Source organism: Streptomyces tremellae, from assembly GCF_039540215.1.
In the GTDB taxonomy this organism is placed as follows: Bacteria; Actinomycetota; Actinomycetes; order Streptomycetales; family Streptomycetaceae; genus Streptomyces; species Streptomyces tremellae.
Genome location: NZ_BAABEP010000031.1, coordinates 41,070 through 84,444, shown reverse-complemented (window position 1 = coordinate 84,444; position 43,375 = coordinate 41,070). Strand labels below are relative to the sequence as shown.

Annotated in this window: 38 protein-coding genes and 1 pseudogene; 15 read left to right on the top strand and 24 right to left on the bottom strand. The window is 74.5% G+C overall.

Annotation, left to right across the window (positions count from 1 at the left end; genetic code table 11):
* Positions 1-554: 554 nt before the first annotated feature.
* Positions 555-1,596 (top strand): annotated as a pseudogene (gene trpS / locus ABEA77_RS20960) (tryptophan--tRNA ligase).
* Positions 1,597-1,672: 76 nt separating this feature from the next.
* On the opposite strand, the gene proC reads toward trpS, so the two are convergent.
* Both proC and sigJ read right to left on the bottom strand, forming a co-directional pair.
* Positions 1,673-2,506 (bottom strand): pyrroline-5-carboxylate reductase, encoded by an 834-nt coding sequence (proC, locus tag ABEA77_RS20955; RefSeq protein WP_345649754.1) that lies wholly within the window; start codon positions 2,504-2,506, stop codon positions 1,673-1,675.
* 676 nt (positions 2,507-3,182) lie between these two features.
* On the bottom strand, positions 3,183-4,097 hold the full coding sequence (sigJ, locus tag ABEA77_RS20950; RefSeq protein WP_345649751.1) for an RNA polymerase sigma factor SigJ: 915 nt from the start codon (positions 4,095-4,097) through the stop codon (positions 3,183-3,185).
* A gap of 248 nt (positions 4,098-4,345) precedes the next feature.
* Between sigJ and ABEA77_RS20945 the strand changes: the two genes are divergently transcribed.
* Entirely contained in the window at positions 4,346-4,870 is a 525-nt protein-coding gene (locus ABEA77_RS20945; RefSeq protein WP_345649748.1) for a MarR family winged helix-turn-helix transcriptional regulator, read from the top strand.
* 25 nt (positions 4,871-4,895) lie between these two features.
* On the opposite strand, the gene ABEA77_RS20940 is transcribed toward ABEA77_RS20945, so the two are convergent.
* The 6 genes from ABEA77_RS20940 to ABEA77_RS20915 all read right to left on the bottom strand — a co-directional run bounded on the left by ABEA77_RS20940 (position 4,896) and on the right by ABEA77_RS20915 (position 11,313).
* Positions 4,896-5,657 (bottom strand): class I SAM-dependent methyltransferase, encoded by a 762-nt coding sequence (locus ABEA77_RS20940; RefSeq protein WP_345649745.1) that lies wholly within the window; start codon positions 5,655-5,657, stop codon positions 4,896-4,898.
* A gap of 91 nt (positions 5,658-5,748) precedes the next feature.
* Positions 5,749-6,216, bottom strand: coding sequence for a hypothetical protein (locus ABEA77_RS20935; protein WP_345649768.1), 468 nt, complete (start codon positions 6,214-6,216; stop codon positions 5,749-5,751).
* Positions 6,217-6,545: 329 nt separating this feature from the next.
* On the bottom strand, positions 6,546-8,396 hold the full coding sequence (gene ilvD / locus ABEA77_RS20930; RefSeq protein WP_345649742.1) for a dihydroxy-acid dehydratase: 1,851 nt from the start codon (positions 8,394-8,396) through the stop codon (positions 6,546-6,548).
* 216 nt (positions 8,397-8,612) lie between these two features.
* Entirely contained in the window at positions 8,613-9,236 is a 624-nt protein-coding gene (locus tag ABEA77_RS20925; protein WP_345649766.1) for a TetR/AcrR family transcriptional regulator, read from the bottom strand.
* Positions 9,237-9,301: 65 nt separating this feature from the next.
* Positions 9,302-10,228, bottom strand: a complete 927-nt coding sequence (locus ABEA77_RS20920) for a sugar phosphate isomerase/epimerase family protein (RefSeq protein ID WP_345649739.1) — start codon at positions 10,226-10,228, stop codon at positions 9,302-9,304.
* Between the two features lie 152 nt (positions 10,229-10,380).
* Positions 10,381-11,313 carry a Ppx/GppA family phosphatase gene (locus ABEA77_RS20915; protein ID WP_345649737.1) on the bottom strand — a complete coding sequence of 311 codons (933 nt, stop codon included), beginning with the start codon at positions 11,311-11,313 and terminating at the stop codon, positions 10,381-10,383.
* A 153-nt stretch (positions 11,314-11,466) separates the two neighbouring features.
* Between ABEA77_RS20915 and ABEA77_RS20910 the strand changes: the two genes are divergently transcribed.
* Positions 11,467-12,363, top strand: coding sequence for a DUF3109 family protein (locus tag ABEA77_RS20910; RefSeq protein WP_345649765.1), 897 nt, complete (start codon positions 11,467-11,469; stop codon positions 12,361-12,363).
* A gap of 49 nt (positions 12,364-12,412) precedes the next feature.
* Here the strand turns inward: ABEA77_RS20910 and ABEA77_RS20905 are convergent, their stop codons facing one another.
* Positions 12,413-14,305, bottom strand: a complete 1,893-nt coding sequence (locus ABEA77_RS20905; RefSeq protein ID WP_345649735.1) for a BACON domain-containing protein — start codon at positions 14,303-14,305, stop codon at positions 12,413-12,415.
* A 320-nt stretch (positions 14,306-14,625) separates the two neighbouring features.
* On the opposite strand from ABEA77_RS20905, the gene radA reads away from it, so the two are divergent.
* Positions 14,626-16,035, top strand: a complete 1,410-nt coding sequence (gene radA / locus ABEA77_RS20900; RefSeq protein WP_345649732.1) for a DNA repair protein RadA — start codon at positions 14,626-14,628, stop codon at positions 16,033-16,035.
* A gap of 44 nt (positions 16,036-16,079) precedes the next feature.
* Complete coding sequence (gene disA, locus ABEA77_RS20895; protein WP_345649729.1) at positions 16,080-17,213, top strand: DNA integrity scanning diadenylate cyclase DisA; 1,134 nt, start codon at positions 16,080-16,082, stop codon at positions 17,211-17,213.
* Between the two features lie 114 nt (positions 17,214-17,327).
* On the opposite strand, the gene ABEA77_RS20890 is transcribed toward disA, so the two are convergent.
* Entirely contained in the window at positions 17,328-18,152 is an 825-nt protein-coding gene (locus tag ABEA77_RS20890; RefSeq protein ID WP_425588338.1) for a hypothetical protein, read from the bottom strand.
* 216 nt (positions 18,153-18,368) lie between these two features.
* On the opposite strand from ABEA77_RS20890, the gene ABEA77_RS20885 reads away from it, so the two are divergent.
* The 7 genes from ABEA77_RS20885 to ABEA77_RS20855 all read left to right on the top strand — a co-directional run bounded on the left by ABEA77_RS20885 (position 18,369) and on the right by ABEA77_RS20855 (position 24,703).
* Complete coding sequence (locus ABEA77_RS20885; RefSeq protein WP_345649723.1) at positions 18,369-19,262, top strand: HhH-GPD family protein; 894 nt, start codon at positions 18,369-18,371, stop codon at positions 19,260-19,262.
* A gap of 201 nt (positions 19,263-19,463) precedes the next feature.
* Complete coding sequence (locus tag ABEA77_RS20880; RefSeq protein ID WP_345649720.1) at positions 19,464-20,051, top strand: SigE family RNA polymerase sigma factor; 588 nt, start codon at positions 19,464-19,466, stop codon at positions 20,049-20,051.
* Complete coding sequence (locus ABEA77_RS20875; RefSeq protein ID WP_345649717.1) at positions 20,039-20,926, top strand: hypothetical protein; 888 nt, start codon at positions 20,039-20,041, stop codon at positions 20,924-20,926. Before ABEA77_RS20880 ends, ABEA77_RS20875 begins: the two co-directional genes overlap by 13 nt.
* A 78-nt stretch (positions 20,927-21,004) precedes the next feature.
* Positions 21,005-21,721: a two-component system response regulator CseB gene (gene cseB, locus ABEA77_RS20870; RefSeq protein WP_345649714.1), complete on the top strand. Its 717-nt coding sequence runs from the start codon at positions 21,005-21,007 to the stop codon at positions 21,719-21,721.
* A 90-nt stretch (positions 21,722-21,811) separates the two neighbouring features.
* Positions 21,812-23,107: a two-component system sensor histidine kinase CseC gene (cseC, locus tag ABEA77_RS20865; protein ID WP_345649711.1), complete on the top strand. Its 1,296-nt coding sequence runs from the start codon at positions 21,812-21,814 to the stop codon at positions 23,105-23,107.
* Positions 23,108-23,202: 95 nt separating this feature from the next.
* The gene (locus ABEA77_RS20860; RefSeq protein ID WP_345649708.1) at positions 23,203-24,003 is read left to right on the top strand and encodes an SAM-dependent methyltransferase; all 801 of its coding nucleotides are present in this window, start codon (positions 23,203-23,205) and stop codon (positions 24,001-24,003) included.
* Positions 24,004-24,112: 109 nt separating this feature from the next.
* Positions 24,113-24,703, top strand: coding sequence for a TetR/AcrR family transcriptional regulator (locus tag ABEA77_RS20855; RefSeq protein WP_345649706.1), 591 nt, complete (start codon positions 24,113-24,115; stop codon positions 24,701-24,703).
* 101 nt (positions 24,704-24,804) lie between these two features.
* Here ABEA77_RS20855 and ABEA77_RS20850 read toward each other — a convergent pair whose 3' ends face one another.
* Entirely contained in the window at positions 24,805-25,509 is a 705-nt protein-coding gene (locus ABEA77_RS20850) for a M23 family metallopeptidase (RefSeq protein ID WP_345649703.1), read from the bottom strand.
* Between the two features lie 596 nt (positions 25,510-26,105).
* Positions 26,106-28,628, bottom strand: a complete 2,523-nt coding sequence (locus ABEA77_RS20845) for an ATP-dependent Clp protease ATP-binding subunit (RefSeq protein ID WP_345649700.1) — start codon at positions 28,626-28,628, stop codon at positions 26,106-26,108.
* A 418-nt stretch (positions 28,629-29,046) separates the two neighbouring features.
* Here ABEA77_RS20845 and ABEA77_RS20840 point away from each other — a divergent pair, with 418 nt between their 5' ends.
* Positions 29,047-29,778: an SCO3374 family protein gene (locus ABEA77_RS20840; protein WP_345649697.1), complete on the top strand. Its 732-nt coding sequence runs from the start codon at positions 29,047-29,049 to the stop codon at positions 29,776-29,778.
* On the opposite strand, the gene ABEA77_RS20835 is transcribed toward ABEA77_RS20840, so the two are convergent.
* The 10 genes from ABEA77_RS20835 to ABEA77_RS20790 form a co-directional block, all read right to left on the bottom strand.
* On the bottom strand, positions 29,757-30,092 hold the full coding sequence (locus ABEA77_RS20835; protein ID WP_345649694.1) for a histone-like nucleoid-structuring protein Lsr2: 336 nt from the start codon (positions 30,090-30,092) through the stop codon (positions 29,757-29,759). The genes ABEA77_RS20840 and ABEA77_RS20835 overlap by 22 nt on opposite strands.
* Before the next feature lie 165 nt (positions 30,093-30,257).
* The gene (locus ABEA77_RS20830) at positions 30,258-30,818 is read right to left on the bottom strand and encodes an amino-acid N-acetyltransferase (protein ID WP_345649692.1); all 561 of its coding nucleotides are present in this window, start codon (positions 30,816-30,818) and stop codon (positions 30,258-30,260) included.
* Between the two features lie 46 nt (positions 30,819-30,864).
* Positions 30,865-31,368 (bottom strand): BlaI/MecI/CopY family transcriptional regulator, encoded by a 504-nt coding sequence (locus ABEA77_RS20825; protein ID WP_345649689.1) that lies wholly within the window; start codon positions 31,366-31,368, stop codon positions 30,865-30,867.
* Between the two features lie 131 nt (positions 31,369-31,499).
* Positions 31,500-31,688, bottom strand: a complete 189-nt coding sequence (locus tag ABEA77_RS20820) for a hypothetical protein (RefSeq protein ID WP_345649686.1) — start codon at positions 31,686-31,688, stop codon at positions 31,500-31,502.
* Positions 31,689-31,702: 14 nt separating this feature from the next.
* A complete protein-coding gene (locus ABEA77_RS20815; RefSeq protein ID WP_345649763.1) occupies positions 31,703-32,296 on the bottom strand; it encodes a hypothetical protein in 594 nt (197 codons plus the stop codon).
* 430 nt (positions 32,297-32,726) lie between these two features.
* Positions 32,727-33,524 carry a type III pantothenate kinase gene (locus tag ABEA77_RS20810; protein ID WP_345649683.1) on the bottom strand — a complete coding sequence of 266 codons (798 nt, stop codon included), beginning with the start codon at positions 33,522-33,524 and terminating at the stop codon, positions 32,727-32,729.
* On the bottom strand, positions 33,524-34,690 hold the full coding sequence (nadC, locus tag ABEA77_RS20805) for a carboxylating nicotinate-nucleotide diphosphorylase (protein ID WP_345649680.1): 1,167 nt from the start codon (positions 34,688-34,690) through the stop codon (positions 33,524-33,526). Before nadC ends, ABEA77_RS20810 begins: the two co-directional genes overlap by 1 nt.
* Positions 34,687-36,486 carry an L-aspartate oxidase gene (locus tag ABEA77_RS20800; protein ID WP_345649677.1) on the bottom strand — a complete coding sequence of 600 codons (1,800 nt, stop codon included), beginning with the start codon at positions 36,484-36,486 and terminating at the stop codon, positions 34,687-34,689. Before ABEA77_RS20800 ends, nadC begins: the two co-directional genes overlap by 4 nt.
* On the bottom strand, positions 36,483-37,424 hold the full coding sequence (panC, locus tag ABEA77_RS20795; protein ID WP_425588341.1) for a pantoate--beta-alanine ligase: 942 nt from the start codon (positions 37,422-37,424) through the stop codon (positions 36,483-36,485). The genes ABEA77_RS20800 and panC overlap by 4 nt, the downstream gene beginning before the upstream one ends.
* 137 nt (positions 37,425-37,561) lie before the next feature.
* Positions 37,562-38,590 carry a Rossmann-like and DUF2520 domain-containing protein gene (locus ABEA77_RS20790; protein WP_345649671.1) on the bottom strand — a complete coding sequence of 343 codons (1,029 nt, stop codon included), beginning with the start codon at positions 38,588-38,590 and terminating at the stop codon, positions 37,562-37,564.
* Positions 38,591-38,723: 133 nt separating this feature from the next.
* Here ABEA77_RS20790 and ABEA77_RS20785 point away from each other — a divergent pair, with 133 nt between their 5' ends.
* The gene (locus tag ABEA77_RS20785; protein WP_345649669.1) at positions 38,724-39,914 is read left to right on the top strand and encodes a threonine aldolase family protein; all 1,191 of its coding nucleotides are present in this window, start codon (positions 38,724-38,726) and stop codon (positions 39,912-39,914) included.
* Between the two features lie 29 nt (positions 39,915-39,943).
* Here ABEA77_RS20785 and ABEA77_RS20780 read toward each other — a convergent pair whose 3' ends face one another.
* Together ABEA77_RS20780 and ABEA77_RS20775 are read right to left on the bottom strand one after the other, a co-directional pair.
* Positions 39,944-40,630 (bottom strand): response regulator, encoded by a 687-nt coding sequence (locus ABEA77_RS20780; protein WP_345649760.1) that lies wholly within the window; start codon positions 40,628-40,630, stop codon positions 39,944-39,946.
* Between the two features lie 105 nt (positions 40,631-40,735).
* A complete protein-coding gene (locus ABEA77_RS20775) occupies positions 40,736-41,935 on the bottom strand; it encodes a sensor histidine kinase (protein WP_345649667.1) in 1,200 nt (399 codons plus the stop codon).
* Positions 41,936-42,030: 95 nt separating this feature from the next.
* Here ABEA77_RS20775 and ABEA77_RS20770 point away from each other — a divergent pair, with 95 nt between their 5' ends.
* Positions 42,031-43,086: an SAM-dependent methyltransferase gene (locus ABEA77_RS20770; protein WP_345649664.1), complete on the top strand. Its 1,056-nt coding sequence runs from the start codon at positions 42,031-42,033 to the stop codon at positions 43,084-43,086.
* Positions 43,087-43,375 lie beyond the last annotated feature (289 nt).

Genomic DNA, 43,375 nt, shown 5'->3' with positions numbered 1-43,375 from the left:
GACTCTGTTTCCCGTGTTTCCCGTCCGATTCCCCGCCGGAAGGTGGGGTCCTGCCGCGTCTTCCCGGCCCTTTCGCTCGGCCGTTCCGACGAGTGAGACTTTAGCGGATTCAGGGGCTCCGACGCTAATCGGGGCTTCCCGTTCTTTCGAACGGGATTCCTGCTTTCCCGCTCCACGGCAACACACATGTCGAACAGGACGGCAGCGTGCCGTCTTGCTCTGAGAGGTTCCTGCGGAGTGGCTGCCCGGGTCCGACCTGGGTCGGCGCTCACGTCGAACAGCCCGAAGTACGTTACGGATCGGGGTTTGTGCTGTCAACTCCGGGGTAGCGCGCGTAGTCCGGGGTCATGACCTCGTGTGTTCGTACCCCTCGCACCTGCCAGTGGTGGGGCGCCTGACGGCCGCCGGTACACGCACATCCCCACGGCCGCCGCCTCCTGCGGCCGTTTCTGTCTCTCCTCCCCCGAGACCCCCCGATACCCCGGGACGCCGGGGCTGGGACCGGCCGGTCGGGCAGGCGGCGGGCCCTCGTACGGAGGAACAGGAGACGGCGCATGACCACGATCTTCAGCGGGATCAAGCCCACAGGGGACCTGACGCTCGGCAACTACCTGGGGGGCGGTCTCGCGGTGGGTCCGCGTCGACCAGCACCGGGCGGACGCCTTCTTCTCCGTCGTGGACCTGCACGCCCTCACCGTCGAGCACGAGCCGGCCAGGGTCCGGGCAGTCAGTCGCAGGACCGCGACGCTGCTGCTGGCCGCGGGGCTCGACCCCCAGGTCTGCACGCTGTTCGTGCAGAGCCATGGGGACGAGCACACCCGGCTCTCGTACCTGCTGGAGTACGTGGCCACGGAGGGGGAGCTGCGGCGCATGATCCAGTACCGGGAGAAAAGCGCGCGGGCCAGGGAGTCCGGTGAGGGCGTGCGGTTCTCGCTGCTGTCGTATCCGGCGCTGATGGCGGCGGACATCCTGGCGTACCGGACCGACGAGGTGCCGGTCGGTGAGGACCAGCGGCAGCACGTGGAGCCGGCCCGCGGCCTGGCGGTGCGGTTCAACCAGCGGTACGGGCCGGTGTTCACGGTGCCGCGGGCCATCGCGCCCCGGGTGGCCGCGCGGGTCACGGACCTCCAGGACCCCACGGGCAAGATGGGCAAGTCGCACGCGGAGGCGGCGGGGACCATCCATCTGCTCGACGACCTCGACACCGTGCGGCGGAAGGTCATGCGGGCGGTGACCGGCAGCGGGCGCGACGTCGTGTACGACAGGGCCGCGCGTCCGGGGCCGGCGAACCTGCTGGACGTCCTGGCCGCGTGCCGCGCCGACCTGGCGGCGGGCGCGGGGTCCCGTGGCGGGGGCGACGGGAGCGATCCGGCCGCACTGGCCGCGTCGTACGACTCGTACGGGGCGCTCAAGCGGGACGTGGCGGATGCGGTGGTCGAGGTGGTGCGTCCGTTTCAGGAGCGGTACGCGCGGCTCGCGGCCGACCCGGGCGCGGTGGACGCGGTGTTGCGGGCGGGCGCCGGGCGGCCGCGCGCGGTGGCACGGCCGGTGGTGGACGCGGCGTACGCGGCGGTGGGGCTGCTGCCCGCGGCGTGAGGCCGTCGGGCCGGGGGCTCGCGGGGTGCGGCCCCCGGGCCGGGGGTACGGCTCCCGTGCCCCCGGCCCGCGCGGGTCAGCCGTTGCCCGTGGCGAGTGCGCGGCTGCGGTCCCTGGCCGCTTCGAGGGCGGCGATCAGGGCGGACCGCACGCCGTGGTCCTCCAGTTCGCGGATGGCGTTGATCGTGGTGCCCGCGGGCGAGGTGACGGCCTCGCGGAGCTTCACAGGGTGCTCGCCGCTGTCGCGGAGCATCACGGCGGCGCCGATCGCGGACTGCACGATCAGGTCGTGCGCCTGGGCGCGGGGGACGCCGAGGAGGATGCCGGCGTCCGTCATGGCCTCGACGAGGAAGTAGAAGTAGGCCGGTCCCGAGCCCGAAAGGGCGGTGGCGGCGTCCTGTTGGGACTCGGGGACGCGCAGGGTCTTGCCGACGCCGCCGAAGATCTCCTCGGCGTGGGCGAGGTGTTCGGCGACCGCGTGGCTGCCCGCGGAGATGACGGACATGCCCTCGTCCACCACGACGGGGGTGTTGGGCATGACGCGCACGACGGCGACGCCCGCCGCGAGGCGCTCCTCGATGAAGGCGGTGGTGATGCCGGCCGCGGCGCTGATCACCAGGCGGTCCGCGTCGGTGTGCGGGGCGAGTTCGTCGAGGAGCGTGCCCATGTCCTGCGGCTTGACGGCGAGGATGAGGGTGTCGGCGCGCTTGGCGGCCTCGGCGTTGGTGACGTGTTCGACGCCGTAGCGGTCGCGGAGTTCGGCTGCGCGTTCGGGGCGGCGGGTGGTGACGAGGAGGTGCTCGGGGCGCCAGCCCGCGCGCAGCATGCCGCTGAGCAGCGCTTCGCCGATCTTGCCCGTGCCGAGGACCGCGACGGTCCTGCTGGGGCGGGTCTGGTTCGTACCGGTCACTTCGGTCACCTCGCCGTGCGGTGGTGCGGGGGTCTCGTACGGGGTTTCGTACGGAATCGTGCTGGGCCATCCTGGCATCCGCGGCCACAGGGCCCGCGGCGGCGGACGCCGCCACCGAGCAGCTGCTCGCCCGGTCCTCCGCCGCCCCTCCCGCCGGCTGTGTCGTCCCCGTGGGCGCACGGCTCCCTCGCCCCGGGCGACTACCAGGAGGGGCCGCAGCGGTCTGGACCCGATGGCCGCGCTGTCGCCCGGGGTGCCTCTGGGGGAGCGGCTGCGGGCACGACTCATGGCCCGGTACGAGGAGTTGGCCGGCGGGACAGCGCTCCCGGCGGGGCTGCACTGCTCGTACCTGGTGCGTGACGCCCGGCTCGGCGAGGCTGGTGCCGACCACCTCACCCGGGCCCGCGGTGGGTCCCTTGTGCGGTCGGTCACCCCGGTGGCACGGCGGGCGGGCGCGACGGTGACGCCGCGCGAGCACCGCCTCGTCACCCAGCGGGAGGCGCTGGACGAACTGGGCCGCATGGGTGCGCCGTCCGCCGTCGCCGGAGATGTGCGGGCGCTGCGGTACGCCCCCGGCCCGGCGCCCGCCACGGAACCCTGGCGCGCGGAGCGCGGCGAGTCGGCGCGCCGCTTCGGGCGCGGCTGGATCGGGCGGGTGGTACGGGCCGAGGGGCCCTCAGGGGCGGGGCCGGGGGGCGGTGAGGGCGTAGGCGGGTTCCGGGGTGCGGGGGGTGGGGACGTGGCGGAGCTTGTCGGGGTTGAGGACGCCGTGGACGGTCCTGATGCGGCCCTCGCCCACGGTGAAGGAGTAGACGGCGAGGGGGCCCGTGGTGATGTCGTAGAGGAGGGCTCCTGGGGCGCCGTTGACGTCGCGGGGGACGAGGCGCATGCGGTCGGGCTCGTAGCCGCGCAGGACGCGGGTCATGAACGTGGCGACCTTCTCGCCGCCGATCACCGGGAGCCGCGCGGCGACGACCTTGCCGCCGCCGTCGGAGCGGAGGACCGCGTCGGGGTCGAGGACTTCGAGGAGGGCGTCGAAGTCGCCCGCCATGGCCGCGGTGAGGAAGGCGTCGACGGCCCTGCGGCTCTCGTCGCGGTCCACGGTGGTGCGGGGCGCCTCGTCGCGGACGCGGCGGCGGCCGCGGGAGGCGAGCTGCCGTACGGCGTCGGCGCTGCGGCCCACGGCCTCGGCGATCTCCGCGAAGGGCACGGAGAACACGTCGTGCAGGATGAACGCGGTGCGCTCGGCGGGGGTGAGGCGTTCGAGCACGAACAGCATGGCCGTGCCGACGGACTCGTCGAGGGCGGCGCGCTCCTCCGGGCCCGGCTCGGTGACGAGGGGCTCGGGGAGCCAGGTGCCGACGTACGCCTCGCGGCGGGCGCGGGCCGAGGTGAGCTGGTCGTAGCAGATCCGGCTGACGACGGTGGTGAGGTACGCGCGGGGCGTGTGCGCCTCGCCGTCCGGCAGGCGCTGCCAGCGCAGCCAGGCGTCCTGTACGGCGTCGTCGGCGTCGGCGACGGATCCGGTGATGCGGTAGGCGATGCTCCACAGGCGCTCGCGCTCCCGCTCGAATACCGCTGGCTCGGCCACTGCTCGGCTCCCGGGTCTTCCGTCGTCGGCACGCTGGTGTGTCCGACGCCACCAGCTTTTCGTTCTTCCGGCCGCGCGTCCAAGACCTCGGACGACTCGTGACCAGTGGTGGCCCTTATCACCCCAGGTCGGAACGGTCGCGACCGATTTTACTTGCATGCGCCGAATATTTCGCTCGTGGACTACCCTGGGGGAGGGAAGAGACAGACGAGGACGCGCGGCCACGCGCGCAGGACACGGAGGTCCCCATGACCGCGACCGACCCGGCGCTCACCGCTCTCGCCCAGGGCTGGTCCGCGCTGTCGCTGCTCCACGGCCAGATCGAGTCGCACATCGAGCGGCTTCTGCAGGCGGGGCACGGGCTGAGCGTGCGCGAGTACTCCCTGCTCAACACCCTCAGCAGGCAGCACGACGGCGACGGCGGCCATCTCCAGATGAAGCAGGTCGCGGATGCGGTGGTGCTGAGCCAGAGCGCCACGACGCGGCTGGTCAGCAGGTTGGAGGACCGGGGGCTGCTGTCGCGGTACCTGTGCCCCACGGACCGCAGGGGCATCTACACGGACGTCACGCCCGAGGGCCTCGCCCTGCTGGAGCGGGCCCGCCCGACCAATGACGCCGCACTGCGGGACGCGCTGGCGGAGGCCGCGCGCAATCCGGCGCTTGCGCCGCTGGTGCGGGCGATCGAGGAGGCGGGCGTCCCGCTGGCGTCCGCGCCGCCGTCCGCGGTGGCGCGGGGCGCCGCCTGCGCGCCGGCCGCCGAGGCCGTCTCCTGACGCTGCCCGCGGCGGTGGGCCGGGCTCACGCGGGGGGCCTGGTGACCACGACCAGGTCGACGACGTACTCCTCGCGGACGGCCCCTTCGGGGAAGATCCGCAGCAGTTCCGCGCGCTCGGCGGTGAGGAACGCGGCCGTCGCGCTCTCGCCGAGGACGCGGAAGATCGAGTGGGTGGAGACGTTGTCGAGGTGCGCGTCGAGCGTGACGGTCCTGCTCCAGGGGACCTGCCGGTGCTCGTAGGGCGTGCCCGCCGGGAGCAGCCGGCCGGCCGCGAGCGCGCCCCGGATGCCGTGCTCGCCGTGGCCGCCGTCGCCCGCGTGGGCGCGCAGCCGCTCGTCCTGCGCGGCGATCCACGGCACGGCCTGGTCGGCGGCGTTCCAGAACATCGCGAGCGCCCCGCCGGGCCGCAGCACCCGCATCGCCTCGGCGTAGGCGCGCGCCCGGTCCGTCCAGTGCCAGGACTGGGCGTACGTGATGACGTCGGCGGACGTGTCCGCGAGCGGCAGGGCGTCGCCGACGCCCCGGACGAGCGGCACGCCGGGCAGGCCGCGGTGCAGCTGTCCGGCCATGCCGGGGCCCGGCTCGACCGCGGTGACGCGGGCGCCGCGCGCGAGGAGCGCGCGGGTCGCGAGGCCCGTGCCCGCGCCGACGTCCACCACGTCGGCGCCCGCGAGGCCGCGGCCCGCCGCCTGCTCGACGGCGTCGAGGAGCGCGGGCGGGTAGCCGGGCCGCGAGGAGTCGTACAGCTCGGCGACGGCGTCGAAGGAGAGAGCGCGTACGGTCACGGCGTTCCTTTCGTACGGGGCGGGGCGCCCACCCCCGGGGCCGGCGGATGTGGGGCGGGGTTCGCCCGGGGGGCCCGCAGGTGCGGGCCGCTCAGCGTCGCCCGGGCTTGCGCTGCTTCGCGCGGCGGGCCGCCGTGCCGGGCTTGCCGCTGCGGGCGGCGCGGCGCTTCTCGTACGCGGCGACGGCGGCCTCGTACTCGCGGCGGCGCAGCCCCTCGCCCGGGGCCTCGGTGAGCGAGCGCACGAAGTAGGCGAGGAGCGAGCCGATGAAGCCGATCGCCTTGAGGCTGCGCAGGGACTCCTCACGGCCGGGGTCGGCGGGGCGGGCGGAGAAGCCGTCCCAGGTCCTGCGGAACGCGACGAAGCTGCACACCGCGAACATCACCACGACGAGCACGCCCACGAAGGGGCCGACGTCGGCGAGCGCGAGGCCGTCGTAGGCGAACCGCAGGACGGCGCAGGACGCCGCGGCCGCCAGCAGCGAGCCGGCGGCGACCGCGGCGCGGCGCAGGGCGTAGCCGCCGTCGTGGGCGAGCCAGCTGGTGCCGAAGAACCGCAGGGCCTCCGGCTCCGGGCCGCCGGGGACGCCCTGCGCGGGGCGGCCCGCGCCACCGGGCGCGCCCGTCCCGGGCCGCTGCCCTTCGGCCTGCCGCTCCCGGGTGTCCTGCCCCCGGGTTTCCTGCCCCTCGGGGCTCCGCTGTTCGCTCACGGGTCGATTATCCCCGGCCGGTCCCGGTGGCCGGGAGCGGCGGGGCCCCGTACTCCTTCCGCCCCTGGTGTGCGGGGCGGCGCGGGCGCCTGGCGCGCCCCGGTGCGCGCGCCGCCCCCGGACCGGCGGTGGTCCGGGGGCGGCGCGGGAGGACTTCAGGGGCGGGCCGGGCGGGCCGGTCAGCCCAGGCGGGACACGTCGCGGACGGCGCCGCGGTCCGCGCTCGTCGCCATCGCCGCGTAGGCGCGCAGCGCGGCCGACACCTTGCGGTCGCGGTCGCGCGGCGCGTACACACCGCCGAGCGCCTCCCGGCGTGCGGCCAACTCCTCGTCGCCGACAAGGAGTTCGATGGAGCGTGCCGGGATGTCGATGCGGATGCGGTCGCCGTCGCGCACCAGCGCGATCGCGCCGCCCGCGGCCGCCTCTGGCGAGACGTGCCCGATGGAAAGGCCCGACGTGCCGCCGGAGAAGCGGCCGTCGGTGATCAGCGCGCAGCTCTTGCCCAGGCCTCGGCCCTTCAGGTACGAGGTCGGGTAGAGCATCTCCTGCATGCCGGGGCCGCCCTTGGGGCCCTCGTAGCGGATGACGACGACGTCGCCCTCGGTGATCTCCTTGCGGAGGATCTTCTCGACGGCCTCCTCCTGCGACTCACAGACCACGGCGGGGCCCTCGAACGTCCAGATCGACTCGTCCACGCCCGCGGTCTTCACCACGCAGCCGTCGACGGCGATGTTGCCGCGCAGCACGCCGAGGCCGCCGTCCTTGCTGTACGCGTGCGCCACGTCGCGGATGCAGCCGCCTGCCGCGTCCACGTCGAGCGACTCCCACCGCTCGGACTGCGAGAAGGCGCTCGCCGAGCGGGCGCAGCCGGGCGCCGCGTGCCACAGCTCGACGGCCTCCTCTGAGGGCGAGCCGCCGCGCACGTCCCAGGTCTCCAGCCACTCCTTGACGCCGGGCGAGTGGACCGTGTGCACGTCCTCGTTGAGCAGGCCGCCGCGGTACAGCTCGCCGAGGATGGCGGGGATGCCGCCTGCCCGGTGCACGTCCTCCATGTAGTACGTGCCGCCGGGGGCGACGTTCGGCGCGACCTTCGCAAGGCAGGGCACGCGGCGCGAGACGGCGTCGATGTCGCCGAGGTCGTACTCGACGCCCGCCTCCTGCGCGGCGGCGAGCAGGTGCAGGATCGTGTTGGTGGAGCCGCCCATGGCGATGTCGAGCGCCATCGCGTTCTCGAACGCGGCGTGCGTGGCGACGCTGCGCGGCAGCACCGACGCGTCGTCCTGCTCGTAGTAGCGCTTGGCCAGCTCGACGACGGTGGCCCCGGCGCGCTCGTACAGGGCGCGGCGCGCGGTGTGGGTGGCGAGGACGGAGCCGTTGCCCGGCAGGGCGAGGCCGATCGCCTCGGTCAGGCAGTTCATCGAGTTGGCGGTGAACATGCCGGAACAGGAGCCGCACGTCGGGCAGGCGTTCTCCTCGATGCGGAGCATGTCGGCGTCGGACACCGACTCGTTCACCGCGTCCGACATGGCGTTGATCAGGTCGAGCTTGCGGACCGTGCCGTCGACCAGCGTCGCGCGGCCCGCCTCCATGGGGCCGCCGGAGACGAAGATCGTGGGGATGTTCAGCCGCATCGCGGCCATCAGCATGCCCGGCGTGATCTTGTCGCAGTTGGAGATGCACACGAGGGCGTCCGCACAGTGCGCCTCGACCATGTATTCGACGGAGTCCGCGATCAGGTCGCGCGAGGGCAGCGAGTAGAGCATGCCGCCGTGGCCCATCGCGATGCCGTCGTCGACCGCGATGGTGTTGAACTCGCGGGGCACGGCGCCCGCGGCCTTCACGGCGTCGGAGACGATCCGGCCCACCGGCGCCAGGTGTGTGTGCCCCGGCACGAACTCGGTGAACGAGTTGGCGATGGCCACGATCGGCTTGCCGATGTCCTCGCTCGCTACGCCCGACGCCCGCATAAGGGCGCGCGCGCCCGCCATGTTGCGGCCGTGGGTGACTGTGCGGGACCTCAGCTCGGGCATCGTCGCTCGCTCCTTCAGCAGATGCGTACAGCACGAATGGCTGTGTCGAGCCTACGCTCCGCCTCCAAGATCCGGACACGTTGTCCGGAATGCGGGACGCACGTTCGAGGACCGGACGCGAGCGGCCCGCCGGGGCCGTTCGGGACCGTGGCCCACCGGGTCCCTACGGGGCCGCGCCGGTCGACAGCCCGGCAGGTCCGTACGGGCTCCGCTCGCTCAGCGGCCGGTCAGGTGGTGCTGGAGGGCCGGCGCCACCCGGCGTACCAGCTCCTCCGTGTCCGCTCCGGCCAGCGGTTCCAGCCGCAGTACGTACCGCAGCAGCGCGATGCCGACCATCTGCGACGCCGCGAGTTCGGCGGCGAGGCGCGGGTCGGGTACGTCGAGGGCGTGCGCGATCGGTTCGAGCAGCCGGCCGAGCACGAAGGTGCGCAGCACGCCCGCGGCGGTCTCGTGCGTGAGCGCGGAGCGGACCACGGCGAGCAGCGGGGCCCGGCTGTCCTCGTCCTCCCACACGCCGATGAAGTAGCGGGCGAGGCGCTCCCCGATGGCGTCGCGGTCGCCGCCGAGGATGTCGCGCACGCCGGTCGCGGGCTCGAAGGAGACCTCGATGGCCGCGCCGAAGACCTGTTCCTTCGTGCCGAAGTAGTGGTGCACGAGGGCCGGGTCGACGCCCGCGGCCCTGGCGATGCCGCGTACGGACGTCCCGTCGTAGCCGTGGGCCGCGAACTCGGCGCGCGCCGCGTCGAGGATGCGCTCCCGCGCGCCGGGCCCCGCGTCGGCCGCGGCCCGCGCGGGGCGGCCCCGGCCGCGCCTGACGGAGGCCCCGGAGCCCGCGGGGATGCTCGGGGCCGCCGGGGCGCCCGGGTCCGAAGCGGTGCCGGGGTCCGAAGCGGTGCCGGGGTCCGTCACGCGGCGCCCCCGGCGCGACCGCCGCGACCTCGCCCCGGCCGGCGGACGCGGGCGACGCGGCCCGCGCGCGCGGGCGCCTCCGCCGGGTCACCCTCACGGGCGCCGGGCGCCGCCGCGGGGGCGGGCACGGTGCCGGGCTGCGCGAGGTGGTGCCTTGCGAAGGCCAGCGCCTCCGCGAGATCGGCCTCGCGCTCGGCCGCCGACATCGCACGGCGCGTGTTGACCTCGACCACCACATGGCCGTCGAAGCCGCTGCCGCGCAGGCCCCGCAGCAGCTCGGCGCAGGGCTGGTCGCCGCGGCCCGGCACCAGGTGCTCGTCCTTGGCGGAGCCCCTGCCGTCGGCGAGGTGGACGTGCCCGAGCCGCTCGCCCATGCGGCCGACCATCGCGAGGGTGTCCGTGCGGGCGGTGGCGGTGTGCGAGAGGTCGACGGTGAAGTGCCGGTAGTCGTCCTTGGTGACGTCCCAGTCGGGGGCGTACGCGAGCATCTCGCGGTCGCGGTAGCGCCACGGGTACATGTTCTCGACCGCGAACCTGACGTCCGTCTCCTCGGCCATCCGCCAGATTCCGGAGACGAAGTCGCGCGCGTACTGGCGCTGCCAGCGGAACGGCGGGTGCACGACGACGGTGGACGCGCCGAGCTTCTCGGCCGCGGCCCGCGCCCGCTGGAGCTTGGTCCACGGGTCGGAGGACCAGACCCGCTGGGTGATCAGGAGACACGGCGCGTGGACCGCGAGGATCGGCACCTCGTGGAAGTCCGAGAGCCCGCGCAGCGCGTCGATGTCCTGGCTCACGGGGTCCGTCCAGACCATGACCTCGACGCCGTCGTAGCCGAGGCGTCCCGCGATCTCGAAGGCGGTCGCGGTGGTCTCCGGGTAGACCGAGGCCGTGGACAGGGCGACCTTCGCGGTCGGAACGCGCATCGCTTGATCTGCCGCTGGATTAGCCACCCGGACAGGGTACGGGGCCGCCCGCGCTCCCCCGCCCGCCGTGCGGGGACGCGGCGGCGGGCCCCGGGGCGGGTCCCGGCGGCGGGTCCCGGCGGCGGGCGGCCGGGGGCGTGCGGGCCAGCCCGTCAGGTCGCGGGCATCCGGTCGAGGCGGCGCAGGATGACGCCCTCGCGCAGCGCCCACGGGCAGATCTCCAGCACGTCCACGTCGAACAGGTCCATCGCGGCCTCCGCGACCAGCGCGCCCGCGAGCAGCTGCGGGGCCCGGCCGAGGGAGACGCCCGGCAGTCCCGCGCGCTGCTCCGCGGTCATCGCGGCGAGCTTCGGCACCCACTCCTCCAGGGCGGCGCGGCTCAGCTGGCGCTGCACGTACACGCCCTCCGCCGAGCGCGCGGCCCCGCCGATGCGGGCGAGCTGGCGGAAGGTCTTGGACGTGGCGACCGTGTGGTCGGGCCTGCCGAGACGGCTGAACTCGCCGACCGTACGGGCGATCTCGGCGCGCACGTCGCGGCGCAGCACCCGCACGTCCAGGGCGTCGGGCGGGTCGCCCGGCAGCCGGCCCGCGGTGAGGCGGCCCGCGCCGAGCGGCAGCGAGACGGCCGCGTCGGGGGCCTCGTCCACGCCGTACGCGATCTCCAGGGAGCCGCCGCCGATGTCGAGGACGAGGAGGCGGCCCGCGGACCAGCCGAACCAGCGGCGGGCCGCGAGGAAGGTCAGCCGCGCCTCCTCGGCGCCCGTGAGGACCTGGAGGTCGGTGCCGGTCTCCGCGCGGACCCGGGCGAGCACGTGGTCGGCGTTGGTGGCCTCCCGCACGGCGGAGGTGGCGAAGGCGAGGACGTCCTCGCAGCCCTTCTCCTCGGCCGCCCGCACCGCGTCGGCGACGGTGGCGACGAGCCGGTCCACCCCCTCGGGGCCTATCGCCCCGTCGTCCTGGAGGAGTTCGGCGAGGCGCAGCTCCGCCTTGTGGGAGTAGGCGGGCAGCGGCCTGGCGCCCCGGTGGGCGTCGACCGCGAGCAGATGCACGGTGTTCGAACCGACATCGAGGACTCCGAGTCTCATGGGCGGAACCGTACCCGCGGCCGCGGACTTACCCTTGGGCCCGTGCCTAAGACGAACAAGACGAAGCCGGGCAAAGCCGAGCAGGCGAAGGACCGGAAGAAGCCGAAGAAGCAGCGGGCCGACGCGGCCCGCGGCGGGGTCGCACTCGCGGTCCTGCCCGAGGAGGACGAGCACGGCCTCGACTTCGCGCGCGCCTGGGTGGAGTTCCCCGACCCTGCCGACGCCGAGCAGGTCTTCCGCTGCGACCTGACCTGGCTGACGTCGCGGTGGACGTGCATCTTCGGCAGCGGCTGCCAGGGCATCCAGGCGGGCCGCGCCGCCGACGGCTGCTGCACGCTGGGCGCGCACTTCTCCGACGCGGACGACGAGCGTCGGGTCGCCGGGCACGTGGCCCGGCTGACGCCGGAGATCTGGCAGTTCCACGACGAGGGCACGAGGAACGGCTGGACGCAGGCGACGGACGACGCCGACGCCGAGGATCACGGCGAGGATTACGGCGACGACGAGGACGACGAGTTCGAGTTCGCGGACGAGGCCGGGGCCGCCGGGGCCGAAGAGGACGCCGACGGCGACGACGAGGAGGACGTCGAGGACGACGACCCGCACCGCCAGACCCGCGTCTTCCAGGGCTCCTGCATCTTCCAGAACCGGCCGGGCTTCGCGGGCGGCGCGGGCTGCGCCCTGCACATCCTCGCCCTGAAGGAGGGCAGGGAGCCGCTGGAGACCAAGCCGGACGTGTGCTGGCAGCTGCCGGTGCGCAGGACGTACGACTGGATCGACCGCCCCGACGACACCCGCGTCCTGCGGATCTCCATCGGCGAGTACGACCGGCGCGGCTGGGGCCCCGGCGGGCACGACCTGCACTGGTGGTGCACGTCCGCGACGTCGGCGCACGGCGCGGGCGACCCGGTCTACGTGTCGTACGGCCCCGAGCTGACGGAGCTGATGGGCAAGGAGGCGTACGACGTCCTGACGGAGCTGTGCGAGCGCCGCCTGGCGAGCGAGCTGCCCCTGATGGCACCGCACCCGGCGGACCCCGGGCCGCGCTGAGCCGCGGGCGGCCCGGCTCAGCGCCGACCGGGTCCGCCGGGCCGCGGGGTCAGCTCGCGGACGGCGCGGCGCCGCTCGGGTCCTCGCCGGTCGCGGGGGGCGAGGACGGCGGATCGGGGCTCGATCCGTCGGACGCGGGGGCGGTGGGGTCCCCGGTGCCCGGACTGCCCGAGCCGCCGGAGCCGCCCGAGCCGTCGCCGCTGCCGTCGGAGCCGGAGGGCGAGCCGGGGTCGGTGGGGCTGCCGCCTGGGCTGCTCGGGCCTGTCGGATCGCCGGAGCCGCCAGGGTCGCTCGGCCCCGTGGTCGTGCCGGGGCTGCCGGAGCCGCCCGGCTTGCCCGAGCCGCCGCCGTGGTGGCCGCCCTGCCCGTGGCCGCCGTGGCGGCCCGAGGTGCCGGGCCGCGGCGAGCCGCCGCCCGGCGGGGTGCGCCCGTAGCCGTAGCCGTCCACGAGCACCACGGCACCGGTCGGGTGGAGCGCGATCCTGGCGCGCCAGGGGCCCGCGGGCTCCCGCGCGTGGTCGACCGTGACGTACAGCGTCACCGACTGGCCCGCCGCGAGCGTGCCCGAGTTCCGGCTGAGGCTCAGCCAGCTCGCGCCGACGCTCGCCGACCAGCTGACCGTCGCACCCTCCGCGGTGAGGGTGATCGTGGAGCGTCCCGCCGACGTACGGGCTGTGACGTCGAGCGTCCCCGCGCCCGCGGCGCCGTCGCCCGGCGTCGCCGCGCCGTGGCCGAGGACCTTGACGGACACGTCCGAGCCCCCGGCGCCGCGCCCGCCGTCCGCGCCGGGTCCGTCGCTGGCGTTGCCCGCGTTCTCGTACCGGTCGTAGCCGCTGCCGTCGCGCGAGGAGGGCCCGCCGGGCCCGCCCGCGCTGACGGAGGGGCCGCCGTGGCCCTCGCCGGTCTCCGGGGCGTTGCGGTACGCGGCCCACAGCGCGAACACCGGTGCCGCGATCACCGTGGCGACGACGGTCGTCGTCACCGCGCGGGCCCGCAGCCGGTCGCGGCGTGCCGCGCGGTCCTTGGCGTCGAGGGGGAAGCCGTCGCGGCCGAAGCGCGGCGCCGCGCCCCTGGCGCGCGGCGCGTGCAGCATCGCCGCGTAGGCCGCAGCCCTGTCGGCCTCGACGAGCGGCAGGACGGCGGGCGACCTGCGGGCGGGGCGCGGGCTCGCGCCCGGCCAGGGGCCCCGCGCCTCCACGCGCTCCGCCGCGCGGCGGCAGCGCGGGCAGTCGTCGACGTGCCGTACGAGCTCCTGGCGCAGCGCGGCCGAGAGCAGGACCTGGCTGTCGGCGGCGAGCCGGGCCACGGAGGGGCAGGCGCCCGTCTCGACCACGGCGAGCGCGGTGCGGGTCCGCTCGACCTCGACCGCTGCCCGTGACAGCAGGCTCCGCGCCGCTGCGGGCTCCATCGAGAGGACCGAGGCGACGCCGCGCGGGCCGAGCTGGTGGCGCACCGCGAGTTCGAGCACCTCGCGCTGCTCCGGGGTGGTGCCCGCCGCCTCGGGCCAGGCGAGCAGGGCCAGTTCGCGGCGCCTGCGCTCGTCGGCAGCGGGGTCGGCGGGGGCACCGCCCGGCCCCTCGGCCGCCGCGGCCTGGGCGTGCGCCCCGGCGCGGCCGCGGCGCCGGTCGTCGCGCCGGTGCGCGCGCTGCTCGGTGAGGGCGCGCAGGCACGCCCAGCGGGCGAGCGCGTAGAGCCACGCCTTGCGCTCGGGCTCACTGGTCGGCGAACGCCCGTACTGCCGCTCGGAGATGGCCAGCACCTCACCGAGCACCGCCATCGCCGCGTCGTGGTCGCAGAGCACGGAGAGGCAGTAGGTGAACAGGCCGTCCAGATAGGGCTCGTAGCGCGCGGGCGGCCTCGGCGCCGCCACCCGGGGCGCACGGTGGGGCGCACGACGCGCGCCGTCGGTGTGAAGGGAGGTCTCGGGGCTGCTGCTCGTCACCTGGCGACGGTAGACAGAGGAAAGGACGCCCTCCCGGCCTCTTCAGCGCATTTAATCCGTACGGGTGAAGGAACCCACCGAAAGGGGACAAGAATCGTCACTTCACTTACGCCGATCCGTCTCCGCACCACGTGTTCCACCCCTGGAAGCGCCCCGCGCGCGTCCCTCACCCACCCACGCGCCTCCCGTGCGCCAGGAGCGCGGTGTGGACATCGGACTCCGTGTTGGGCGACGGGAGATGAGCGGTCCGCTCGGCGCCGGCCGCCCGGGGTGCGGTGCTGCGGGCGGTGCTGTCGGTGGGGCGCTATACGGTGAGCGGCATGGCCACCCGCACGAAGACCGCCAAGGACAGGCCGACCTTTCGCTGCACGGAGTGCGGCTGGACGACGGCGAAGTGGCTCGGGCGGTGCCCCGAGTGCCAGGCCTGGGGCACGGTCGAGGAGTACGGCGCGCCCGCCGTGCGGACGACGGCCGCAGGGCGGGTGACCGCGGCGGCCGTGCCGATCGGCGAGGTCGACGGCCGGCAGGCGACGGCGCGGCCCACGGGCGTGGCCGAGCTGGACCGGGTGCTCGGCGGCGGGCTCGTGCCGGGCGCGGTGGTGCTGCTCGCGGGCGAGCCGGGCGTCGGCAAGTCGACGCTCCTGCTGGACGTGGCGGCGAAGGCGGCGAGCCCCGCGCACCGCACCCTCTATGTGACGGGCGAGGAGTCGGCGAGCCAGGTGCGGCTGCGGGCCGACCGGATCGGCGCACTCCACGACGACCTGTACCTCGCGGCGGAGACCGACCTGTCGGCGGTGCTCGGCCATCTCGACGCGGTGAAGCCGTCCCTGCTGGTCCTCGACTCGGTGCAGACGGTGGCGTCCCCGGAGATCGACGGCGCGCCCGGCGGCATGGCGCAGGTGCGGGAGGTCGCGGGCGCGCTGATCCGCGCGTCCAAGGAGCGCGGCATGGCGACGCTGCTCGTCGGCCATGTCACGAAGGACGGCGCGATCGCGGGGCCGCGCCTGCTTGAGCACCTGGTGGACGTGGTGCTCCAGTTCGAGGGCGACCGGCACGCCAGGCTGCGGCTGGTGCGCGGCGTGAAGAACAGGTACGGGACGACGGACGAGGTCGGCTGCTTCGAGCTGCACGACGAGGGCATCACGGGCCTCGCCGACCCGTCGGGGCTGTTCCTGACGCGGCGCGACGAGCCCGTGCCCGGCACGTGCCTGACGGTGACGCTTGAGGGCCGCCGCCCGCTGGTGGTGGAGGTCCAGGCACTGACGGTGGACTCGCAGATCCCCTCGCCGCGCCGTACGACCTCGGGTCTTGAGACGTCCCGGGTGTCGATGATGCTGGCGGTGCTCGAACAGCGCGGCCGCATCTCCGCGCTCGGCAAGCGGGACATCTACAGCGCGACGGTGGGCGGGGTCCGGCTCACCGAGCCCGCGGCGGACCTCGCGGTGGCGCTCGCGCTGGCGTCGGCGGCGAGCGACACCCCGCTGCCGAAGAACCTGGTGGCGATCGGCGAGGTCGGGCTCGCCGGCGAGGTCAGGCGGGTGACGGGCGTGCAGCGCAGGCTCGCGGAGGCCCACCGGCTGGGCTTCACGCACGCCCTCGTGCCGGGCGACCCCGGCAAGGTCCCGGCCGGTATGAAGGTCACGGAAGTCGCCGACATGGGCGACGCGCTGCGTGTCCTGCCGCGCCGGGCGCGCGCACAGGCACCCCGGGACGAAGATGTGCGCCGGTAGACTTTGCCCTGGTCTCGCCCATCCGTACGAGCCGGAGGATCGCAATGGCAGCAGGCGACCGGGGGTCGGCACCCGGAAAGTCCGGCGCGGGCTCCGGCGTTCCCGGCGCTGAATCGCTCATGCGCTCGTCCCTGAGCGCGGTCGCGCCGGGCACGGCGCTGCGGGACGGCCTTGAGCGCATCCTGCGCGGCAACACCGGCGGCCTGATCGTGCTCGGCATGGACAGGACGGTCGAGGCGATGTGCACGGGCGGTTTCGTGCTCGACGTGGAGTTCACCTCCACGCGCCTGCGCGAGCTGTGCAAGCTCGACGGCGCGCTCATTCTCGACAAGGACATCACCAAGATCCTGCGGGCGGGCGTGCAGCTGGTGCCCGACGCGTCCATTCCGACGGAGGAGACCGGCACCCGCCACCGCACGGCGGACCGGGTCTCGAAGCAGTGCGGCTTCCCCGTGGTCTCCGTCTCGCAGTCGATGCGGCTGATCGCCCTGTACGTGAACGGCGAGCGGCGCGTACTGGAGGAGTCCGCGGCGATCCTCTCGCGCGCCAACCAGGCCCTCGCCACCCTGGAGCGCTACAAGCTCAGGCTGGACGAGGTCGCGGGCACCCTGTCGGCGCTGGAGATCGAGGACCTGGTGACGGTCAGGGACGTCACGGCGGTCGCGCAGCGCCTTGAGATGGTGCGCAGGATCGCCACCGAGATCGCCGAGTACGTGGTGGAGCTCGGCACGGACGGCCGGCTGCTCGCGCTCCAGCTGGACGAGCTGATCGCCGGCGTCGAGCCCGAGCGCGAGCTCGTCGTACGGGACTACGTGCCGGAGCCCACGGCGAAACGCTCCCGCACGGTGCGCGAGGCGCTGGACGAGCTGAACACACTCACCCACACCGAGCTGCTCGAACTGCCGGTGGTGGCGCGGGCCCTCGGCTACAGCGGCTCCCCCGAGACCCTCGACTCGGCAGTCTCGCCGCGCGGCTACCGCCTGCTGGCGAAGGTGCCGCGGCTGCCGGGCGCCATCATCGAGCGTCTTGTGGAGCACTTCGGCGGCCTGCAGAAGCTGCTGGCCGCGAGCGTGGACGACCTCCAGACCGTCGACGGGGTCGGCGAGGCGCGCGCCCGCAGCGTCCGCGAGGGCCTGTCGCGCCTCGCGGAGTCGTCCATCCTTGAGCGGTACGTCTGACGCACCGGGCGTGCGCTTCCCGAGCACAACCCGGGCCTGACGGTGCGTCAGGCCCGTCAGGCCCGTCAGGCCGGGGGCCTACCGGGCCGGCGGCCCGCCAGACCCGGAGCCCCGTCAGTCCTGTTCCAGCCGTACGGACTTCTGGGACTGGGCCTGCGGGACCGTGGCGACGCCCGAGGTGATCTGCGCCAGGTAGGTGCCCGCACCGGCCGCGGGCGGTGCGGCGGCCGAGCACTTGGCGGTGGAGTGCCTGCGGTCCCAGGTCAGGGTGCGGGTGACGGTGGCGTGCGGCGGGATCTCGAAGTACGCGTGCGCCGTCTTCGGGCAGTCCTTGGACGTCCAGATCTGGTCGTCGTCGGTGTCGGTGATCGTCAGGACCACGGCCTTCGGCCCCAGGTCGGCCTTGCAGTCGGTGCCGGAGCCGTTTGTCACCACCAGCTTGAACTGCGGCTTCTCGTCCGGCTCGTACGCCGCGCTGGTGCTGTCGAGCGCGACCTTCAGCGCACCGCGCGAGCAGGTCGGCAGCGCGGATCCCCCGGGGACCTGGCGGGCCGTCGCGCCGCCCGCCGCCGCCCCGCCGGGGCCCGTGCCCCCCGCGGAACCGCCGGTCCGGCCGGAGCCCGCCGCGCCGCCGCCGTCCCCGTTCTTCCCGCCGTCGCCGCCCGAATCCGCAGATCCCGAAGTGCCCGAAGTGCCGGACGACGACGAGGAGCCGGAACCCGAGCCGCCCGACGCACCGTCAGAACCACCGCCGCCCGAGCCGTCACGGCCGCCGGGCTCCTGGCTGATCGCGGGGCCCGAGCCGCTCGGGCCCGGTGTGATCGACGTCGCGGGCGCGGGTCCCCCGCCGCGGTCGTCGTGCTTCTTGGCGCCCCCGCCGCCCGACGTGACGATCCAGGCGATCAGCGCGGCGACCAGCACGATCAGGGCGGCTGCCACGGACCTCCGTCGCCAGTAGATCGAGGAGGGAAGCGGCCCGACAGGATTGCGCAGAGAACCCACGCACCGAACTCTACGAGAGATCAGGGCCAACTCAGGCCCCACATGCCGCTCCTCCCGCAAGTTTTACGGATGATCATCACGGTGGCATCGCCGCACGTCCGCACGTCCGCACGTCCGCACGGTGCCGCGCGGCGTGCGACCATCGGTGCTGCCATGACTGCCACAGAACAGAACCCCGCTGCGCTGCACGCCCCGGTCATCTCCTGGTTCGACGCCCACGCCCGCGACCTGCCCTGGCGCCGCCCCGAGGCCGGTGCCTGGGGGGTCATGGTCAGCGAGTTCATGCTCCAGCAGACCCCCGTGAGCCGTGTCCTGCCCGTCTACGAGCAGTGGCTCGCGCGGTGGCCGCGCCCCGCCGACCTGGCCGCAGAGGCGCCGGGCGAGGCGGTGCGCGCCTGGGGCAGGCTCGGCTACCCGCGCCGCGCGCTGCGCCTGCACGCCGCGGCCCGCGCCATGGCCGAGCGCCACGACGGCGAGGTGCCGCGCGACCACGCGCAGCTGCTCGCGCTTCCGGGCGTCGGGGAGTACACAGCCGCGGCCGTCGCGTCGTTCGCGTACGGGCAGCGGCACGCGGTCCTCGACACCAACGTGCGCCGGGTGCTCGCCCGCGCCGTGACGGGAGTGCAGTACCCGCCCAACGCGACCACCGCGGCCGAGCGCAGGCTCGCCCGCGCGCTGCTCCCCGACGACGAGGCCACGGCCGCCCGCTGGGCCGCCGCCTCCATGGAGCTCGGCGCGCTGGTGTGCACCGCCAAGAACGAGACCTGTGTCGCCTGCCCGCTCGCCGCCTCCTGCGCCTGGCGCCTCGCGGGCAAGCCGGCGCACGACGGGCCGGCACGCCGCGGCCAGACCTACGCGGGCACCGACCGCCAGGTGCGCGGCAGGCTCCTCGCGCTGCTGCGCGAGGCCACGGACCCGGTCCCCCAGCACCACCTCGACACCGCGTGGCACGAGCCCGTGCAGCGCGCCCGCGCCCTGGACGGGCTGGTCGCCGACGGCCTGGTCGAACCCCTCGAAGGGGGCCGCTACCGCCTCCCCCTCGGCTGACGCCGGCACGCCCGGCAGGTGGCAGGTCCTACAGGTCCGGCCGCCCGTCGACTCGCCCGATTTGTCGTCCCGTTACACAACCGATGGACAGCCGTGCGTCCGTCTACGGGCGACGCGGACAGCCCCGTGACACGGGCTTCATAGGTTCTGTGGCGGACGCGCACAGAGCGCGGGGCAACACGGGGTCGGAGGCGGTCAGGCATGGCATACGTCGGTGAGGTGCTGGAGTTCGAGGAGTACGTGCGGACCCGGCAGGACGCCCTGCTGCGCAGCGCCCGGCGGCTTGTGCCCGACCCCGTCGACGCGCAGGACCTGCTCCAGACCGCGCTGGCCCGCACGTACCGCCGCTGGGACGGCATCGCCGACAAGTCGCTCGCCGACGCCTACCTGCGCCGCGTCATGATCAACACACGGACCGAGTGGTGGCGGGCGCGCAAGCTCGAAGAGGTGCCCACCGAGGAGCTGCCGGAGGCGAGCGTCGAGGACGGCGCCGAGCAGCGCGCCGACCGGGCGCTGCTGATGGATGTGCTGTCGGTGCTCGCGCCGAAGCAGCGCAGTGTGGTCGTGCTGCGGCACTGGGAGCAGATGAGCACCGAGGAGACCGCTGCCGCGCTCGGCATGTCCCCGGGTACCGTGAAAAGCACACTGCACCGCGCCCTGGCCCGGCTCCGCGAGGAACTGGAGAGCCGGGAGGCCGACGCCAGGTCCGGGGAGCGTGCGGAGAGCCGGCGCACGGGCCGGCGTGAGGATCCTGACGAGGAGCGGGGGCGGCAGAGGTGCGTGGCCTGAGGTCCCACAGGCCGTCCCTGGACGGGGACGGCGAGGGCAGGGGCAGATCCGCTGCGGGCGGGGCCGCGGGGTCCGAGCCGGGCCGTGCGCACGGCCGGGCCGGCCGGGTCCTCGCCGCGGGCGGCTCCACGGCGGCCGGGCTCGCGGGGCTCGCCACCATCGGGCTGCTCGCCGGCGGCTGCTCCTCGGGCGGCACCGGCATGCGCGACGAGGGCCCCGCGGTGCCCGCGCCGGTCGAGCGGACCATGCCCACCCCGACCGAGACGCCGAAGCCGCAGCGCGCCGACGTCGACCCGGTGGCGCTGCTGCGGGCCGATCCGCGGGTCAGCGAGCGGGTCAAGCAGACACTCAAGCCGTGCGGCTCGGCTTCGTACCCGGTGAACACGTCGTACGGGAACCTCACGGGCGGCTCCCGGCCCGACATCGTGATCAACGTGACGACCTGCGCGGACTCCATCGGCATCGGCACGTACGTCTACCGCGCGACGGACGGCGCCTCGGCGTCCCCCGGCCGGGCCCCCGCGGCGACCAGCGGCGCGGCGCCCTCGGCCACCCCCTCGGCGGCGGACGGCGGCTTCCCCGTGGACACCCCGACCCGGCAGGCCAAGCCGCTCCCCGGGCGGTACGAGAACGTCTTCACCGCCGAGGAACCCTCGGTCTACGCGACCATAGACAGGGGCGAGCTGGTCGTGACGCAGCAGGTCTACGCGAAGGGCGACTCGGTCTCCAGTCCTTCGGGCGAGGACGTCGTGACGTACGACTGGTCGAAGTCGAAGTTCGCCGTGCGCTACCGGGTACGCAACACGTACAGCAAGTCCGCGGACGGTGACGACGACCTGAGCGCGCCCGTGCCGGACGCCACCGCGTCCGAGTAGCCGCACCGCCCGCACGACGGGCGCCACCCGCCCGGGAAGTACCGCCCGCACCACCGCAGAGAGGCTGAGAGCAAGGGGATGGCCGACACCCATGTGCTGTTCGTCGAGGACGACGACGTCATCCGCGAGGCCACCCAGCTGGCGCTTGAGCGCGACGGCTTCGCGGTGACCGCGGTGCCCGACGGGCTCTCGGGCCTGGACGCGTTCCGCGCCGACCGGCCCGACATCGCGCTGCTCGACGTGATGGTGCCGGGGCTCGACGGGGTCAGCCTGTGCCGCCGCATCCGCGACGAGTCCACCGTCCCGGTGATCATGCTCTCGGCGCGCGCCGACTCCATCGACGTGGTGCTCGGCCTCGAAGCGGGTGCCGACGACTACGTCACCAAGCCGTTCGACGGCGCGGTGCTGGTCGCCCGGATCCGGGCGGTGCTGCGCCGCTTCGGCCACGCGGCGGGCGCGGGGCACGGAACGGCGGGCGGGCCCGCGGGCGAGCGCGGCGGCAGCCGCCCCGGGGTGCTGGCCTTCGGGGAGCTTGAGGTCGACACGGAGGGCATGGAGGTGCGCAGGGCGGGCGCTCCGGTCGCGCTGACGCCGACCGAGATGCGGCTGCTGCTTGAGTTCTCCGGTTCGCCCGGCACGGTGCTCTCCCGCGACAGGCTGCTCGAACGCGTCTGGGACTACGACTGGGGCGGCGACACCCGGGTGGTGGACGTGCACGTCCAGCGGCTGCGCGCCAAGATCGGCCAGGACCGCATCGAGACGGTCCGCGGCTTCGGCTACAAGCTGAGGGCATGAGGGTACGAGGACGGTCATGCCCGTGACGAAGGGCCGCACACGCGCCCCCCGCCCCGCCCGCCGCGCACGCGCCGGGTGCAGGCTGGCCCCATGAGGCGGCTCGCTCTGCGCACCGGCATCCGGTGGAAGATCAGCATCGCGATCGCCGCGGTCGGCGCCCTGATCGCGGTGGCGCTGAGCCTTGTCGTGCACAACGCCGCCCGGGTCTCGATGCTCGACAACGCCCGCGAGGTGCAGCTCTCGCAGACACTGTTCGCCGAGCGGATGTACGACACCACCAAGGAGGCCAAGTTCGGCACGAAGATCAACGACCCGGGGCTGCCCGCGCAGCTGCGCGAGAAGACCAAGCAGGGCCGCAGGGCCACCCTGGTCGAGGGCGGCGGCGTGCCGGACATCTGGGCCGCGGTACCGCTCGGCAACGGCACGGTCCTCTCCAGCCACAGCCGCCTCGCCGAGCGCTCCACCACCATCATCAAGGACCTGGACCGCGCCCTGCTGGTGGGCTCGGCCGCGGTGGTCGTCGGCGGCTCGGCGCTCGGGGTGCTGATCGGCGGGCAGATATCCCGCAGGCTGCGCAAGGCGGCAGCGGCCGCGGGCCGGGTCGCGCAGGGCAACACGGACGTGCGGGTGCGCACCGCCATAGGCGGGGTCGTACGGGACGAGACCGATGAGCTCGCGCGGGCCGTCGACGCGCTCACCGACGCGCTCGGGGAGCGCATCGAGGCGGAGCGCCGGGTCACCGCGGACATCGCGCACGAGCTGCGCACCCCCGTCACGGGCCTGGTCACGGCCGCGGAGCTGCTGCCGCCCGGCCGCCCGAGCGAACTGGTGCGCGACCGGGCGCAGGCCATGCGCACGCTGGTGGAGGACGTGCTGGAGGTGGCGCGTCTGGACAGCGCGTCCGAGCGCGCGGAACTCCAGGAGATCGCGCTCGGCGAGTTCGTGGAGCGGCGGGTGCGGGCGGTCGAGCCCGACGCCGAGGTGACCGTCCTGCGCGAGTCCTGGGTGAGCACGGACCCGCGCAGGCTTGAGCGCATCCTCGGCAACCTGCTGGCGAACGCGAGGAAGCACGGCGGCTCGCCGGTGGAGGTGAGCGTGGAGGAGCGGGTGGTACGGGTGCGGGACCACGGCCCCGGCTTCCCGGAGGCGCTGCTGCGGGAGGGGCCGAGCCGCTTCCGTACGGGCGCGTCCGACCGCGCGGGCCAGGGCCACGGCCTGGGCCTGACGATCGCGGCGGGCCAGGCCCGTGTCCTGGGCGCCCGCCTCACCTTCAGGAACGCGGGGGCGGACGGGACCGGCGGCGCGGTGGCCGTGCTGTGGCTGCCGGAACACGCCCCGACGACCACCGGCAGCTTCCCCGTGGTGGCCCTCCCGGGGCGGCCCTGAGCGCGGGCGCCCGCAGCGGGCGCCGCACGCGCCTGACTGAACGTCAACTCACTATGCCTGTAGGTGACTTGGCCCCTCTGTGCCAGACTGGGCCAATGGCATATTCCAAGCCTCCGGTCGATGTCAGCAGACCCCATCCGGCGCGTGTCCACGACTTCCTGCTGGGCGGCCGCGACAACTACCTGGCCGACCGCAGAGCCGCGGGAGAACTCCCGGCGCGGGCCGCGAGGGCGGCCAGACAGGACCGGGCCTTCATGCACCGCGCGGTGGGATGGCTGGCGAGCATCGGCGTCGACCAGTACCTCGACGTCGGCAGCGGCATACCGACCGAGCCGAACCTCCACCAGATCGTCCAGCGCGTCAATCCGGCCTGCCGCGTCGTCTACACCGACAACGACCCGCTCGTCCTGTGGCACGCGGCCGCCCACCTCATCAGCGCCCCGCAGGGCGCCACGGACTACCTCAGGGCCGATCTGCGCGACCCGGCTGCGCTGCTGGCGCGCGCCCGCGAGCTGCTGGACTTCGAGCGGCCCCTCGCGCTCTCGCTCATCGCCCTGCTGCACTTCCTGCCGGACGGGGACGACCCCCACGGCCTCGTACGCGCCCTGGTGGGCGCCCTGCCCTCGGGCAGCTATGTCGCCCTCTCCCACGGCACACCGCCCGCAGCGCCCGAGGCCGCTTACGGCACCGGGACGGCGCGCGCCACCCCGGCGCCGCCCGCGGCCCCGCGCCAGGTCATCCCGTACGGCCGCAGCCGCGCGGAGACGGGCCGCTTCTTCGCCGGACTCGAACTGGTGGCGCCCGGACTCGTCGCCGCGCCGCTCTGGTACAAGAACACCCCGCCGCCCGAGGACGAGACGGCCGACAGCCTCGCCGGCGTGGCCCGCGTGCCTTAGGTCGTGCCCGCCCGCCTTACTTGCCGCCCGGCTAGTACGTACAATGGGGGGCGGACCACAGCGGGCCGGCCGGGGCGCCGCCCGCACGACCGAGAGACGAGAGCGCGCCATGGCCAGCACGGGCACCCAGCGCCGGGGAGACACCCGGCAGCGGATCCAGGACGTCGCCCTCGACCTGTTCGTCGAGCACGGCTACGAGAAGACGTCCCTGCGCGAGATCGCCGAGCGGCTCGACGTCACCAAGGCCGCCCTCTACTACCACTTCAAGACCAAGGAAGACATCCTGGTCAGCCTGTTCGCGGACCGCGCCGAGCCGCTCGACGCGCTGATCGCGTGGGGCGAGTCCCAGCCGAACACGCTGGAGACGAAGAAGGAGTTCCTGCGGCGCTACGTGGAGCAGCTCAAGGACTCGTCGCGGCTGTTCCGCTTCGTGCAGGAGAACCAGGCGGAGATGCGGGACCTGCGCGTGGGCGAGACGTTCCGTTCCCGGGTCGAGGCGACCGTGGGTCTGCTGCTGACCCCGGCCCCCTCGCTCGCGGACCGGGTGCGCGTCACGACGGCGCTGCTGTCCCTGCACGCGGGGATGTTCGCCCTGAGAGACGTCGAAGGAGACGACGAGGAGAAGTACGACGCTCTCCTCGAAGTCTCCTTCGACCTGCTGACCGCGGCCCACGAAGGGGACCGGGGCCAGGGCGCCTGACCGCCGCCCGGCGGGGGCCGCCGGGGCGGCGCGGCGGCTTCCCGGCCCGCACGGCCCGGGGGGGCCGGTGGGGTCGGACCGGGTGGCTCGCGCCTGCCGGGTCAGACGGTGACGCCGAGCCCGCGCAGGAACGTGACGGGGTTGACGGCGGAGCCGTAGTTCGGCGTGTCGCGGATCTCGAAGTGCAGGTGCGGACCCGTCGTGTTGCCGGTGTTACCGGACTTCGCGATCTCCTCGCCGGTCTTCACGTTCTCGCCGACGTGCACCTCGACCCTGGAGAGGTGCGCGTACTGCGAGTACTTGCCGTCGGAGTGCCGGATCACGATGGCGTTGCCGTACGCGTCGCCGTCGCCGGCGCCGTGCGGCCCGGCCTTGACGACCGTGCCGGTGTGCACGGCGTGGACCGCGGTGCCGATCGGTACGGCGAAGTCCTGACCTGAGTGCTTGTGGACCCAGTGGCTGCCGGAGTCGTCGAAACCGGCGGTCAGCTTGTACTGCGTGACGGGGTCGATCCAGGACGCGGCCTTCTTGGCGGCGGCGGCCTTCACGGCCTTCGCCTTCGCGGCCTTGGCCTGCTCGGCGTGCGCGGCCTTCGCCTGGGCGTCGGCCTGGTGGTGGACGGCGGCAGCCGCCACCGCGGCGGTCTGGTGGGTGCCTGCGGGCGTCTGGGCGCCGGCGTCGCCGGTCGCGGCGAACGCGGCCCCGGCCCCTGCCACCATCGACACCCCGAGTCCTGCGGCCACGACGGCGGCGCGACCACGACGGACGGCGGAGAGCGGGGTGCGGGACTTCGAGCGCTGCGACATACGGGAAACCTCCGGGCATGAACGGACCCGGCGCTCCTGCACCGGGCTGGCCACACCTTGGTAACCCGGCCGGTCATCTCGCCCCAAATGCCTCATCTACGACATCTGCTCGTAGGTGGGCCGGGGTCAAAAGTCCCTTGACGACAGCAGACAAGCCGCCTTCCTCGGCACTTATCGGCGCAAAACGGTCAATTGAACCGTCACCTACCCGGTATTCCGACGAAGCGGCCTAGTAGGCCCGAAACGGCCTGTGCGGCTTGTCACGCCCGGTGGGCCCGATGGCCGTCCGTTTCAGGACCAACGCCCTCCCCCCACAAGCTCCTTGAAGCTCCGCCCCGCGAGGCAGCCCCCCGTCGCCGCCACGCCCGGCCCGCGCCCGCCGTGGCGTGAGGAGCCCGGCGGGGAGCCCGTACGGCTTCCTGCGGACGGGTGGGTGCCCTGGGGTGGCCGTCGCGCGGCCCCCCGGGGGCCTGCGGGGCGCTCGCGGGCGGCGCGGGGCCCCCGTGGGGCGGGCTGCGCACGGAAAGGGCCGGGCCCCGGACCGTGACGGTCCGGGGCCCGGCCCCAGTGGCGCGTGCGCGGCTACGCGCGGACGCTCACGCTTCCTTCGTCAGGTTCGGGCCGCCGCCCGCCGCCTGCTCGATGGGGGGAGCGTCCGGCAGCGCCGACTTCTCCTCACCGCGGAAGGTGAACTTCCGGTCGTCGCCCTCGCCCTCGGTGTCCACGACCACGATGTGGCCGGGGCGCAGCTCGCCGAAGAGGATCTTCTCCGACAGGGCGTCCTCGACCTCGCGCTGGATGGTGCGGCGCAGCGGCCTGGCACCCATCACGGGGTCGTAGCCCTTGTCGGCGAGCAGCTGCTTGGCGGCCTGGCTGAGCTCGATGCCCATGTCCCGGTCCTTGAGCCGCTCGTCCATCTCGCGGACCCTGAGGTCCACGATCTCCAGGATGTCCTCCTGGGTGAGCTGCGGGAAGACGATGACCTCGTCGACACGGTTGAGGAACTCGGGGCGGAAGTGCTGCTTCAGCTCCTCGCTGACCTTCGCCTTCATCCGCTCGTAGTTCGTCTTCGTGTCGCCCTGCGCCGCGAAGCCCAGGTTGAAGCCCTTCGAGATGTCCCGCGTCCCGAGGTTGGTCGTCATGATGATGACCGTGTTCTTGAAGTCCACGACCCGGCCCTGGGAGTCGGTCAGGCGACCGTCCTCCAGGATCTGCAGCAGGGAGTTGAAGATGTCCGGGTGGGCCTTCTCGACCTCGTCGAAGAGGACCACGGAGAACGGCTTCCTGCGCACCTTCTCGGTGAGCTGGCCGCCCTCCTCGTAGCCGACGTATCCGGGGGGCGAGCCGAAGAGGCGGGAGACCGTGTGCTTCTCGCTGAACTCCGACATGTCGAGCGAGATGAGCGCGTCCTCGTCGCCGAAGAGGAACTCGGCGAGTGCCTTGGACAGCTCGGTCTTACCGACACCGGACGGGCCGGCGAAGATGAACGAGCCGCCGGGACGCTTCGGGTCCTTGAGGCCGGCCCGCGTGCGCCGGATCGCCCGGGAGAGCGCCTTGACGGCGTCCACCTGGCCGATGACGCGCTTGTGCAGCTCGTCCTCCATGCGCAGCAGCCGAGAGGACTCCTCCTCGGTCAGCTTGAAGACCGGGATGCCCGTGGCGGTGGCAAGGACCTCGGCGATCAGGTCCTCGTCGACCTCGGCGACGACGTCCATGTCGCCGGCCTTCCACTCCTTCTCCCGCTTGGTCTTCGCGGCCAGCAGCTGCTTCTCCTTGTCACGGAGAGAGGCCGCCTTCTCGAAGTCCTGGGAGTCGATCGCGGACTCCTTCTCCCTGCGGACACCGGCGATCTTCTCGTCGAACTCGCGCAGGTCCGGCGGCGCGGTCATCCGGCGGATGCGCATCCGGGAGCCGGCCTCGTCGATCAGGTCGATCGCCTTGTCCGGCAGGAAGCGGTCCGAGATGTAGCGGTCGGCCAGGGTGGCCGCCGCGACCAGCGCCGAGTCGGTGATGGAGACACGGTGGTGCGCCTCGTACCGGTCGCGCAGACCCTTGAGGATCTCGATGGTGTGCGGCAGCGAGGGCTCGGCGACCTGGATGGGCTGGAAGCGGCGCTCAAGGGCCGCGTCCTTCTCCAGGTACTTCCGGTACTCCTCCAGCGTCGTCGCACCGATCGTCTGGAGCTCACCACGGGCCAGCATCGGCTTGAGGATGCTGGCGGCGTCGATCGCGCCCTCGGCGGCGCCCGCACCCACCAGGGTGTGGAGCTCGTCGATGAACAGGATGATGTCGCCGCGGGTGCGGATCTCCTTGAGGACCTTCTTCAGGCGCTCCTCGAAGTCACCGCGGTAGCGGGAGCCGGCGACCAGCGCGCCGAGGTCCAGGGTGTAGAGGTGCTTGTCCTTGAGGGTCTCGGGCACCTCGCCCTTGACGATGGCCTGCGCCAGGCCCTCGACGACGGCGGTCTTGCCGACGCCGGGCTCGCCGATGAGCACCGGGTTGTTCTTGGTGCGGCGGGACAGCACCTGCATGACCCGCTCGATCTCCTTCTCGCGCCCGATGACCGGGTCGAGCTTGGACTCGCGGGCCGCCTGGGTGAGGTTGCGGCCGAACTGGTCGAGGACCAGCGACGTGGAGGGCGTGCCCTCCTGCGGGCCGCCCGCGGTGGCGGACTCCTTCGTCTGGTAGCCGGAGAGCAGCTGGATGACCTGCTGGCGCACCCGGTTGAGGTCGGCGCCCAGCTTCACGAGGACCTGGGCGGCGACGCCCTCGCCCTCGCGGATCAGGCCGAGCAGGATGTGCTCGGTGCCGATGTAGTTGTGGCCCAGCTGAAGGGCCTCGCGGAGCGAGAGCTCCAGGACCTTCTTCGCACGGGGGGTGAAGGGGATGTGGCCGGACGGGGCCTGCTGGCCCTGGCCGATGATCTCCTCGACCTGCTGGCGGACCGCCTCGAGCGAAATCCCGAGGCTCTCCAGGGCCTTAGCGGCGACACCCTCACCCTCGTGGATCAGGCCCAGGAGGATGTGCTCGGTGCCGATGTAGTTGTGGTTGAGCATCCGGGCTTCTTCCTGTGCCAGGACGACAACCCGCCGCGCGCGGTCGGTGAACCTCTCGAACATCGTTATCGCTCCTCAGAGCGGTCAGGCAGTAAAAGGGGTCGGTCCCCTCTCTGTCCTTCCGCAGCTTAGTCCCGCAAGCGGGGACCGCTCGGGTCCATCCCCGCATCCGCGGGGACCAGCGTTCCTCATGAACGACTGACGAACGCTCCAACCCGATGGTGCGAGACGATGTTCCCCCAGGCCAAGCAGATACCGCCGCCATCAGTACGCCCATGGCGAACGGGAGATGCCGGGCCCGCGTGGCGCCCCTCCCCACAAGGGAAGTCTTACCCGCCCGCACCGACAGTCCATGCCGGAGAGCCCCCTCCCCTCAGCTACGGGCGAACACCGGCGCGGCCGGCGCTCGAACGCCCGCCACACAGGGTGAGTGGTGCGGCACCCGCCGTAACCGGCGTGGCCGCCCGGCCGTTGGCCGTTCATGGCGACCATCCTGCCCGGACCCCGCGGCCCCCTCCCGTACGCCCCCGCACAGGGGCCCACGGCTGAGGGCAGCGCAGCCTCCCCCGAGCGGATCGCCGCGTACTACGCGGAGGTGCTCGGCTGGCCCGTGGTGCGCGGCGGGCACCGCGGCCGGGTCGCGCTGGCGACGGGCGTCGCGTTCGACGCGCTGGAACTGCCGGCGCAGGCGGGGCGCACGGTGGTCGACCGGCTCGACCGGCTGCGCGGCCAGGGGCCCGACGCCCCCGCGCGTCCCGTGTCGGGGCCGGTGGCGATCAGCGCGGACCGGGCCAGGATGTGGCTGCTGCTCGCGCCGGGCAGCGCGGACGAGGTGCCGGGGCTGCTCGACTGGCTGGAGTGGGGCGGTATCGACCTGGATCTCGACGCCCTGGGTACGGGGCGGAGCTTTCCCGCGCCCCTGCCGCCGCGGTGGCCCGTCCTCGCCGCGCAGGGGGCCGCCGTGTGGCTGCGGCCCCCCGGACCGGCACGGGCCACGCCGTCCGGACTGCCGACGCTGCGGTTGTGCGGTGGCACCGGCGGGGCCGGCGCCGCGGAGACCGGCACCGGGGGCAGCGGTGGGGATGCCCCCGATCTCGTACGGCTCCTGGACGCGGCGGCAGCGGAGTGCCACCGGGTCCGCCTCGCTCGCGGACTCGCTCGCGGAATTGCCGCGGGCGCGGGCGTGAATCGTCAGCCGTTGGCCTTCTCGTAGGCTTCGCGGATCTCCGCGGGAACACGGCCCCTGTCGTTCACGCTGTAGCCGTTGTCCTTGGCCCACTTGCGGATTTCCGCGGTGTCCTTGTTGCCGCCGGTGACGGCGCGCCCCTTGCCGCGGCCTGCCGCACCACGGCCGCCGGTGCGGCGCCCGCTCTTGGTGTACGGGTCGAGGAGGCCGCGCAGCTTCTCGGCATTGGCGGTCGTGAGGTCGATCTCGTACGTCTTGCCGTCGAGCGCGAACGTGACGGTCTCGTCCGCCTCGCCCCCGTCGAGGTCGTCGACAAGAAGGACCTGAACCTTCTGTGCCACCGGTTTTCCTTTCCTCGAAAATGCGGTACGCGGAAAGGAAACCCCTTTTCCCTGGAAAACACAAACCCCCGGGAGAGGTTCAGCGGCCCGGCAAACGGGAAACGCACGCGATTCGGACATCTTCCCGCGCCGCGCCGGACATCTTCGCGGGCGTCTTCCGCTGCGTCACAGGTGCAGAAGCATGCGGCTGTTGCCCAGGGTGTTCGGCTTCACCCGTTCGAGACCGAGGAACTCGGCCACGCCCTCGTCATAGGAACGCAGCAGCTCTCTGTACACATCTCCGTCGACAGGTGTCCCATCGATCTCCACGAACCCGTGCTTGGCGAAGAAGTCGACTTCGAAGGTCAGGCAGAAAACCCGGCTGACACCGAGCTCGCGCGCCGCTTCCAGCAGCTTCGACAGCAACATGTGCCCCACTCCGGCCCCCTTCGCCGAAGGGTCCACGGCGAGAGTGCGCACTTCCGCGAGGTCTTCCCACAGCGGGTGGAGGGCGCCGCAGCCGATGACCTCGCCATCGGCCGCGCGTTGTGCCACCCAGAACTCCTGGATGTCCTCGTAAAGCGTCACCGGTGCTTTGTCGAGGAGGATGCCTGCGCCCGCGTAACGGCCCACGAGGCGGCGCAGCGCCGCGACGTCGCGCGTCCTGGCGCGCCGCACGGTGACGCCATTCCGGCTCTCGGGATCGGGGTCGGGATCGCCCTGGAGGAGGTGCCGCGGGGAAGACATGAACGGGACGCTATCGCCCCGGCGCCTAAGAGGTGTCGGCGCCCCGTCAGTCGCCGGAGTGCGGGGGCGCGGAAGGCGGCGGTTCTCCGGGAGCGTCCGCGGGGGCTTCGCCTTCGCCGCGTTCTCCGGCGTCCCCGGTGCCGTGTCGGGTGCCTTGGGTGCCTTCGGCGTTGTGCGCCGACTCGCCCCCGGCGCCCTGAACGATACGGACGGCGTCTTCGAGCGACTGCCGTTCCTCGGGCGACATCATGCCGAAGAAGGCGACGAGCGCGGCCGCCCGGTTGTCGCTCTTGGACCACGCTTCGTTCATGAGGGCCGCGGCGTAGGCGGCGCGCGTCGACACCGCCCTATATCGATAGGCGCGGCCCTCGACTTCCCTGCGCACCCAGCCCTTCTGATGGAGATTGTCCATTACCGTCATGACGGTCGTGTACGCGATGGAGCGTTCCCGCTGGAGGTCTTCGAGTACTTCCCTGACGGTGACCGGGCGGTTCCATTGCCAGACGCGCGTCATCACGGCGTCTTCGAGGTCTCCCAATTGACGGGGCACGCGCCCAAGACTAGTCCGCGATGCCCGAAAGGTCGCATATTTGGGCAGCGAAAAGGGCGCACGGCCACCGGGGGGCCGTGCGCCCTTCGGCGCATGGTGCGGCGGTCGGGGCCGCCGGGCGGCGGTCGCGGTCAGGCGCCGCGCGCCTCCGGATCGGCGGCGCGGGCGGCGGCGGCCTCGGCGCGCGCGATGGCGGCGTCGACGGCGGCGTCCTCCTTGCCCTTGTTCGGCCCGCCCTGCGTCTTGATGATCAGCCGTACGAGGAAGACGAAGAAGGCCGCCATCACCACGGGGGGCACGAGCGCGGATACGTAGTCCATGCCGTCCAGACTAGCTACCCGGCGGCGCGCTCCCTCGGCGGGGGCGGCGGGCTGGAAGGCGCCGGCTTCCTGCGGGGCGGGAAGACCTCGGAGGGCTTCGGGACGGGCCGCTCGCCCGGCGACTTGGCGGGCGGGGGCTTGCGCGGGCCCGGCTTGTCCTTGCCGTCGCCCGACGCCGCGCCGACCAGCGTCAGCAGGCGGGTGCGCTGTGCGGGGGGCGCGGCTGCGGCGGCCGGGCGGCCCGCGAGCCGCTCCCGTACGGAGCGCTCGGCGACCCGCCCGCAGCGTTCGAGCAGCGCGGCGGCGACGGCGTTGCCGCGCAGTGCGCGCAGGGCGGCGAGGTCGTCGGGGACGGGCACGTACCCGGCCGCGAGGGCGTCCTGGAGGAGCTCCAGGTAGCCGGCGGCCGAGCCGGGCAGCGCCGCCCGGTAGCGGGCCAGGTCGGCGAGGAGGAACGCGCGCAGCCGGCCGGCCTCCTGGACGGCCTCGTCCACGGACTCGGCCAGCGAGAGGCAGGCCCGGACGTCCTCGTCCGAGATCTGGGCGGGGTGCAGGACGGCGGCCAGGGCGCGTCGGAGCACTCGCAGCTCGTCCGCACCGAACGCCATGCCGCCTCGGGGTCCGTATGGCGTGGGCATGAATCGACCTTACGCGCCAAGCCGGACAAATGGCGCGAAATAGCCACGCGTCGGGGGTGGCGCAGAGGGCGCGGCGCCTCCGCGGCCCGCGGGCCGGGCCCAGGGGCCCCGGGCTCCTCGGCCCGGCGTCCGCAGACCGGTGGAGTGGGGCTCGCGCCCGGCCGGCCCCGCAGCCCGGTACCGATGGCCGGCACGCGGCCCCCGGCGCCCCGGGGAACGGAAGGCCCTGGGCCCTGGGGGGAGACCGGCGGGCAGGGACCGGCGGATCCCACCGGGAGCAAGCGGTCCACTGCCTCCGGTACGGGCCAGGGGCCCTGGGGGAGACGGGCGCGCCGGGACCGGCGCCTGAGCCCGGGGCCGGGGGCCCCGGCAGGGGCGAGCGGGGCGGCGGCCGGTGGGGTTACAGGCGGGAGACGTTGCGTTCGTAGACCAGGCGCAGGCCGATCAGGGTGAGCCAGGGCTCGTGTTCGTCGATGGCGGAGGCTTCGCCCAGGACCATGGGGGCGAGGCCGCCGGTGGCGATGACCGTGACGTCGTCCGGGTCCTCGGCCAGCTCCCGGGCCATACGGGCGACCACGCCGTCGACCTGGCCCGCGAAGCCGTAGACGATGCCCGCCTGCATGGCCTCGACGGTGTTCTTGCCGATCACGCTGCGCGGCCTGGCCAGCTCGATCTTGCGCAGCTGGGCGCCCTTGACACCCAGCGCCTCGACCGAGATCTCGATGCCGGGCGCGATCACCCCGCCCGCGTACTCGCCGCGCGCGCTGACCGCGTCGAACGTCGTCGCCGTACCGAAGTCGACCACGATCGCCGGGCCGCCGTAGAGGTCGACGGCGGCGACCGCGTTGATGATGCGGTCGGCGCCGACCTCCTTGGGGTTGTCCATGAGGATCGGCACGCCCGTCTTGATGCCGGGCTCGACCAGCACCGCGGGCACGTCCCCGTAGTAGCGGCGCGTCACCTCGCGCAGCTCGTGCAGGACCGAGGGCACCGTCGAGCAGATCGCGATGCCCTCGATGCCCTCCCCCAGCTCCACGCCGAGCAGCGGGTGCATGCCCATCAGGCCCTGGAGCAGCACCGCGAGCTCGTCGGCCGTGCGGCGCGCGTCCGTGGAGATCCGCCAGTGCTCGACGATCTCCTCGCCGTCGAAGAGGCCGAGCACCGTGTGGGTGTTGCCGACGTCGATGGTCAGCAGCATCAGGCGCCCGTCTCCTTCTTGTCGGCCCCGCCGGCCCTGTCGGTCCCGCCGGCCCTGTCGGTCCCGCCGGCCGCGCCGGTCCCGTCGGCCGCGCCGGTCTCGACGGCCCCGCCGGCCCTGTCGGTCCCGTCGGTCCCGTCGGCCCTGCCGGTCTCGTCGGCCGCGCGCAGGTCGAGGCCGATGTCGAGGACGCGCGACGAGTGCGTGAGGGCGCCCACAGCGAGGAAGTCGACGCCTGTCTCCGCGTACGCCCGCGCGTTGTCGAGGGCGAGGCGGCCCGACGACTCCAGGAGCGCGCGGCCGCCCACGATGCCGACGGCCTCCGAGGTCTCCTCGGGGGTGAAGTTGTCGAGCAGGATCAGGTCGGCTCCCGCGTCGAGCACCTCGCGCAGCTGGTGCAGCGTGTCGACCTCCACCTCGATGGGGAGGTCGGGGAACTGCGCGCGCACGGCTGCGAACGCCTCCGCCACCCCGCCCGCGGCCACCACGTGGTTGTCCTTGACCAGCGCCGCGTCCGAGAGGGACATGCGGTGGTTGACGCCGCCGCCGCAGCGCACCGCGTACTTCTCCAGCGCCCGCAGCCCCGGCGTGGTCTTGCGGGTGTCGCGGACCTTCGCCCCGGTGCCTTCGAGCGCGTCGGCCCAGCGACGGGTCGCGGTCGCGATGCCGGAGAGCCTGCACAGGATGTTGAGCGCGCTGCGCTCCGCGGTCAGCAGGTCGCGGGTGCGGCCGGTGACGCTGAGCAGCTTCTGTCCCGCCGCCACCCGGTCGCCGTCCGCCACGTGCCGCTCGACCTCGAAGTCGTCGGCGCAGACCACGGAGAGCACGGCCTCGGCCACGTGCAGGCCCGCCACCACGCCGTCCTCGCGCGCGGTGAAGTCGCCGGTGGCCACGGCCTTCTCCGGCACGGTCGCGACCGTCGTCACGTCGACCCCGCCGTCCAGGTCCTCCTGGACCGCGACGTGCGCCACGTCCTCGACCTGTACGGGGTCGAGCCCCAGGTCGGCGAGGAGCGCGGCGAGCGCCGGGTCGAGTCCGCACTCCAGGTCCTCGGGCGCCCCGCAGGCGCAGCCGTCGGGGCCGCAGGTGTCGGCCGCGGGCGCCCCGATGTGGATCAGCGGCACGGCCACCGGCTCGGGACGCGGGGTGTCTTCTGGCGTGCTCACGTGGCTGCTCCCTGGGAACGGTCTGACTCGGGGCGTTGTGTGCTTCCGGGCCCTCGGTGGAGGGCCTCGGTGTCGGTGGCGGCGACCGTGAGCGACGCGTCGGGGGCGAGGCCCAGGACGAGGTGGCGGCGCCAGTGGCCGTCGTCGCGGTCGGGGAAGTCCTCGCGCCAGTGGCAGCCGCGCGTCTCCTCGCGCAGGCGCGCGGCGGCGACGAGCGCGCGGGCGACGGCGAGGAGGTTGGTGGTCTCCCACGCCTCCACCCCGGGCTCCGCGGCCTTCACGGGCCGTGCGGCGTCGGGCCGTGCGGGATCCGGCCGTACGGCGTCGGGCCGTACGGGAGCGGGCCGTACGGGAGCGGGCTGCACCGCGTCGAGCGCCTCGGCCGCCGCGCGCAGGCCCGCGGCCGACCTGAGGACGCCGGCGCCCGCCGACATGATCCGCTGGACGCGGGCGCGGGCCGCGGGGTCGACGAGCGGGACCACCGCCGCGTACCCGTCGCCCCCCGGCGCGGGGGCGGGCGCGGCCCCGGCCGGGGCGCGGTGCGCGGCCGCCACGTCCTCGGCGATCCGCTCGGCGAAGACCAGCCCTTCGAGCAGCGAGTTCGACGCGAGGCGGTTCGCGCCGTGTACGCCCGTGCAGGCGGCCTCGCCGCACGCGTACAGGCCGGGGACGCGGGTGCGGCCGTACAGGTCGGTGCGTACGCCGCCGGAGGCGTAGTGCGCGGCGGGCGCCACCGGGATCGGCTCGGACACCGGGTCGATCCCGTGCGCCCGGCAGGCCGCGAGGATCGTCGGGAAGCGGGTCTCCCACATGGCGCGGCCGAAGTGGCGCGCGTCCAGGTACATGTGCTCGGCGCCCTGCTCCCGCATCCTGCGCATGATCGCCTTGGCGACGATGTCGCGCGGCGCCAGCTCTGCCAGCTCGTGCTGCCCCAGCATGAAACGGACACCCGCGGCGTCCACGAGGTGCGCGCCCTCGCCCCGCACCGCCTCGGAGACCAGCGGCTGGCGGCCCTCGGAGTCGGCGCCGAGGAACAGCACCGTCGGGTGGAACTGGACGAACTCGATGTCGGACACCTCGGCGCCCGCCCTCAGCGCGAGCGCGACGCCGTCGCCCGTCGACACGGCCGGGTTGGTCGTCGCGGCGAACACCTGGCCCATGCCGCCGGTGGCGAGGACCACGGCGGGCGCGAGGACCGCGCCCACACCGTCGTGCAGGCCCTCGCCCATGACGTGCAGGGTGACGCCCGCGGTCCGGCCGTCTGCGTCCTTGAGGAGGTCGAGCACGAGCGCGTTCTCTACCGTGCGCACCGCGGCCTCCCGCACCGCCGCGCCGAGCGCACGGGCCACCTCCACGCCCGTCGCGTCGCCGCCCGCGTGCGCGATACGGCGCCTGTGGTGACCGCCCTCGCGGGTGAGCTGGAGCGCGCCGTCCGTCGTCCTGTCGAACTCGGCGCCCGCCGCGATCAGCCGCCGCACGGCCGCCGCCCCCTCGGTGACCAGCGCCCGCACGGCCTCCTCGTCGCACAGGCCGGCGCCCGCGACGAGGGTGTCGTCGAGGTGCTGCCCCGGGGTGTCGCCCTCACCGAGCGCCGCGGCGATGCCTCCCTGCGCCCAGCGCGTGGAGCCGTCGTCGAGGCGGGCCTTCGTCACGACGACCGTGCGCAGGCCCGCCGCGCGGCAGCGCAGCGCGGCCGTGAGGCCGGCGACGCCGGAGCCCACCACGACGACATCGGCCTCGACCGACCAGCCGGGCTCGGGGGCCGCGAGCCTGAGCCCTCCGGGTGCGGTGTTCATCTGCCGGTCGCTCCGAAGGTCAGGGGGATGTTGTCGATCAGCCGGGTCGTGCCGATCCACGCCGCGACGGCGAGCACCGCCTCGCCCGTGAAGTCGTCGGGCACCTCGGTGAAGTCCGCGGGATCGACGAGCGCCAGGTAGTCGAGGCGCAGCGGCGGGTCGGCGCGCTCGCCCAGTTTGAGTACGGCGAGGGCGGCGGCCCGTACCGCGTCGGCGCCGGTGGAGGCGGCTCCACAGGACCCGGCGGCGCAGGCGACGGCGTGCGCGTCCGCGGCGAGGCGCGCCTCGCCGAGCGCGGAGAGCCCCGCCGCGCGGGCGTCGGAGCAGGGCGTGGCCGCGGCGCGCGCCCGCAGCCACCGCTGCGCCGCGAGGCGGTCGCGCGCCGCGAACAGTGCCCTGGAGAGCAGCAGCGCGGTGCGCCGGTCGGCCGGGGTGAGGTAGCGGTTGCGGCTGGAGAGCGCGAGCCCGTCGTCCTCCCGTACGGTCGGCACGCCGACGATCTCGACGGGGAAGTTCAGGTCGCGGACCATGCGGCGGATCAGCGCGAGCTGCTGGGCGTCCTTCTGGCCGAAGAACGCGGCGTCGGGGGCGGTCAGGTGGAACAGCTTGGCGACGACGGTGAGCATCCCGTCGAAGTGGCCGGGGCGGCTCGCGCCTTCGAGACGGCCGCCCATGGGGCCCGCCCCGATGGTGACCTGCGGGTCGCCGCCGGGGTACACCTCGTCGACGGACGGCGCGAACACCGTGTCGGCGCCCGCTTCGCGCGCCGTGCGCAGGTCGGCTTCGAGGGTGCGCGGATAGCGGTCGAGGTCCTCGCCCGCGCCGAACTGGAGCGGGTTGACGAAGACCGTCGCCACCACGAAGCCGTCCCGCCCCACATGGGCGCGGGCCGCGCGGATCAGGCTCGCGTGCCCCTCGTGCAGGGCGCCCATCGTCATGACGGCCGCGACGCGGGCGCCCGGACCGCGGCGCTTCAGCAGCCGGTCGAGGTCGTCCCGGGTGAAGGCGGGCTCGAAGACGCCGTCCCCCGTCCCCGGTATCCCGCCCGAGGCGCCGCGCGCCGTCCCCTCGCCGCTCATGACGTGCTCCCGTCCCCGGTGCCGCCCGTACCGCTTCCGCCCGTGCCGCCACCGCCGCCCGTACCGCTTCCGCCGGTGCCACTCCCGCCCGTACCGCTCCCGCCCGTACCGCTCCCGCCGCCCGCGAGGACGCCGAGCAGGTCCTCCGCGAGCTCGGCCTTGAGCAGGCCGTTGGCCAGGGCGCGGTCAGCCGTCGTACGGGCCAGGGCCAGATAGCCGGCGACCGCGCCGGGCGCGTGCTCCCGCAGCTGCGCGACGTGCGCGGCGACCGTCCCCGCGTCGCCGCGGGCGACCGGGCCCGTCAGCGCCGCGTCGCCCGAGCGCAGGGCGTTGTCGAGGGCGGCGCCGAGCAGCGGGCCGAGCATCTTGTCGGGCGCCGCGACGCCCGCGGTGCGCAGCAGGTCCATCGACTGGGCGACCAGCGTGACCAGGTAGTTCGAGCCGATGGCGAGCGCCGCGTGGTACAGCGGCCTGGCCTCCTCCGCGATCCACTCGGGCTCGCCGCCCATCTCGATGACCAGCGCCTGCGCCGCGAGTCGCAGCTCCTCGGGCGCCGTCACGCCGAACGAGCAGCCCGCGAGCCGCTGCACGTCCACCGACGTGCCGGTGAACGTCATCGCCGGGTGCAGCGCGAGCGGCAGCGCGCCCGCGCGCAGCGCCGGGTCGAGGACCCGGGCCCCGTACCGCCCCGAGGTGTGCACGAGCAGTTGCCCCGGCCGTACGGCCCCGGTCTGCGCGAGGCCTTCGACGAGGCGCGGCAGCGCGTCGTCCGGCACGGTCAGCAGCACGAGCTCCGCGCGGGCCAGGACCTCGTCGGGGGTGACGAGCGGCACGTCGGGCAGCAACTCGGCGGCGCGCCGCCGGGAGGCGTCGGAGACCCCGGACACGGCGACCGGGCGGTGTCCCGCGAGGGCGAGGGACGCGGCGAGCGCGGGGCCCACCCGCCCCGCGCCGACGACGCCGACCGTCAGCCGGGCGGGCCGGTCCCTGGGATCGAGGGGTTCCTTGGGTGGTGTGGGATTCACGCGGCGGGGCCTTCCGTTCCAGTCCTCGGTGGGTACCGGACGTTTTCCGCCATGCTACGCCAGCGCCTCCCGCCGTCCCCTGCCTGTGAAAAACCCTTGGCCGGGCTCGGCCCGCCGGACGATGATGCGCCCCATGGACCACACGAACGAGCAGGTGGGACCGGCGCGGCCGGCTGACGGGGAGGCGTTCGCCGCGCGCAGGCGCGCCGCCTTCCGCGGCGCCCGGCAAACGCTGCGCGACGGGTACGGCGCGACGCTGCGCGACCGCCTCGGGCGGCTCGCCGCCGAAGCGGCCGCCGTGCACGACCTCGACGAGCCCGCCGACCGCTACGGGGACGGCGTCGTGGCCGCGCTGGAGAAGCGCGTCGCGGACCTTCTCGGCTTCCCGGCAGCCGCGTTCTTCCCCACCGGCACCATGGCGCAGCAGGTCGCGCTGCGCTGCTGGGCCGGGCGCACCGGCAACCCCGTCGTGGCGCTGCACCCGCTGGCCCATCCCGAGATGCACGAGGAGGGGGCGCTCGCCGCGGTGAGCGGGCTGCGGACCGCGCACCCGACGCGCGAGCCCCGGCTGCCGACGGCGGACGAGGTGCGGGACCTCGGGGAGCCCTTCGGGACGCTGATGCTGGAACTGCCGCTGCGCGACGCGGGGTTCGTCCTGCCTGCCTGGGGCGAACTGACGGCCGTCGTGGCCGCGGCGCGCGAGCGGGACGCCGTGGTGCACTTCGACGGCGCGCGCCTGTGGGAGGCCACCACCCGCCTCGGCCGGCCGCTCGCCGAGGTCGCGGGCCTCGCGGACAGCGTCTACGTGTCGTTCTACAAGTCACTCGGCGGGCTCTCGGGTGCGGCGCTCGCGGGCCCCGAGGACCTGATCGCCGAGGCGGTCTCCTGGCGGCACCGCTACGGCGGCACCCTCTACGAGCAGTCCCCCGCGGCCCTCTCCGCGCTGGCCGGCCTGGCGAACGTGCTGCCGCGGCTGCCGCTCCACGTCGCCCACGCGGGCGTCGTGGCCGCGGCGATCGCCGGGGCGTTCGCCGCGGCGCCCGGTGTGCCCTTCTTCCGGGTGCACCCCGATCCGCCGCACACCCAGGAGTTCCAGGTGTGGCTGCCGTTCGCGCCCGACGTGCTGACGGAGGCCGCGGTCGTCCAGGCCGAGGAGACCGGGGCGGTCCTGTTCGCCCAGTCGTGGCAGTCCTGCGCCGTGCCCGGCCTCGCGCTGACGGAGGTGTCCCTCGGCGAGCCCGCCCTCGCCTGGTCCCCGGAGGAGGTGCGCGAGGCCGCCGCGGACTTCGCCCGCCGCGCGGTCGCGCTCGCGGCCCGCGCGTAGATCCGGGTCGGGCCGCCGCCCGCGGTGGGTCAGGCCGCGCCGCCGCCCGCGCGCACCAGGCCCGTCTCGTAGGCGAGGACGACGACCTGGACGCGGTCGCGCAGGCCGAGCTTGGTGAGGATGCGGCCCACGTGGGTCTTGACCGTCGCCTCGGAGACGAAGAGGCGGCCCGCGATCTCGCCGTTCGACAGGCCCTGCGCGACCAGCAGCAGCACCTCGCGCTCCCGCTCCGTGAGCCGCTCCAGGTCCTTGTGCCGGGGCTCGGGCGCGCCGCTCGGCAGCATCGGCGAGAACCGGTCGAGCAGACGGCGCGTGGTGGAGGGCGCCACGACCGCGTCGCCGCTGTGCACGGACCTGATCGCGCTCAGCAGCTCGCCGGGCGGCACGTCCTTCAGCATGAAGCCGCTCGCCCCCGCGTTGAGCCCGGAGAACGCGTACTCGTCCAGGTCGAACGTGGTGAGGATCAGCACCTTCGGCGCCTCGGGGCCCCCGGCGCGGATGCGGCGGGTGGCCTCCACGCCGTCGAGCCGCGGCATGCGCACGTCCATCAGCACCACGTCCGGCTCGGTGGTGCGCAGCAGTTCGAGCGCCTCCGCGCCGTCCCCCGCCTCCGCGACGACCTCCATGTCGGGCTGCGCCGCGAGCACCATGCGGAAGCCCGTGCGCAGCAGCGCCTGGTCGTCCACGAGCATCACGCGGATCGGTGCGTTCGGCATCTGCGGTGTCCCCATCTTCTCGGTGCGCTCGGTGCGGTCGGTGCGGTCGGTGCGGTCGGTGCGGTCGGTGCGCTGTACGGTGCCTGCCGGTACGGGCCGCACCGCTCAGCCCGCCGGTTTCAGCGGCAGCAGGGCGCTGATGCGGAACCCGCCGCCGGGGCGCGGCCCGGCGTCCAGGGTGCCGCCGACCATGCCGACGCGCTCGCGCATGCCGATCAGGCCCTGCCCGTGCCCGTCCGCGCCCCTGTCCTCCTGGAGCTCCGCGGGGGCGCCCCTGCCGTCGTCCTCGACGAGCAGCCCGAGCCCGTCGTCGAAGTAGACGAGCCGCACGCTGGCGCCGACGTCGGGCCCGCCGTGCTTACGGCTGTTGGTCAGCGCCTCCTGCACGATCCGGTACGCGGTGAGCTCGACGCCGCTCGGCAGCGGGCGCGGTGTCCCCTCGACCGTGAAGTCGACGGCGATGCCCGCCTGCCTGACCTGCTCGACCAGCACCTCGATCTGCTCGACGTCGGGCTGCGGCACGTACTCGCTGCTCTCCTGGCCGTCGCCGGTGCGCAGCACGCCCAGCAGGCGGCGCATCTCCGCGAGCGCCTGCCTGCCCGTGCCCGAGATGGTCTCCAGCGCCTGCTTGGCCTGGTCGGGCGCCCCGTCGAGGACGTACGCGGCACCGTCCGCCTGGACCACCATCACGGAGACGTTGTGCGCGACGACGTCGTGCAGCTCCCGCGCGATCCTGGCGCGCTCGGCCGCCACGGCGACCTTCGCCTGCGCCTCCCGCTCCTTCTCCAGCCGGGTCGCGCGCTCGACCAGCTGGTCGAAGTAGGCGCGGCGGGTGCGCATCGAGTCGCCGAGCACCCAGGCCAGCACGAACGGCACGGTCAGCACCAGCGTGAAGAAGAACCGGCCCGCCGTGCTGACGTCCGCCATCGGCCAGCGCACCTGCGCGACGGGCGCCGCGAGCACCCCGCCGACGAGCGCGAGCACCGAGGCCCACCGCCTGCCGCCCTGCGCGGCCACCGTGTAGATCGCGACGAGCAGCGCGAAGTCCGGGACGCTCGGCCGCACGTCGAGCGCCAGCTGGGAGAGGCCGAGCACGGCCGCGAGCACGAGCATCGCGTCGGGGACGACCCTGCGCAGCGCGACCACCACACCGAACAGCACGGAGAGCGCGATCGCGATCAGCCGCCCGGCCACCCCGTGCCCCACCTCGATCGCCCACAGCAGCGAGACCCCGAGGAGCACGGCAGCCCAGAAGCTGTCGACGCCCGTGGGGTGTCTGCGGAGGAAGTCGTAGAGGCGCTGCACGTGACCCAGCGTAGGGAGGCGGACAAGGCGAGGGGGTCAACCGGAGGGGCGATCCGGTCGGCGGAAGCGTACTCCCCAAGGTGGACACTTGGCCCGTGGCGAACGAGACGGCGGACGGCGGAGCGCGGGGCTGGCGGGCCGCGGCGGAATCCGCCCTCTACGGCCGGGACGGCTTCTACCTGCGCTCAGGGCCCGCCGCCCACTTCCGTACTTCGGTGCACGCGTCGCCGCTGTTCGCGGCGGCGGTGGCGCGGCTGCTCGCCGCGACGGCCGAGGCGCTCGGCGCGGACGCGGTGGACTTCGTGGACATGGCCGCCGGGCGCGGGGAGCTGGCCGCGGCCGTCGCAGGGGCAGGGGCAGGGGCGTGCGGGGACGCGGGGCCCGCCGTGCGGGTGTACGCCGTGGAGCGCGCGGCCCCGCCGCCCGGCCTCGACCCGCGGGTCGCCTGGTGCGCGCGGCCGCCGTCCGGGGCGACGGGGCTGCTGTTCGCCAACGAGTGGCTGGACAACGTGCCCGTGGACGTGGCGGAGGCCGGCGAGGACGGCGTGCCCCGGTACGTACGGGTGCACGGGGACGGCACCGAGGAGCCGGGCGACCCGGTCACCGGCGAGGACGCCGCGTGGCTCGCCAGGTGGTGGCCGCTCGCGGGCGCGGAGCCCGGCACCCGCGCGGAGATCGGCAGGCCGAGGGACGAGGCCTGGCGGGAGGCGGTGGGCTCGCTCGCCCGCGGCCTCGCGGTCGCCGTCGACTACGGGCACACGCGCGCCCGACGCCCGCCCTTCGGCACGCTCACCGGCTTCAGGGACGGCCGCGAGGTGCGTCCCGTCCCTGACGGGAGCTGCGACCTGACCGCGCACGTCGCGCTCGACTCGCTCGCGCCCCGCGCGGTCCGCGTGCCGCAGCGGACCGCGCTGCGCGCGCTCGGCGTCACCGGCGCCCGGCCCCCGCTCACCCTCGCGGGCACCGACCCCGCCGGGTACGTACGGGCACTGGCGCGCGCGGGCGAGGCGGCCGAGCTGACGGCGGCCGGCGGCCTCGGCGACTTCACCTGGGTGCTCCAGCCGGTCGGCCTCGGCCCCGACCCGCTGGCAGCCTTCGACGCGCTCGACGCGCTCGACGCGCTGGTGCCGGGGCTCACCGGGCGGGGCTGAGGCGGAGCGCGGACCCGGGGCCGCTCAGGCCGGAGCGCGCAGGCCCGTGCGCCGCTGAGACCGGAGCGCGGGCCCGGAGACCGCGGCGCGGGACCGGAGACCGCTGAGACCGGAGCGCGCAGGCCCGTGCGCCGCTGAGACCGGAGCGCGGGCCCGGAGACCGCGGCGCGGGACCGGAGACCGCTGGCACCGGAGCGCGCAGGCCCGTGCGCCGCTGAGACCGGGGCCCGGAGACCGGAGACCGCGGCGCGGGACCGGAGACCGCTGGCACCGGAGCGCGCAGGCCCGT

Bases quoted from the DNA above. Each gene is read 5' to 3' on its own strand.
- ABEA77_RS20810 (WP_345649683.1), bottom strand. From the start codon at position 33,524: ATGCTGCTGACCATCGACGTCGGCAACACCCACACGGTGCTCGGCCTC.
- ABEA77_RS20820 (WP_345649686.1), bottom strand. From the start codon at position 31,688: ATGGACTACGTATCCGCGCTCGTGCCCCCCGTGGTGATGGCGGCCTTC.
- ABEA77_RS20780 (WP_345649760.1), bottom strand. From the start codon at position 40,630: ATGCCGAACGCACCGATCCGCGTGATGCTCGTGGACGACCAGGCGCTG.
- ABEA77_RS20845 (WP_345649700.1), bottom strand. From the start codon at position 28,628: ATGTTCGAGAGGTTCACCGACCGCGCGCGGCGGGTTGTCGTCCTGGCA.
- ABEA77_RS20830 (WP_345649692.1), bottom strand. From the start codon at position 30,818: ATGTCTTCCCCGCGGCACCTCCTCCAGGGCGATCCCGACCCCGATCCC.
- ilvD (WP_345649742.1), bottom strand. From the start codon at position 8,396: ATGCCCGAGCTGAGGTCCCGCACAGTCACCCACGGCCGCAACATGGCG.
- ABEA77_RS20885 (WP_345649723.1), top strand. From the start codon at position 18,369: ATGACTGCCACAGAACAGAACCCCGCTGCGCTGCACGCCCCGGTCATC.
- ABEA77_RS20800 (WP_345649677.1), bottom strand. From the start codon at position 36,486: ATGAACACCGCACCCGGAGGGCTCAGGCTCGCGGCCCCCGAGCCCGGC.
- panC (WP_425588341.1), bottom strand. From the start codon at position 37,424: ATGACGATGGGCGCCCTGCACGAGGGGCACGCGAGCCTGATCCGCGCG.
- ABEA77_RS20920 (WP_345649739.1), bottom strand. From the start codon at position 10,228: ATGCGCGTTCCGACCGCGAAGGTCGCCCTGTCCACGGCCTCGGTCTAC.
- cseB (WP_345649714.1), top strand. From the start codon at position 21,005: ATGGCCGACACCCATGTGCTGTTCGTCGAGGACGACGACGTCATCCGC.
- ABEA77_RS20785 (WP_345649669.1), top strand. From the start codon at position 38,724: ATGGACCACACGAACGAGCAGGTGGGACCGGCGCGGCCGGCTGACGGG.
- ABEA77_RS20840 (WP_345649697.1), top strand. From the start codon at position 29,047: ATGGCGACCATCCTGCCCGGACCCCGCGGCCCCCTCCCGTACGCCCCC.
- ABEA77_RS20855 (WP_345649706.1), top strand. From the start codon at position 24,113: ATGGCCAGCACGGGCACCCAGCGCCGGGGAGACACCCGGCAGCGGATC.
- ABEA77_RS20860 (WP_345649708.1), top strand. From the start codon at position 23,203: ATGGCATATTCCAAGCCTCCGGTCGATGTCAGCAGACCCCATCCGGCG.
- ABEA77_RS20815 (WP_345649763.1), bottom strand. From the start codon at position 32,296: ATGGCGTTCGGTGCGGACGAGCTGCGAGTGCTCCGACGCGCCCTGGCC.
- ABEA77_RS20915 (WP_345649737.1), bottom strand. From the start codon at position 11,313: ATGAGACTCGGAGTCCTCGATGTCGGTTCGAACACCGTGCATCTGCTC.
- ABEA77_RS20850 (WP_345649703.1), bottom strand. From the start codon at position 25,509: ATGTCGCAGCGCTCGAAGTCCCGCACCCCGCTCTCCGCCGTCCGTCGT.
- disA (WP_345649729.1), top strand. From the start codon at position 16,080: ATGGCAGCAGGCGACCGGGGGTCGGCACCCGGAAAGTCCGGCGCGGGC.
- ABEA77_RS20880 (WP_345649720.1), top strand. From the start codon at position 19,464: ATGGCATACGTCGGTGAGGTGCTGGAGTTCGAGGAGTACGTGCGGACC.
- cseC (WP_345649711.1), top strand. From the start codon at position 21,812: ATGAGGCGGCTCGCTCTGCGCACCGGCATCCGGTGGAAGATCAGCATC.
- ABEA77_RS20945 (WP_345649748.1), top strand. From the start codon at position 4,346: ATGACCGCGACCGACCCGGCGCTCACCGCTCTCGCCCAGGGCTGGTCC.
- radA (WP_345649732.1), top strand. From the start codon at position 14,626: ATGGCCACCCGCACGAAGACCGCCAAGGACAGGCCGACCTTTCGCTGC.